51 protein-coding genes and 1 tRNA gene (2 of these 52 cut by a window edge) are annotated in these 57,671 nt (G+C 41.1%); 26 read left to right on the top strand and 26 right to left on the bottom strand.

Annotation, left to right across the window (positions count from 1 at the left end; genetic code table 11):
- Positions 1–38, bottom strand: the 5' end (the start) of a protein-coding gene (locus FTT77_RS11340; RefSeq protein WP_078191311.1) for an inner membrane-spanning protein YciB. Its footprint begins 574 nt before the window's first position; only the first 38 of its 612 coding nucleotides appear in the window; it begins with the start codon at positions 36–38; its stop codon lies off the left edge, out of view.
- Positions 39–82: 44 nt separating this feature from the next.
- Between FTT77_RS11340 and FTT77_RS11335 the strand changes: the two genes are divergently transcribed.
- The gene (locus FTT77_RS11335; protein WP_180026770.1) at positions 83–940 is read left to right on the top strand and encodes a PHP domain-containing protein; all 858 of its coding nucleotides are present in this window, start codon (positions 83–85) and stop codon (positions 938–940) included.
- Here FTT77_RS11335 and FTT77_RS11330 read toward each other — a convergent pair.
- From FTT77_RS11330 to radC, 3 genes are all read right to left on the bottom strand, one after another.
- Complete coding sequence (locus FTT77_RS11330) at positions 927–1,976, bottom strand: hypothetical protein (RefSeq protein WP_180026769.1); 1,050 nt, start codon at positions 1,974–1,976, stop codon at positions 927–929. The two genes, FTT77_RS11335 and FTT77_RS11330, sit on opposite strands and share 14 nt — an antisense overlap.
- 77 nt (positions 1,977–2,053) lie before the next feature.
- Positions 2,054–2,965 carry a bestrophin family protein gene (locus FTT77_RS11325; protein WP_078191309.1) on the bottom strand — a complete coding sequence of 304 codons (912 nt, stop codon included), beginning with the start codon at positions 2,963–2,965 and terminating at the stop codon, positions 2,054–2,056.
- A 75-nt stretch (positions 2,966–3,040) separates the two neighbouring features.
- The gene (gene radC, locus FTT77_RS11320) at positions 3,041–3,742 is read right to left on the bottom strand and encodes a DNA repair protein RadC (protein ID WP_180026768.1); all 702 of its coding nucleotides are present in this window, start codon (positions 3,740–3,742) and stop codon (positions 3,041–3,043) included.
- Between the two features lie 112 nt (positions 3,743–3,854).
- Here radC and coaBC point away from each other — a divergent pair, with 112 nt between their 5' ends.
- Together coaBC and FTT77_RS11310 are read left to right on the top strand one after the other, a co-directional pair.
- A complete protein-coding gene (coaBC, locus tag FTT77_RS11315) occupies positions 3,855–5,126 on the top strand; it encodes a bifunctional phosphopantothenoylcysteine decarboxylase/phosphopantothenate--cysteine ligase CoaBC (RefSeq protein WP_180026767.1) in 1,272 nt (423 codons plus the stop codon).
- A gap of 392 nt (positions 5,127–5,518) precedes the next feature.
- Positions 5,519–6,037, top strand: coding sequence for an Asp-tRNA(Asn)/Glu-tRNA(Gln) amidotransferase subunit GatC (locus tag FTT77_RS11310; RefSeq protein ID WP_180026766.1), 519 nt, complete (start codon positions 5,519–5,521; stop codon positions 6,035–6,037).
- 118 nt (positions 6,038–6,155) lie between these two features.
- Here FTT77_RS11310 and dusA read toward each other — a convergent pair whose 3' ends face one another.
- Positions 6,156–7,187, bottom strand: a complete 1,032-nt coding sequence (gene dusA, locus FTT77_RS11305; protein ID WP_180024574.1) for a tRNA dihydrouridine(20/20a) synthase DusA — start codon at positions 7,185–7,187, stop codon at positions 6,156–6,158.
- A 284-nt stretch (positions 7,188–7,471) separates the two neighbouring features.
- Between dusA and FTT77_RS11300 the strand changes: the two genes are divergently transcribed.
- The 3 genes from FTT77_RS11300 (at position 7,472) to FTT77_RS11290 (ending at position 10,227) form a co-directional block, all read left to right on the top strand.
- Complete coding sequence (locus tag FTT77_RS11300) at positions 7,472–8,887, top strand: methylenetetrahydrofolate reductase C-terminal domain-containing protein (RefSeq protein WP_180026765.1); 1,416 nt, start codon at positions 7,472–7,474, stop codon at positions 8,885–8,887.
- A 187-nt stretch (positions 8,888–9,074) separates the two neighbouring features.
- Complete coding sequence (locus FTT77_RS11295; RefSeq protein WP_180026779.1) at positions 9,075–9,485, top strand: hypothetical protein; 411 nt, start codon at positions 9,075–9,077, stop codon at positions 9,483–9,485.
- A gap of 97 nt (positions 9,486–9,582) precedes the next feature.
- Entirely contained in the window at positions 9,583–10,227 is a 645-nt protein-coding gene (locus tag FTT77_RS11290) for a HEPN domain-containing protein (protein WP_180022580.1), read from the top strand.
- Between the two features lie 52 nt (positions 10,228–10,279).
- Here the strand turns inward: FTT77_RS11290 and FTT77_RS11285 are convergent, their stop codons facing one another.
- Both FTT77_RS11285 and FTT77_RS11280 read right to left on the bottom strand, forming a co-directional pair.
- Positions 10,280–11,476 carry an MFS transporter gene (locus FTT77_RS11285; RefSeq protein WP_180026764.1) on the bottom strand — a complete coding sequence of 399 codons (1,197 nt, stop codon included), beginning with the start codon at positions 11,474–11,476 and terminating at the stop codon, positions 10,280–10,282.
- Positions 11,477–11,599: 123 nt separating this feature from the next.
- Positions 11,600–12,517: a DMT family transporter gene (locus tag FTT77_RS11280; protein WP_180109244.1), complete on the bottom strand. Its 918-nt coding sequence runs from the start codon at positions 12,515–12,517 to the stop codon at positions 11,600–11,602.
- A 942-nt stretch (positions 12,518–13,459) separates the two neighbouring features.
- Between FTT77_RS11280 and FTT77_RS11275 the strand changes: the two genes are divergently transcribed.
- The 5 genes from FTT77_RS11275 to FTT77_RS11255 all read left to right on the top strand — a co-directional run bounded on the left by FTT77_RS11275 (position 13,460) and on the right by FTT77_RS11255 (position 18,686).
- Positions 13,460–14,587, top strand: coding sequence for a Re/Si-specific NAD(P)(+) transhydrogenase subunit alpha (locus FTT77_RS11275; protein WP_078191288.1), 1,128 nt, complete (start codon positions 13,460–13,462; stop codon positions 14,585–14,587).
- An 11-nt stretch (positions 14,588–14,598) separates the two neighbouring features.
- On the top strand, positions 14,599–14,919 hold the full coding sequence (locus FTT77_RS11270) for a proton-translocating transhydrogenase family protein (RefSeq protein ID WP_078191287.1): 321 nt from the start codon (positions 14,599–14,601) through the stop codon (positions 14,917–14,919).
- A 3-nt stretch (positions 14,920–14,922) separates the two neighbouring features.
- Entirely contained in the window at positions 14,923–16,377 is a 1,455-nt protein-coding gene (locus tag FTT77_RS11265; RefSeq protein WP_078191286.1) for an NAD(P)(+) transhydrogenase (Re/Si-specific) subunit beta, read from the top strand.
- Positions 16,378–16,723: 346 nt separating this feature from the next.
- On the top strand, positions 16,724–18,055 hold the full coding sequence (locus FTT77_RS11260) for an ammonium transporter (protein ID WP_180026761.1): 1,332 nt from the start codon (positions 16,724–16,726) through the stop codon (positions 18,053–18,055).
- Positions 18,056–18,068: 13 nt separating this feature from the next.
- Entirely contained in the window at positions 18,069–18,686 is a 618-nt protein-coding gene (locus FTT77_RS11255) for a hypothetical protein (protein WP_111885449.1), read from the top strand.
- Positions 18,687–18,778: 92 nt separating this feature from the next.
- Here FTT77_RS11255 and rsfS read toward each other — a convergent pair whose 3' ends face one another.
- The 5 genes from rsfS to FTT77_RS11230 form a co-directional block, all read right to left on the bottom strand.
- Positions 18,779–19,180, bottom strand: coding sequence for a ribosome silencing factor (gene rsfS, locus FTT77_RS11250; protein ID WP_078191283.1), 402 nt, complete (start codon positions 19,178–19,180; stop codon positions 18,779–18,781).
- A 73-nt stretch (positions 19,181–19,253) separates the two neighbouring features.
- Complete coding sequence (locus FTT77_RS11245; RefSeq protein WP_078191282.1) at positions 19,254–20,051, bottom strand: hydroxypyruvate isomerase family protein; 798 nt, start codon at positions 20,049–20,051, stop codon at positions 19,254–19,256.
- Positions 20,052–20,093: 42 nt separating this feature from the next.
- Positions 20,094–20,963, bottom strand: coding sequence for an NAD(P)-dependent oxidoreductase (locus tag FTT77_RS11240; protein ID WP_180026760.1), 870 nt, complete (start codon positions 20,961–20,963; stop codon positions 20,094–20,096).
- 32 nt (positions 20,964–20,995) lie between these two features.
- Positions 20,996–21,784 (bottom strand): crotonase/enoyl-CoA hydratase family protein, encoded by a 789-nt coding sequence (locus FTT77_RS11235; RefSeq protein WP_180109245.1) that lies wholly within the window; start codon positions 21,782–21,784, stop codon positions 20,996–20,998.
- Between the two features lie 111 nt (positions 21,785–21,895).
- A complete protein-coding gene (locus FTT77_RS11230; RefSeq protein ID WP_180109246.1) occupies positions 21,896–24,703 on the bottom strand; it encodes an ATP-binding protein in 2,808 nt (935 codons plus the stop codon).
- Positions 24,704–24,856: 153 nt separating this feature from the next.
- Between FTT77_RS11230 and cysM the strand changes: the two genes are divergently transcribed.
- The 5 genes from cysM to FTT77_RS11205 all read left to right on the top strand — a co-directional run bounded on the left by cysM (position 24,857) and on the right by FTT77_RS11205 (position 31,093).
- Positions 24,857–25,777 carry a cysteine synthase CysM gene (gene cysM, locus FTT77_RS11225; protein ID WP_180109247.1) on the top strand — a complete coding sequence of 307 codons (921 nt, stop codon included), beginning with the start codon at positions 24,857–24,859 and terminating at the stop codon, positions 25,775–25,777.
- 32 nt (positions 25,778–25,809) lie between these two features.
- Positions 25,810–26,628, top strand: a complete 819-nt coding sequence (locus FTT77_RS11220) for a 3'-5' exonuclease (RefSeq protein WP_180004601.1) — start codon at positions 25,810–25,812, stop codon at positions 26,626–26,628.
- A 6-nt stretch (positions 26,629–26,634) separates the two neighbouring features.
- Positions 26,635–28,023 (top strand): 23S rRNA (uracil(1939)-C(5))-methyltransferase RlmD, encoded by a 1,389-nt coding sequence (rlmD, locus tag FTT77_RS11215; protein ID WP_180109248.1) that lies wholly within the window; start codon positions 26,635–26,637, stop codon positions 28,021–28,023.
- A gap of 33 nt (positions 28,024–28,056) precedes the next feature.
- Positions 28,057–30,363, top strand: a complete 2,307-nt coding sequence (locus FTT77_RS11210; protein WP_078194183.1) for a bifunctional (p)ppGpp synthetase/guanosine-3',5'-bis(diphosphate) 3'-pyrophosphohydrolase — start codon at positions 28,057–28,059, stop codon at positions 30,361–30,363.
- Positions 30,364–30,442: 79 nt separating this feature from the next.
- Positions 30,443–31,093, top strand: a complete 651-nt coding sequence (locus FTT77_RS11205; RefSeq protein ID WP_180026757.1) for a hypothetical protein — start codon at positions 30,443–30,445, stop codon at positions 31,091–31,093.
- A gap of 62 nt (positions 31,094–31,155) precedes the next feature.
- Here FTT77_RS11205 and secF read toward each other — a convergent pair whose 3' ends face one another.
- The 8 genes from secF to queA all read right to left on the bottom strand — a co-directional run bounded on the left by secF (position 31,156) and on the right by queA (position 39,417).
- A complete protein-coding gene (gene secF, locus FTT77_RS11200; RefSeq protein ID WP_111885820.1) occupies positions 31,156–32,118 on the bottom strand; it encodes a protein translocase subunit SecF in 963 nt (320 codons plus the stop codon).
- A 10-nt stretch (positions 32,119–32,128) separates the two neighbouring features.
- Positions 32,129–34,027: a protein translocase subunit SecD gene (secD, locus tag FTT77_RS11195; protein ID WP_111885819.1), complete on the bottom strand. Its 1,899-nt coding sequence runs from the start codon at positions 34,025–34,027 to the stop codon at positions 32,129–32,131.
- A gap of 54 nt (positions 34,028–34,081) precedes the next feature.
- Positions 34,082–34,411 (bottom strand): preprotein translocase subunit YajC, encoded by a 330-nt coding sequence (gene yajC / locus FTT77_RS11190; RefSeq protein WP_078191271.1) that lies wholly within the window; start codon positions 34,409–34,411, stop codon positions 34,082–34,084.
- Between the two features lie 106 nt (positions 34,412–34,517).
- Positions 34,518–35,648 carry a tRNA guanosine(34) transglycosylase Tgt gene (gene tgt / locus FTT77_RS11185; protein ID WP_078191270.1) on the bottom strand — a complete coding sequence of 377 codons (1,131 nt, stop codon included), beginning with the start codon at positions 35,646–35,648 and terminating at the stop codon, positions 34,518–34,520.
- Positions 35,649–35,728: 80 nt separating this feature from the next.
- Positions 35,729–36,625 (bottom strand): DUF4303 domain-containing protein, encoded by an 897-nt coding sequence (locus tag FTT77_RS11180; protein ID WP_180109249.1) that lies wholly within the window; start codon positions 36,623–36,625, stop codon positions 35,729–35,731.
- An 80-nt stretch (positions 36,626–36,705) separates the two neighbouring features.
- Positions 36,706–37,272 (bottom strand): LemA family protein, encoded by a 567-nt coding sequence (locus FTT77_RS11175; protein WP_180109250.1) that lies wholly within the window; start codon positions 37,270–37,272, stop codon positions 36,706–36,708.
- A 54-nt stretch (positions 37,273–37,326) separates the two neighbouring features.
- The gene (locus FTT77_RS11170; protein ID WP_180109251.1) at positions 37,327–38,355 is read right to left on the bottom strand and encodes a hypothetical protein; all 1,029 of its coding nucleotides are present in this window, start codon (positions 38,353–38,355) and stop codon (positions 37,327–37,329) included.
- A 21-nt stretch (positions 38,356–38,376) separates the two neighbouring features.
- A complete protein-coding gene (gene queA, locus FTT77_RS11165) occupies positions 38,377–39,417 on the bottom strand; it encodes a tRNA preQ1(34) S-adenosylmethionine ribosyltransferase-isomerase QueA (RefSeq protein WP_180109252.1) in 1,041 nt (346 codons plus the stop codon).
- A 178-nt stretch (positions 39,418–39,595) separates the two neighbouring features.
- Here queA and FTT77_RS11160 point away from each other — a divergent pair.
- A tRNA-Leu gene (locus FTT77_RS11160) sits at positions 39,596–39,682 on the top strand.
- 257 nt (positions 39,683–39,939) lie between these two features.
- Here the strand turns inward: FTT77_RS11160 and FTT77_RS11155 are convergent.
- Both FTT77_RS11155 and FTT77_RS11150 read right to left on the bottom strand, forming a co-directional pair.
- Positions 39,940–40,239 carry an HNH endonuclease gene (locus tag FTT77_RS11155; protein ID WP_168378735.1) on the bottom strand — a complete coding sequence of 100 codons (300 nt, stop codon included), beginning with the start codon at positions 40,237–40,239 and terminating at the stop codon, positions 39,940–39,942.
- A gap of 186 nt (positions 40,240–40,425) precedes the next feature.
- Entirely contained in the window at positions 40,426–42,666 is a 2,241-nt protein-coding gene (locus FTT77_RS11150) for an NADP-dependent isocitrate dehydrogenase (RefSeq protein ID WP_180109253.1), read from the bottom strand.
- 1,122 nt (positions 42,667–43,788) lie between these two features.
- On the opposite strand from FTT77_RS11150, the gene FTT77_RS11145 reads away from it, so the two are divergent.
- From FTT77_RS11145 to FTT77_RS11110, 8 genes are all read left to right on the top strand, one after another.
- On the top strand, positions 43,789–45,075 hold the full coding sequence (locus FTT77_RS11145; RefSeq protein ID WP_168378738.1) for a sensor histidine kinase KdpD: 1,287 nt from the start codon (positions 43,789–43,791) through the stop codon (positions 45,073–45,075).
- A gap of 92 nt (positions 45,076–45,167) precedes the next feature.
- Entirely contained in the window at positions 45,168–47,927 is a 2,760-nt protein-coding gene (gene glnE, locus FTT77_RS11140) for a bifunctional [glutamate--ammonia ligase]-adenylyl-L-tyrosine phosphorylase/[glutamate--ammonia-ligase] adenylyltransferase (protein ID WP_180109254.1), read from the top strand.
- An 18-nt stretch (positions 47,928–47,945) separates the two neighbouring features.
- Positions 47,946–48,872 (top strand): branched-chain amino acid transaminase, encoded by a 927-nt coding sequence (locus FTT77_RS11135; RefSeq protein WP_078191262.1) that lies wholly within the window; start codon positions 47,946–47,948, stop codon positions 48,870–48,872.
- A gap of 83 nt (positions 48,873–48,955) precedes the next feature.
- The gene (locus FTT77_RS11130; RefSeq protein ID WP_180109255.1) at positions 48,956–49,849 is read left to right on the top strand and encodes a mitochondrial fission ELM1 family protein; all 894 of its coding nucleotides are present in this window, start codon (positions 48,956–48,958) and stop codon (positions 49,847–49,849) included.
- 87 nt (positions 49,850–49,936) lie between these two features.
- Entirely contained in the window at positions 49,937–51,415 is a 1,479-nt protein-coding gene (locus FTT77_RS11125; RefSeq protein WP_180022429.1) for a phosphoethanolamine transferase, read from the top strand.
- 178 nt (positions 51,416–51,593) lie between these two features.
- A complete protein-coding gene (locus tag FTT77_RS11120) occupies positions 51,594–52,613 on the top strand; it encodes a glycosyltransferase (RefSeq protein WP_168378742.1) in 1,020 nt (339 codons plus the stop codon).
- Entirely contained in the window at positions 52,597–53,250 is a 654-nt protein-coding gene (locus FTT77_RS11115; RefSeq protein WP_168378743.1) for a YrbL family protein, read from the top strand. Before FTT77_RS11120 ends, FTT77_RS11115 begins: the two co-directional genes overlap by 17 nt.
- A gap of 2 nt (positions 53,251–53,252) precedes the next feature.
- Positions 53,253–54,245 (top strand): glycosyltransferase, encoded by a 993-nt coding sequence (locus tag FTT77_RS11110; protein ID WP_168378744.1) that lies wholly within the window; start codon positions 53,253–53,255, stop codon positions 54,243–54,245.
- 1 nt (position 54,246) lies between these two features.
- On the opposite strand, the gene FTT77_RS11105 is transcribed toward FTT77_RS11110, so the two are convergent.
- Positions 54,247–55,131 (bottom strand): hypothetical protein, encoded by an 885-nt coding sequence (locus tag FTT77_RS11105; protein ID WP_180078744.1) that lies wholly within the window; start codon positions 55,129–55,131, stop codon positions 54,247–54,249.
- Positions 55,132–55,232: 101 nt separating this feature from the next.
- Here FTT77_RS11105 and FTT77_RS11100 point away from each other — a divergent pair, with 101 nt between their 5' ends.
- Entirely contained in the window at positions 55,233–55,988 is a 756-nt protein-coding gene (locus FTT77_RS11100; protein WP_180022427.1) for a glycosyltransferase family 25 protein, read from the top strand.
- Positions 55,989–56,142: 154 nt separating this feature from the next.
- Here the strand turns inward: FTT77_RS11100 and FTT77_RS11095 are convergent, their stop codons facing one another.
- The 3 genes from FTT77_RS11095 to aspS form a co-directional block, all read right to left on the bottom strand.
- Positions 56,143–56,364 carry a hypothetical protein gene (locus FTT77_RS11095; protein ID WP_180022426.1) on the bottom strand — a complete coding sequence of 74 codons (222 nt, stop codon included), beginning with the start codon at positions 56,362–56,364 and terminating at the stop codon, positions 56,143–56,145.
- Positions 56,365–56,489: 125 nt separating this feature from the next.
- Positions 56,490–57,356 carry a lysophospholipid acyltransferase family protein gene (locus FTT77_RS11090; RefSeq protein ID WP_180078746.1) on the bottom strand — a complete coding sequence of 289 codons (867 nt, stop codon included), beginning with the start codon at positions 57,354–57,356 and terminating at the stop codon, positions 56,490–56,492.
- A gap of 314 nt (positions 57,357–57,670) precedes the next feature.
- Position 57,671, bottom strand: a 1-nt sliver of a protein-coding gene (aspS, locus tag FTT77_RS11085) for an aspartate--tRNA ligase (protein ID WP_180109256.1). Its footprint extends 1,784 nt past the window's final position; only 1 of the gene's 1,785 nt is visible here; its start codon lies beyond the right edge, outside the window; its stop codon straddles the right edge of the window (only 1 of its three bases is visible, at position 57,671).

Here is a 57,671-nt window from a genome sequence, read left to right as displayed (position 1 = left end):
AAAATAATGAGTGGCACAAAGTCTAAAAGTGCTTTCATGTTAGAGTATCTAAATCTGATCAAATAAATGACATAGTATAGAGATGCAAGGCGTAGATTTACATACACACAGTAATATTTCTGATGGTACTTTGTCACCAGAGGCTCTGGTGCAGGCCGCAAGTGCTATTGGAATTCATACGCTGGCTTTGACTGATCACGATACGATGGACGGTTTGTTGGCTGCAGAGCAGGTTGCGCATGAATTAAAGCTGCAATTAATCTCTGGTGTGGAGATTTCTAGCCAGTGGTCGAGACCTGCGACCAAAAAAAGTTATGGTGTGCATATCGTCGCTTTAAATGTGCAAAATCCTGCGCCCTTACAAGCCTTATTAATGGATCAAAAGCGTATTCGAGCGGAACGTGCTCGGCAGATTTGTGACTTATTGATACCGTTAATTGGTCAAGATATTTATAGCGATGTGATTGCCAAAGTCGACCAGATTCCAGATCGGGTTACACGTACCCATATTGCCAAAACTTTGGTGGAAAAGGGGGTAGTTTCACGTCCACAACAAGCTTTTGATAAATATATTAAAGAAGGCAAAAAAGCTTTTGTAAAATTTGAAGGTCCAAGTCTTGTTGAGACCATTGAGGTGATTCATGCCAGTGGTGGCTTTGCAGTGTTGGCGCATCCAACGCGTTATGATTTGTCTGCAACCAATATTCGTTATTTGATTGAAATCTTTGCTGAAGCGGGCGGTGATGCAGTGGAATTACCACCGGCAATTGAGCCATTATCGACTCGTCAAATGGTGGATCGTATGATTGCTGCCTTTAACTTAAAAGTTTCTGTTGGCAGTGATTTTCATGGTGACAATATGCCATGGATCAAACTCGGCAACATCCCTCGAGTGAAAGAAGGGCAAGTTGGAATCTGGGACAGTTTTAAGTCACATTGACATCAGGATCTTCGATAAACGGTGAAGTTCGATAATGCTGAATGTTACGGTAAAGCAGATAGAGGCAGCCCACGGCAACGCATGCCCAGAACCATGACTTGAACAAAAACGCGATGATAAAAACACTGATGGCGATTATGCACAACAGTAGACGTGTCACGCGTTGAGGATGCCTCTTGGTCAGCAAGGCAGATTGCATGGTAGGTTGATGTTTAAAATTGCGATAAGGAATAAAATCAATGGCGCTTGAGAGTGCCAATTCGAGTTTATCAAAATGCCGTGCCTGTGAACTGATACGATAGCTCTGCCCATAACTGGTTTTCAGTTTGAGGAGATAACCGGGTTGATCTTCTTCACGAACGGCATGAATTTCCGATAAATAAGGTAAATCCAACGTAAGCCGTGTTGGAATCTGCTCAAAATAGATATTCCCCGTATAGGGCATGGCAAAGTAGTTTTTCATTTGATGAAAATCATCAAGCTGATCATGCGCATATAACTGCACGATGGTGCGCGTACGTGCCAAATAATGCACCAAAATCTGTTGCCCAATGAGGGCAGAATTCAATTGCACATGAATGTTTAAAAACAAAGTACTCGCAAAGACTTGATGGAGATCGACGCTAAACCATTTCGCCTCTTCAAGTTCATTGAGCTTTAAGAGCAATTGTTGCTGTTTGCCTTGCCACCAATGTTCACGCACCTCTCGATAATCCACAATCACAGCATCTGAACTGCGTAAGGCGTGTTCTTTTAAATCCAAAGCCAATTTGGGATCAATCAAATGCTGTTGAATCCAAAATGGAAATTTGATTCTTTGCGATTTGTCACGAAATATACTGATGACCAATAGAGCACTCATCAGGAATAAGAATTGCCAATTGCTTTGCCATGATGTGAATAATATGCCTTGCCATGCTAGGAGTAATGCGATGCTAAACAGCAACACAACGAACATGAAAATCACAGCAAGCGCTTTGCAAGGATGCAGAATCGGTTGTGGCTTATAAGTGAAAATCCGTTTTTTTATTTTCATGATTTTTCATTATTATGGGTGTTGTATGGATCATGGATCTGAATGCGATCCGTGCATTCAGGCGAAACGCATACCAATTATAATAAATTATGATCTTTAGCTTGAATCGGTGGTGGGGTGGGTTTGCCTAAAGTTCCAAGTAGCTCAATTTCAATAGTTCGAACCATTGAGTCCAAAGGAAGGTCATTGCTTTGTGTACCAAAGGGCTCTTCAATCTCTGAACTCAGCGCATCTAAGCCTAAAAAGGTATAGGCCAAAATCCCCACCAATAGGGGGGTCGCAAGACCTAAAGTAGAACCCAAGCTAAAGGGTAAGACAAAACAGAAAAAATAAACGGTTCGATTCAGCAAGACCGAATAAGCAAACGGTAATGGCGTGGTGGCAATCCGGTCACAGCCTGTTTGTACGGTGCTGAGTTCCATCACATGCTGATTCATCTGGGTATAAATAATATCTGAAATTTCACCATCTTTAAGCGCCTGCATCAGCTCCCATTGGATCAAACTCAACGTGTACTGCGGTGCATTGGCTTGTTGGTATAACTGGGTGATGGCATTCGCGCTCATGCCGCTGGTTTCAACTAGTTCAGTAGGGTTGGCGGTTTGATGGCGGAGTCGGTCACGTAAAACATTGGCAAACACAATCACATGTTGAATCACACGTTCACGACGGCCTTGACTGAGTAAACGGCAGTCACGGTCAAAATGTCGCGCATTGGCAATCAAAATGCCCCATAAACGCCGAGCTTCCCACCAACGGTCATAGCAGGCTGAGTTTTTAAAGCCTAAGAAAATCGACAGCACAACACCGATTAGGGTAAAGCCGACCAAAGGAAATTCGGTAAAATGGAAGATATCGACATAGGATAAGCCGCCCACAATGGCAGACAGCAACATAACGATCCCGAGCGGCGGTAAAACCTTAGGTAAAATCGTTCCTCGCCAAGAAAATAGCAGTTTAAAAATACTCGGTTGGTCACGGACGATCATGTTCGAATGATAATTTCTAGTTTTAAAAAATTATGATGATCTTCGGGTTTGCTCAAGCACTTGTCAATAACTGTTTCATGCAGATGAGTGTGCTTGGAGCAAGCCATGTTCAGCAAAGGAAAAACTCCCTTCTGTTGAGATAATGCAATGATCGATCAGTCGAATTTCCACCAGCTGACAAGCCTGCTGAATGAGTCGAGTCAATTCAAGATCGGCAGCAGAAGGTTCTGCACGACCGAAAGGATGATTATGTGCAATGACAATACTGCTGGCGTGTTCAGAAATGACATAACGCAGCAGTTGATTGATGGAAATTTCACAGGTATTGAGGCTGCCATAAAAAAGTTTTTTAAAGTTTATTTTTCTTAAATGCGCATCTAGACAGAGCACGCCAAAGACTTCTTGACGTTCCGATAAAAATTCAAAGCGAAGAAAGTTTTGCAATTGTTCAGAATGTTGCAAGTGTAAGGCTTCATTTTGAAAATGCTGACTCACATAGCGTTTACCGAGTTCTTTTACCGCCATGAGCTGCGCATATTTACTATTTCCGATGCCATGAAATTGGCGTAAATCCTCAAGTGACGCATCCATTAGCGCTTGCAACTGACCAAAATGTTGAATCAGGACTCGTGCAAGTTCGACAGCAGAGTGCTGCTGGGAACCAGAGCGTAGGAAAATAGCCAGTAGCTCAGCATCGGATAAACTTTGTGCGCCTTGTTGAATCAGGCGCTCACGTGGACGCTCTTGTTCAGGCCAATTTTTAATTGAATTATTCATTATTCTTAGACTTTTTTATTATCAGTCAATCGGCTTTTTCACAGCAGATTATTGGGTCAGTGCATATTTAATGCTATTGTGAGCGCCACTGCAACAGATAGGTAGCCTGTTCGTGAGCTTTGATTTAAGTGTAATGCCCACAAAAAATATTCTTTTAGGTGTCACTGGTGGTATCGCAGCCTATAAAAGTGCCATTCTTGTCCGTCGATTAAAAGATGCCGGATTTGATGTGCGCGTGGTGATGACACAAGGTGCGCAAGCCTTTGTGACCCCGCTAACGTTTCAGGCGCTTTCAGGCAACCCTGTGCATACCGAATTACTCAATCCCGAAGCAGAAGCGGGTATGGGGCATATTGAATTGGCACGTTGGGCTGATTTGGTATTGGTCGCTCCTACAAGTTGCGACACGCTGGCAAAATTTGCGGCGGGTTTAGCAGATGATCTTCTTTCGACACTTTATCTTGCGACAAAAGCACCCGTCTGGGTTGCCCCAGCGATGAATCAGCAAATGTGGGCAGCCAAAGCGACACAACGTAATTTAAATACACTGGTTGAAGATGGCGTACATGTGATCATGCCTGATGCCGGTTCTCAAGCATGTGGAGATGTGGGCTTAGGACGTATGCCTGAGCCAGAAGATTTGGCGGATCAAGTGACGGCCTATTTTCATCAAGCACAGCGAGCCATTGCTGAAAAATTTGGCATGCTTGCAGGTAAACATGTGGCGATTACAGCCGGTCCAACACGTGAGTCGATAGATCCTGTACGTTATATTTCCAACCACAGCACAGGTAAAATGGGGTTTGCTCTGGCAGCGGCATGTTATGCAGCTGGTGCTAAAGTAACGCTGATCGCAGGACCCGTCAGTTTAGATACACCAAATGGTGTACGACGGATTAATGTGCAGTCTGCAATTAAAATGTTAGATACCAGTCTGCAAATGTTAGATGAAGGCTGTGATATTTTTATCGCAACAGCGGCGGTTGCAGATTATCGCGTGGCAGAAGTTGCAGAGCATAAAATCAAAAAAGCTGGCGATGAACTCAATGTGGCTTTAATTAAAAATCCAGATATCGTTGCAACGATTGCGCAGCAGTCAAAACGTCCATTTATGGTTGGATTTGCCGCCGAGACACGCAATGTCGAAGAGTATGCTGCCGGCAAACTTGTGGCAAAAAAACTCGATATGATTGCGTGCAATGATGTTTCACGTAAAGACATTGGTTTTGCTTCAGACGAAAATGCCATGACTGTGTTCTTCGCAGATCAATATCAAATGGAAAAGCGTGATTTAGAGAAAGCCTCAAAACAAGAAATTGCACAGCAATTGGTGGAAGCCATACATGATGCGCTACATCATGAGCCTGAAACAGACGATGAATAATTTCAGTTGATTCCTTAAAAATCCCCGCAATGTTTGGGGATTTTTTTTATGGCGCTTTTACGATGTTTTGTTTAAGGCTCTATATTGAAAAAATCACAATAGGATCGTTTTAATGTTGAAACTTTGACGGCTAGGAAACTATTACCAAAATGGTCATTTTCAACAAAAATATGTCAGCAATAGACCAAGGCTGTCAGTGTTTTAAAACAGCAAAAATGCAATTTAAGTGATTGATATCAAAATTAAATATAAAATTGAGAAATCTTGATAATTTGGCTTGTACTGTGTGTTTTATTGGCTATTATGAAGCAAACAATGAGGAATGTTTGGATCGCAATCTGTGAACGGTCTGACTTTTTCATCAAAAATAAATGCATCATGGGGGATGCAATATGTTTCGATGGCTCACCATTTTTTTACTGTTGAGTTTGGCTGGTTGTAGCTATTTTGTCTCGACAGATGAATTATCTCGGCAGATTGAGCAGCAGATGCAGCACGAGTTTGATCAGAATCCAGATTATCGGCAGTACCATTTACGGATTCAAAATATAAAAGTATTAGAACGTAAGGGATTAAGTTTTAAGGCTCAGGCGACGTTGCAATACGATGGTCAGCCTTATACTGTTTTGGTCGATATTTACAAAGATTTGCAAGGTTATGCATGGAAAATAGATGAAGAACAATTTGCCTTCATTGACGAAGCTGAAATTGCAAAATATCAGGCGCAGTTAGATCAAGAGTTGAATCATTTGGTTGAGGAATTGGAACAGCCAACCGAGGAGGTTGAGCCTGTTACATCGGCGCCTGAGAGCTATGTGGGTTTACGTGAGGAAGAAGATCCATCAGATTATCAATGGACTGGCTATGATGAGCCTTTTCCCAAGGGGAACATTACGGTCAATAGTCATTGAGTGATGATGTGACTTTTTAGATGATTTAGCTGAGTTGTGACGATGTTGCTAAACACGTACTTGGTGAGGCATGACGAATAAAAAAGCCCGCAAAATAGCGGGCTTTTACTTTATAGAATTAATCTTCTAAAACGACTTTAGGATGATCACGTAAATAGTCTTCTGTACGTTGCATTGCATCTTTAATATTTTGGATGGCATTTTCCACATCGGCAAAGGTTTTGGCATTGCCACCACTTAAAGCCTGACGCCATTTTCGAGCACCTGGTAGATTTTGGAATAAACCTAAAATATGACGGGTAATGATAGAAAGCGGCGCACCTTCTTCCATGCGTTTAGCAATATACGGTAGCATCTGATCGATAATATCGAAACGGTTGGGTAATTCGAGATCCCAAAGCTGACCGATCTCAGCCAATAAATACGGGTTGTGATAAGCCTCACGGCCAATCATCACGCCATCAACATGTTGTAAATGTTGCTGTGTTTCAGCAAAGGTTTTCACCCCGCCATTAATTTCGATCAATAAATTTGGACGTTCTTGTTTCAGACGATAAACATCTTCATAACGTAAAGGTGGCACATCACGGTTTTCTTTTGGCGACAAACCTTGCAGCAGGGCAATACGGGCATGCACGATAAAATTGTTACAGCCAGTCTTTGCAACCGTATCAACAAAATGCAGCATTTCTTCATAAGACTGCATGTCATCAATCCCGATGCGGTGTTTCACGGTCACTGGAATATCAACAGCATTTCGCATTTCAGTAATACATTCTGCAACCAAATCAGGCTCTGCCATCAAGCATGCGCCAATTTTATTGTTCTGAACGCGGTCACTCGGACAGCCGACATTGAGGTTTACTTCATCATAGCCCCAGTCCTGTGCCATCTTGGTACAGGTCGCTAAATCTTTGGGATTTGAACCACCAAGCTGTAACACAATCGGGTGTTCTTCGTTGTTATAGTCCAAATGACGATTCGCACCGCCAAATAAAATCGCACCTGTGGTGACCATCTCGGTGTAGAGAATCACATTGGGATTAAATAAGCGTGCAAAGAAACGATAGTCACGAGTCGTCCAATCCATCATTGGCGCAACACTAATTCGTGGTTGAAGTTTATTTTCAATGGGTTGGAGATCAGTCATTAAAAAAACACGCCTTAAAAGAACAAGATGGAAGAACGAAATGGAAAATGGTGAAGAAATACCAAAAGCTGTCTGAAATACGATGAAAAAAACCGCATTTCAAGACGCGCGCAATATTAGCATAAATTGTGGTTTGGGGCATGGTCTTGCTAGCGTGACATATTCAAGGTCAGGCTAGAAAAAGTCGGAAGTGTGGCTTAAGTAATTTAAATTTTTATGTGATTAATCTATAATTTTATAAACTTTATTGTATGGTTTCTTAGCAGATTTGACTGCCTGCCTTTATGTCTTTATTTTCCCAATATCTATTGCAACGCCAGTTTTGTATCTCGTTTGAATATCTAACGACGCAAAAAACGCATCTGGTCCCAACGACATTTGCAGGCTTTCCTGTGTGCATGACATTGGCTGACCGAGTACAAAGTGACACGGATATTGCTCCTTTAGAAGCAATGCAAGACTACCCTCAAAGCAAAGAAAAAATTCTGCATTATTCGGGGAAAGGTCGAGATATCTCAGATTTTCAAACTTTTCTGAAAGATGCTCAGCAGCACGGGGTAGAGAATTTACTTTTGCTCAGTGGTGATAAACTCAAGCAGCATCAGGATGGGGCAAATGATCCGACTCTACGGAGCCGTTATTTAGAGTCGGTCAATCAAGTCATGGCAGCCAAAGACTATGGCGGGTTTTATTTAGGGGTAGCATTTAATCCTTTTAAATATGCAGAAGCAGAAAAGGATGCGCAGTTTTTTAAACTGAATAAAAAAATTCAAGCTGGCGCTGACTATGTGATTACACAGTTGGGCTTTGACATGGATGTGTTGAGCAGTTACCAACACTATATGCAGCAATACTATCCACATGTACCTGTATTGGCGTGTGTCATGCCGCTGACATTTGCCCGTGCCCGCTTTATGGCCAAGCAAAAAGTCGCAGGCATCGTGCTTTCAGCAGATGTATTAAATTTTTTGCAACAAGAACAGCAAACTGATGCCATACAAGCTGAACAAAATGTCTATGCCCGATGCGCTTTACAAATTTTAATGTGTCAGCATTTGGGCTATGCAGGGGTTCATTTATCAGCTTGCCATAAAGTGGAAGAGCAAGAGAAGTTGCAAAAAGCAATTTTGCAATTTGCCACATTAACGTTTGAACAGTGTTTAGCAAAATGGAAAATGCTTTGGCGCTCTAGTGTAGATGTGAACTTCCACCCGACGGGCGCAAATAACCATAAGGCTCCAGTTGAACAAGTTTTGAAATATAAAAGTATGCATGTCATGCATGAGTTATTTTTTAGTTCAAAACTGGCCAAAGGGGCGGGATCTTATATTTTTTCGGCCAAATTATGGCAAAAACCGAAAGCTGATGCGGCCTTGCTGAAAACAGAATTTATCAGTAAACATGGCATCGTGGGCTGTGAAAATTGCGGACAATGTCGTTTAGGTGAAACCTTATATATTTGTCCTGAAACCTGTCCCAAAGGATTAGCCAATGGACCCTGTGGTGGCTCCAACCTTGACCGCTGTGAGTTTGAAGACCGTGAGTGTATACACTCGGTCAAAGCGCGGTTGGCGAAAGCCGTGGGTCAAGAAAAAATGCTGAAGCAAGAGCTCATCCCTACCGTTGCAATTGAAACTCGCCATAGTAGCTCTTGGAAAAACTGGTTTGTTCCACCGAATTCGTCACCAACAAAACAATAATTAACTTAAAGCATTATTCAGTCTGAAACCTTCATAAATGTGAATCTTTCAAGCGCTAATCATTCTAAAAATCAGACGAATAGTCGTATAAAAAAATGAAAAAGATGAAAGAAACAATTAAGATCAACAGCAGATGAAAATCAAAAATTAAAAATAGAAATGTGAAGAATTTGGGGAATACCACATGATGAAAAAAACCTGCTTAGGATTAGCTTTAGTTTTCACATTATCAGGCACAACAGGCTGTTCTGTTGCTATGGCAAGCAAGCAGCCAAACAAGAAAAATACCGAAATGATTCAACAAGGGCTGTCTCGTAACTTGGTGATTGCTGAATTTGGCGCACCGATCACCTCTGAATATAAAAATGGCAAACGCCATGAAATTTATACCTTTACCCAAGGTTATTCGACTGCCAGTAAAGTCGGACGTGCGTTTTGGCATGGTGCTGCAGATGTGGCGACCGTGGGGTTATGGGAACTTTTAGGAACACCAGCCGAATCCGTTTTTAACGGGAAGAAAATGTCTTATGAATTGATTTTTGATGAAAATGATCAGTTAGAACGTTATACCTATCTCACACAAGATGAGACCAAATAGTTGAATACAGAGATATTTTGATTGCATGCCGGTAAACAATTGCGCTAAGTTCAAATGGTAGAAAAATAAACGAATTATCCATTGGAATTTAGCAGCCATGATGCTACTTGAAGAAATATTTAAAAGTAAAAAGTCGGAACATACCGACCAATTTAATTTACGCATTCATCGAGGGTTAAGTTGGCTGAAAAAGTCAATTGATCTTCAAGATGACCTCGATTTGCAATTTATCAGTTTGTGGGTGTCCTTCAACGCAATATACGCGCAAGACTTACAGATTGCACAGGACAAGCAAAGCTTAAGGCAGTTTTTATATGTGATTTGCCAAAAGGATGCAGAGCATAAAATCTATAATATTTTATGGGAGCGTTTTAGTCAGCCGATACGGTTGTTTTTGGATAATCCCTATGTTTATCAGGGCTTTTGGGATTATCAAAATCAAAAAATTAGCCATGACGCATGCAAAGAGGGCTTGGCGCATGAAAAACAAAAAGTACTGCACGCGCTTAAAGAAAAAGATTCCGTTGATATTTTAATGGTGCTGTTCAATCGCATGTATACGCTACGCAATCAAATGGTTCATGGCGGCGCGACCTATAAAAGTTCGGTCAATCGGAAACAGCTTCAAGACGGCTGCACAATACTGTTGGCACTCTTACCGGTGTTTATGGTGATTCTTTTGGAAAATGCAGAAACCTTGGATTTAGGCAAACCCTTTTATCCTGTGGTGCAGGTCAGTTAATTTGTAAAAATAAAGCCACTTATTGTGGCTTTATTGCGGTGATGAATACTTCTCATTGTGGATATTTTAGTTGCCGCGCAGTATAGAGTTGATCGATCAATACAAAAAATCCAGCAGCAATGACTAAAGCAATCCCTGTCATGCAGGTGGTGGTCCAGCCGCCATGATGCCATGCAAATACGCCCAAAGCTGAACCACATGCACCACCGACAAAATAAAAAGTCATGTAAATTGAATTGATTCGAGAGCGTGCAATCGGGTTGAGTTGGAAAATAATATTTTGATTACAGCTATGCACCATTGCCAAACCGAGGTTGATTAAACCATAGCCCAAAATATAAAAAGCAAGAGATGATCCACCCAAATATAGCAGTCCCCAACTGAGGGCTAAGATGCTGCAACCGAGCCAGGTTAATTTTCGGTTAAAGCCTAAATCTGCCCAACGACCAATCCACTGTGTCGATAGCGCACCAAACACACCAACTAACGTTACAACACCGACCCAAACATCGGCTAATTGAAAAGGTGGCTCAGTCAGTAACATGGCAATGGTGGAAAACAGCATACTCATCGCAGCAAAGACACAGCCCCCAATCAGAGATCGGAAAATTAACCGTGGCTCATGTTTGAGTAATGCGCCCATTGACTGGAAAACTTGGCTGTAGGGCATCCGTGTGATGCTGACCACAGGCAGACGCTTTTTGAGTAAGACGGCTAATACCAACATCAAGAGCGCACTGAGGATGTAAATCGATTTCCAATGAAACAGATAGGACAATAAGCCTGAGAGACTGGTCGATAACAGAATACCGACCAATAACCCACTCATTAAAAAGCCGACAACAGCCCCAATTTTTTCAGGTCGAATCGCAACCGTGACCAAAGGGATGAGGACCTGAGCAGCCACTGAAAATAGCCCGGTGATAATGGTTCCTGCCCAAAGCATGTATAGATTGGTTGAAAAAGCACAGAGGGCTAAACCCACAGTCGCTCCAAGCATGAGCAGAGGAATAAATTTGGCTTTATTCACAATATCGCCAATCGGCACAATAAACAGTAGACCAAAAGCATAAGAAATTTGCGCAAAGGTGACGGTTAACGCCACTTCTGATTGTGGAATCTGAAAGCTTTGTTGGATAGAAGCGACTAAAGGTTGGCAATAATAATTGGCACCCGCACATAAACCACATGCAGCAGCCATAAGCCACAACAGGGTTTTATCATGGCTAATGTCGATCGAGGCTTTCATAAATTGTCCAGATTTTGGGCGGAAGCGTATGCAAGGAATTTGCTCCCATACTGTTGTGGTCACTATAAGGAAAATCAAACAGGTCTTAAAGTGTTTCTCTGTGAATAGTATCCAAGCGCGCGATTAGGATTTCTTACTGAGACTGATCATCAAGACACCCAGCATATTCAGACCGCAACCGACCCATTGCCATAGGTTTAAATGTTCATTCAGTAACGCAACGGCCAGTAAAATCGTTAAAATGGGCCCGATAGAGGCAATCATAGCCGATTGTGCAGCCCCAAGTCGGACGATACTTTGCATCATCAAAATGGTGGGAAGCACGGTAACCAATAGTCCGAGCGCTAAACCATACAGCCAAACTTGACTCGGGAGTTGTTGGAGCAAGGCAATAGGCTGTGGTGTTGCAAATAGAAAATGAATAATCGTCCCAATGCAGGCAATGCTCAGAGCTAGACCGGTAAAGTGTAAAGAACCAAACTTTTGCATGAGTCCTGGCGTGAGTAATAAGTAAATTGCAAATAGCACGGCACTGGCAAAAACCAAACTACATCCGAGCCAAAAGTACTGATCATGTGGTGTGGCATTTTGTTCTTGTAGCATCACTAACACTGTCCCGCCATAACTTAAAATCAGGGCAAGAATTGTTTTAAAACTTAGTGGCTTTTTGAATAAAACAGCGGAAGCCAGCACGGTTAATGTGGGATATAGGAACAGTATAATTCGTTCAAGCGAAGCACTGATATACATCAAGCTACGGAAGTCGAGCCAGCTCGAAAAGTAATAGCCGATTAATCCTGAAATGAGTAAGAGCACCCAATCTTTTCGTTGAATCGTTTGATAAGAACATCGACTCAGCCATGTAATGACCAAGAAAAACGGCAATGCACTCATCATGCGTAAGGCCATGAGGACAGTGGCATCGACAAGAGGAGAAAGTGCATAGGCTTGCTTAATAAAAATTGCTTTGGTACTAAACAAGAAGGCAGCAATCAGCGCAAAAATTGCACCGATGAAGTGCGGACTAAGGTTTCTTGACATAAGTTAAGGTGTGCCTCATGACGACTGAACGAATTCGACAGCATTGATCCGATAAGTTTGAACTATCATTTTGATTATAAAAAATGCATCGTGTGAGTAAAAATGCAAAAAAAGAATAGTACTTATTCCTTTATGCATAAGGGATTGCTAGATCAAACATGAAAAACAGTGGAAGAAATGACCAATTTGGTTTTGAATTTTTTTAATCTCAACATGACTCGGCAGGTCAAATATATCAGGCTGAAACATTTAAGGTGAAAATTGCACATAAATGGTGCAATTATTGTTTTTGGTGATACAAAGCCAATAGCGATATCATAATGCTAAATATTCAAAAAATTATTTTTTTAGCTAAAAAAGCCAATTCTAAGACTTAAGGCGAAGCATCAGGTGGGGAGGGCAAGACTTCGATAAACCCGAAACGTGCGCAAAAATTCATCGAATATTCAAGCTGACCGATTTGACTAGACTGTGGTAGAAAAAAGTCAGTTTTCAATACCAGTCAGCACGTCAAAACTGTCAAATGAGTCAACGAGCTGATGCAGTTTGAATGAACGACTGCCTTTACCTGACTTAAGTCGATTTGTAACGACAAGTTCGAATCATTAGTTGTCGAATGAAAATGTCACAATGATCAACGCGCTGAAACAATACGCGCTAAAACCGACTAAATTATTTATGTTTTGAGTCTTAAGTAATATTAAAAAGTTATAAGTAGAATAAAAATGAGTAATAAATCGACAAATAAAACTGAATAAATGAAGTATCGCATCATTCTTTTCATGAATCATGAGTTCAAAATATGGGCATTTATTAAATAAATATTGGGTAGTATTTTAAAAAAGTTCAATTAGAATCCAAAAATTGTACAAAAACACATCCTGAGGGGAGACATCGCGGATTGCGATGTTTACTTAAGAAAAATTAGCTTGAGGAACGCTCATGCAGATCGGAATTCCAGCCGAAACTGTTGTCGGTGAAAATCGCGTCGCTGCGACGCCTGAAACAGTAAAGAAGTTGATCAGCGCTGGTCATAGCGTCGTTATTGAACGTGGAGCAGGGGTAAACGCTGCTTACATCGATAGCGCCTATGAACAAGTTGGTGCCAAAATTACGGATGATGCCTATACCGGTAGTCAAATGATTTTGAAAGTTCGTGCGCCTAAAGGTGACGAAATTCAAAAACTCACAGCGGGCACCACCGTTGTGGGGATGTTTGACCCTTACCGCAACACCGAACTTGACCAATTTGCGTCACAAAACGTGTCTGCATTTGCATTGGAACTTTTGCCACGGACCTTATCTCGTGCGCAAAACATGGACGTACTTTCATCTCAAGCCAACCTTTCAGGTTATAAATCTGTGCTTTTGGCTGCGGCAGAATATCAACGTATGTTCCCAATGCTGATGACAGCAGCTGGTACAGTAAAACCTGCACGTGTTGTGATCATGGGCGTAGGTGTTGCAGGCTTACAAGCTATTGCAACAGCGAAACGTTTAGGTGCCGTAGTTGAAGCAACTGACTTACGTCCTACAGCACGTGACCAAGTTGAATCTTTGGGTGGTAAATGGTTAGACGTACCAATGTCACCAGAAGAGCAACAAAAAGCAGCTGATGCTGCAAAAAATGGTTATGGCTGGATGCCAGGTGAAGACTACATTCGTGACCAAGCGATTATTGTTGATAAAGCCGTATCGAATGCTGACATCGTGATTACGACTGCATTATTGCCGGGCCGTGACGCACCACGTTTAATCAAAGCAGAAACTGTTGCCAAAATGAAACCGGGCTCAATCATTTTAGATATGGCGGTTGAAACTGGCGGTAACGTTGAAGGTTCTGTCTGCGGCGAAAATGTCGTGACTGCAAATGGTGTGAAAATTCTCGGTATCCCAAATATTCCTTCAACAGTTTCGACTGAAGCGTCGGCACTGTATGCACGTAACGTTTTGAATTTCATTGAAACCATGTTTGATAGCGAAAAGAACTTCGCGATTAACCCTGAAGAAGAAATTCAAAAAGCACTACTTGTCACTCATGGCGGCCAAGTGCTGCTGAAACGTGGTTAAGGAGAATCATCATGGTTGAAACGATTACTATTTTTGTCTTGGCAATCTTTGTTGGTTACTACGTGGTTTGGGGGGTAACACCTGCACTACACACACCATTAATGGCTGTAACCAATGCTTTGTCATCGATCATTATCGTTGGTGCGATGATTCAAACCGTTGGTATCCCAGGTATTGTGGATGCAAGCGTACAGTTCCAAAGCATTAACGTGGTGAGTATTTTAGGTGCGATTGCTGTTTTCCTTGCAAGTATCAATATTTTTGGTGGCTTTGCGGTGACTGCACGTATGCTTGAAATGTTCAAACCTAAGCAAAAGAAAAAAGAGGGTTAATCCATGGAATTCATTAAAGAATATGCGGATTGGTTCTACCTGATTGGTGCCGTTCTTTTTATCTTAACGTTGCGTGGTTTGTCTGGTCCGAAAACTGCGATTCAAGGTAACCGTTACGGCATGATCGCAATGGCAATTGCTGTAATCACCACATTCTTTGTCGCAGATCATCCAGTGATTTGGATGATTGTGGGTGCAATGGTGTTGGGTGCGGTCGTTGGTATTGCACGTGCAAAAACAGTTCCGATGACGCAAATGCCTGAAACTGTGGCACTGATGCACTCATTGGTCGGTTTGGCTGCGGTACTGATTGCGATCGCTGCGATTCTACATAACAACCAATTGACTGCGGCATTCGCGGAGAATGAAGCGGTATTAACAGCAGCGGGTGTAGAACATGCCCACATGAGCAAAGTTCATTTATTTGAATTGTTTGTAGGCTGTTTCGTTGGTGCGATTACATTCACAGCGTCGGTATTTGCTTACGGTAAATTGGCTGCGAAGAAATGGGCAAAAACCATTTCAGGTGGATGGGTAAAACCTGTTCAAGCTTTAATTTTCCTTGCGATGTTGGCGTGTGGTATCTACTTCTTCACTACAGGCAACATGAATGCTTTCTGGGCAATGACTGTTCTTGCACTTGCATTTGGTTGGGTATGGATTGCGCCAGTAGGCGGTGGTGATATGCCAGTGGTGGTATCGCTACTGAACTCGTTCTCAGGTTGGGCAGCAGCAGGGATTGGTTTCACGCTTGAAAACAACATGCTGATTGTTGCAGGTTCACTGGTTGGTTCATCGGGTGCGATTCTGTCTTACATCATGTGTAAAGCCATGAACCGTTCAATCATCAACGTTTTGTTTGGTGGTGCAATGGGTGGTACCGCAGTAGCTGCAGCGGATAATGGTGAAAAAGCACAGCGTAATCACCGTTCAGGCTCTGCAGACGATGCTGGCTTCTTGATGTCAAATGCGGATAGCGTGGTGATCGTACCGGGTTATGGTATGGCGCAAGGTCGTGCACAAAATGCCGTGAAAGAATTGTGTGAAATCTTAAAAGAACAAGGTGTAAAAGTTCGTTTTGCGATTCACCCAGTGGCAGGTCGTATGCCGGGTCACATGAACGTACTTTTAGCTGAAGCTGATGTTGCATACGAAGACATTCTTGAAATGGACGAGATCAACTCAGACTTCCCAGCAACAGATGTAGTACTGGTGATTGGTGCGAATGACGTTGTGAACCCAGCGGCAAAAGACGATCCAAGTTCTCCAATTTACGGTATGCCAATCCTTGAAGCGCATAAAGCACGTACCATTATGGTGATCAAACGTTCTATGGCTACAGGCTACGCAGGTCTAGATAATGACTTGTTCTATAACGATAAAACGATGATGATCTTCGGTGATGCGAAGAAAGTTGTGGAAGATATGACAAAAGCCATTAATGGCGGTGGTCATTAATCCATATTGCCAAAGTCCCGCTGTGATAAAGCGGGATTGAGGAAGATTTAAACCACCTTCGGGTGGTTTTTTGTTTTCTTCGCTTTTATTTTCTTGGCTTTTGATTAATGAATGCTTCACACTAAAAGTGCACAAATATTTAGCGCATCAGGTGCTTGAATCAAATTGATGCGTGTTTTGAAACCAAGGTACAGATCGATGAGCTGTTTTGTTCCATTAAATTCGATCTCAGTGATTCAAAATATTGTCGCGAACTGGTTTTGTGACGCAATGTATTGAAAAATAATTAATTGTCTGAAATTTGGTATTCTTTTTGCACAGCATGGTTATTCTTGGGGGAATAATCATGAAAAAAACATACTTGATGGCACTGTTTCTGAGTGTCCTGACATCGACTGCATGGGCAGTTGACCCGCAAATCGCCAGTAATATTCAAGACATTCGTATTTCGCTCGACAGTATTTGGGTGGTACTGGGCGGTATCTTGGTGTTCTTTATGCAAGCCGGATTTGCCATGATCGAAAGTGGTTCAGTTCGCAGTAAAAATACCGTGAATGTACTCATGAAAAACTACATGGATGCCTGCTTGGGTGGTCTGGTGTTTTGGTTGGTGGGTTTTGGTCTGATGTTTGGGGTCAATACCACGGGCTGGTTTGGCTTCAGTCATTTTGCACCCGATCAACTGGATGATTGGCACTGGAACCTTCTATTTTTCCAAATGATGTTTGCTGCAACGGCAACCACCATTGCCAGTGGTGCAATGGCAGAGCGGATTCATTTTGTCGCTTATGTGGTGAGTGCGGCCGTTGTCTCAGGTCTGATTTATCCTGTCTTTGGTAGTTGGGCATGGGGCAGTTTATTTGGCGGAGACGGTTGGTTAAAAGCACTCGGATTTATCGACTTTGCAGGTTCGACCGTGGTGCATTCAATGGGCGGCTGGGTTGCCTTGGCTGGCATCATTGTATTGGGACCACGTTTGGGTCGATTTGGACGCAATGGGCAAAGCCATTATTTACCAGGGCATAACTTACCTTTGGTAGCATTAGGCGGTTTTATTTTATGGTTAGCATGGTTTGGTTTTAATGCAGGCTCGACCATTAATGCCAATGTCAGCGTAGGACGTATTGCTTTAAATACGCATCTTGCGGCGTGTGCTGCCGTGGTTGCATATATGTTGCTCTGTCTCATCCGATCTAAAGCCATTTTGATCCGCAGTACGATCAATGCCTCACTGGGTGGCTTGGTTGCCATTACGGCAGGCTGTGCAACGATGTCTCCACTGTATGCGGTCATCACCGGTTTATGTGCAGGTGTGATGGTGACCTTCCTACCAATGCTCATGGAAAAAATGAAACTGGATGATGTGGTTGATGCGGTGACCGTGCATGGATTCTGTGGCGCATGGGGAACATTGGCTGCAGGGATCTTCCTTGAAAATAATATGTTTAATGGCGATGTCATCGCGATACAAGGGCTTGGAGTGATTGCAGCCTTTTTATGGGGCTTTGGCGTTGCGTTCATTGTATTTAAGGTCTTAGATAAATTGTTGGGTGGCTTACGGGTGAGTAAGCAACATGAACAACGTGGTTTGGACTATACCGAGCATGCTGAATTGTCTTATCCCGAGTTTCAAAAAGATGTGACTTTTGAAACGGATGATATGACCAAACGTCATTAACAGGAGTAATGCAATGAGCACCGAACTGTTGAATTTGGCACAACGCCGCGAAGCTTTAGAAAAAGGCTTACAACAATTTATTCATGGGACTTTACTCGACAGTGCACTACGGCACTGGGAGCAGCAGTACAGCATGAAACCGTCATTTGTCTTAAATCGCTTCTTAAATGATATCTGTACCACAGAAGAGCTACGCTTTTATCGTAAAGATATGCTGAAGCAAGTCTTGTATGAGTTATCTACCTTAGAAAAGCAGGAACTGTTAAGGGTTGAAAAACCGCAGGAGCAGGAGCAAGAAGACGAGCTCATTGCAGAGACCATTAGCGAGGCCTTTTTAGGCTTTATCGAGTCAGTCATGCTGACGGTGAAATCTACAGATCAGGCTGATTTCACCCAAGATGTGATTGAGCAATTAGAAGAAATCGGGCTGGCAATTGCGGCAAATGCACAAATTAATTCAGCGAGTTTTGTCGAGTTTTTGCCTTTGACCAGTTATGCCAAAGTTTTAACGAGCATTTATGAAGTGTATTGTGACTTTTATGGCCCGATGCGTGCAGACCAAGTTTATGCACAAACCAAGCTGAAAATTAAAGCCAATTATCCTGAGGTGGATTTACACCAACTGCTTTAGTGTCGGGGGTAAAACACCATGAAGCTGATTGTCCGTGTATAAAGTGAAGGGATAAAAAAAGCGACCTAATTAGGTCGCTTTTTTCTGGAAGCTTAAGCTACAGTTTCTGGAGCTGTACGCCATAAGCTTTCTAAATCATAGAATTTACGTGCTGTAGGTAACATCACATGTACCACTACAAAACCGAGATCAATCAGGATCCATTCAGCATCACGTTCGCCTTCAACACCGATAGGGCGGAATCCAGCTTTACGTGCTTCTTCTGCCACGTTGTCTGCAAGAGACTTAATGTGACGAGTTGAAGTACCGCTCGCAATAACAATCGCATCTGCTACGTTGCTGATAGTGCTGATATCAAGTTCAATAATATCTTTGGCTTTTACATCTTCAAGTGCTTCACGTACAACAGCTAAGCAAGCTTGTACGTCTTTGATTTGCGTTGATTTTGCGAGATCGAGAGAATTAGAAGCGCTGGGCGATGGTTCTAAATTCATAGAGGGTATGATTTCCTGACAATTTTACATGATCTAATATAGCGGTTTTGTTGCTGAATTTCAAATCAACACGTCATTGGCCATTGGCTAAATGAGGGAAGTATTTGTCTTTCCACGCAAAAGAATGTGATGAGTTGCTTCGTGGTCGGTATTCAGCCGCGATGTAACCTGTATATTGGCTTTGATCTAACCATTTAAAAATCTCTGCAAATGGAATCTGCGCTGAGTCAGGTTCATGTCGCCCCGGACAGTCAGCAAACTGTATGTGACCGATATCCTGAATATTTTCTGCCAAAGTACTGAGAATATCTTCACCCATCATCGCCATGTGGTAGCAGTCATATTGCATCTTCAAAGTAGAGTGTTGTACAGCTTCAAGCATTTCCTGAGCTTGGGCAATATTTTGCACCAAAAAGCGCGGCATATCAGTGCCATTAATCATTTCAAATACCGGTTGAATATGATGTTCGGACAACATGTGGCATGCCAGTTTAAGGTTGCTCGACAAGGTATTTAAACATGGGAGTAAGTCTGCATCTTGGGGCTGTTTGCCGGCTAAAATATTGACACTCGGTACATTTAACGCAGTGGCATAGCGAATACATTGCTCTAAGGCCTGATGAAATTGATTTTCACGCCCCGGAACTCCCGCAAGACCATCGCCGCCTTGCATCAAATCACCCGCAGGGACATTAATTAAACACAGGCTTAAATCATTGATAGTGAGCTGGGTTTGGATTTGCTCAATACTCAGCTCATACGGAAACTGAATTTCTACATGCTTAAAACCATGTTCACGAGCCAAAGCAAAACGCTCTAACAACGGCACTTCGGTAAAAATCATGGATAAATTAACCGCGAGCTGAGTCATGTATATCGTCCTTGAAGCAATTTACTTCTAAAGTGAAAGTCGTTAGTTTTGTTCGACATGTTGAATGATGGTGGCTAAATCTTTTTCTGCAAAACCATTGTCCTGATGGGCTTTGAGTTGCGATAAAGCAAGGCTGGCAACAGGGATGCTTAACTCAAACTCGGCGGCCAGTTGGACTGCATTATTCAGGTCTTTAGATAAAGTTTGAACTTTCCATTGCACGGGCTCGAACTGATGTGTTGCCATACGTGGAGTTAAAATCTGAAAAGGCTTTGAATCTGCAAAACCACCGGCAAGCGCTGGTGCTAATAACGTGGTGTCTACACCTGATTTCTCGGCCAGTGCGACAGCTTCTGCGATTAACGTGCTATTGGCAGCGACGATCAGCTGATTACAAATTTTGGTGGCTTGACCTGTACCTGAGTCGCCCATGCGAGTAACACGTTGAGATAAAACATTGTAAATCAGACTCAAATCTTGAATCGTTTCAGCATCACCACCGGCAAAGATGACCAAGGTGCCTTGTTCAGCACCGGCTGTGCCCCCCGAAACAGGAGAGTCAATCCAAGTGACTTGTTTCAACGTTGCAGTATGAGCCAATTGATGGGTTTGATTTACAGAAAGACTCGAGAAGTCGACAATAATTTGTCCTGCCGCTAAATGGGTTTCGATGCTTGCATACACCGCGGCAACAGCAGCATCATCTGCGAGACAAGATAAAACCACAGGATAATGGGCAATCTTCTCCAATTGAAGCGCTGTCGCGCCAATCGCAATCAACTCATCACACGCAGCAGCAGTTCTGTTCCACACCGCTACTTCAAATCCTGCCTGAATGAGACGCGTGGCCATACGGCTACCCATCAGCCCCATACCTAGAAATGCAATTTTTGTATTACGATCAAACGCCATGTGCTGTACTCAATCTATCCTGTGTGACTATTTTACTTATATTGGCGTGGTAAAAACTGAACCTCTGGGTTCTTGTCTTTTTTACGTGCCAATTGGCTGTTTTTGCCGAGCAATAATTTTAATTGCCAGATTTTTTCTAAGCGTAAAGAGCGTTTTGGACTATGTTCCATGGCATCTAGCACTTGTTTTGCCGCTGCCAAGGCATCTGGAGAACGTTGTGATAATTCTTCGGCTAACTGCTGCGCCTGAAGCAAAGGTTGTTCATTTAAATGTGTCACCAATCCAATTTCCTTGGCATATTCTGCGTCAAAAATACGTGCTGTTAAGGTTAATTCTTTGGCTAAATCCAGTCCTATCACACCTTTGAGTGAGCGAGTTAAGCCCATATCAGGGACTAAGCCCCAACGACTTTCCATAATTGACATTTGCGTTTTCGGGTGGGCAATACGGATATCGGCAGCCAAGGCAAGTTGCATGCCTGCACCAAAGCAAAAGCCTTCAAGTGCTGCAATTACGGGCACAGGAAGTTGCTGCCAAATCAGAAAGGCTTTTTGAAATAAACTTTGACCGGGCTTTAACAGTTCCCACGCAGCATAGGCACGATTTTTCGGATCATTCAGGTCAGCCAAATCAATGCCAGCACTAAATACATTGGCTTCACCCGTTAAAATGACACAGCGTAAGCTACGATCTTTTTTTAATTTTTCAGCGGTGCTGACCAATTCTTTGAGCAATGCAAAGCTCATTGCATTACGTTTTTTTGGACGGTTTAAGTAAACCGTTGCAATGCCATTATTTTTTTCTACACGTAATAAAGCCATGGTAATTACTCTTGTTGTTTCTGCGCCCGAGCATAGCATGCACCCTGACAGGATACATGACAGTGCAGTCACAACAGAAGCTAGACGGCACTGACTTTAGTCGGACTGCGCTTAATTATTTTGTTTGGCTAAGATTTGTTGAGCTGCGTGTTCAACTTGCGCCATGACATTTTTTAACTCATCAAAACGGTTCAGGGTTTCTTGGACAAAAGCGTCATCCGCTTTACGGCGTTCCTTACGTAAGGTCGAAACAAATTGCTCAAATTGACCTGAAACCTCTTGGAGGGTTGGAGCGCCCACATAGCGGGTTGCGCCATAAAGCCGATGTAGTACATGCTCTAATTGTGGAAAATCTTCATCTTCTATGAGCTGTGCCATTTCATGGGTTTCTTGCTCAAAGCTATCGACGAGCATTTTCAGTAAATCGACCGCAAGGTCTTCTTTATTCGCGGCCAACTGCAAGCTTTGCTGCCAATCTAAAATACTTGGCTCTAGGGCTTCAATCACCGAACTGCGCTCTAAAACCGGTACTTTCTTAAAGTTATCGGTAGTCCATTGAGTCAAGATTTGAATAATTTGATCCATTTGAATGGGCTTGGTGACATAGTCATCCATACCACTTTGCAGAAGCTTTTGTTTTTCATCAGAGAGCGCATGTGCCGTCAAAGCGATGATAGGAAGGCGCTTATGATTTTCAAAGGTTGACTCAAGTGAACGAATAGCGCGCGTGGTATCGACACCTGACATCACAGGCATTTGAATATCCATAAAGATGAGGTCAAAAGCTGCCAAACCTTGCTCTTGGCGAGCCTGAATGATTTCTATGGCTTCTTGTCCACTCAAAGCCTTGGTGGTTTTCACATTTAACTCAGAGAGCAGGGCTTCAAGTACAATCAGGTTGGGTAAATGGTCGTCGACTGCCAAAATATGCAGACCTTGACCATTAAATTCTTCATGTTGCTCTTGATCAAACCACGGCTCATTACTCAACAACTGAATCAGCGCTGTACGGCTGAGTGGTTGATGCAATGGGCGAGCACGGTACTCGTTCAACATGTTTGGATCAAGCATCATTTGGTAGCCATAAACCGCTAAGTTACCGCTATAACGATGACGAATTTCTTTCAGTAAGGCTTCGGAGTCGCCGCTATGGTCGACGATCAACCAAGTGTTTTCATTGGTTTGCAACTGATTGAGGCGACTAAATAAATCTAGGATTGACTGCGTTTCAATATGTTCAACATCATAATTTTCTAAATAATGACGTAGGACATTGGCAGTTGCTGGATGTGCTAAGTAGGAAACGACTTGGAGATTGCTAAATTGTGGATGCACAATTTCAATTTCATCATCGACCACAAAGCGCGCAGTAAACCAGAAGGTTGAGCCTTTTTCTGTTGGGGCACGTTCTTGGTTATCTTCAAAACCAATTTGTCCATGCATCAGGCTGACCAATTGTTTGGAAATGGCAAGACCTAAACCTGTACCGCCAAATTGACGGGTCACAGATGCATCACCTTGCGAGAAGGATTCAAACAGTTTCTTACGGTCGGTACCGCTTAGGCCGATACCACTGTCTTGGACACTAAAGTGCAGCAGACATTGACCGATGTCATCATGCTCCATACGGACACGGACAATAATTTCACCATCTGGAGTGAATTTAATTGCATTTGAAATTAAGTTGGTCAAAATTTGCTTGAAGCGTAGGACATCACCAACCACAAATTTCGGCACATTGTCCGCATAGTAGAAGGTCATGTCGATGTGTTTTTGTGCTGCCAATGGCGACAACATATCCATCACATCAAAGACGGCTTCTTCTAAGTCGAATTGCGCAGTTTCGAGTTCTAGTTTGCCTGCATCGATTTTCGAGAAATCAAGCACGTCATTAATTAAAGCCAATAAATGCGCAGAAGATTTACGAATCGTTTGTAGATATAAATTTTGCTCATTACTGAGGTTGCCTTGGCGCAGTAAAAGATGAATAAAGCCATCAATACTGTTAAGTGGCGTGCGCAGTTCATGGGAAATATTGGCTAAGAACACCGACTTCGACTGATTGGCATGGATCGCTTGGTCACGAGCTTGACGATAGGTGATGTTTTGCACTTCCAAAGTATCAAGGGTGCGTCTTAAGTCATCTTCCGTTTGTTCGGTATGTTCACGTAACTCTAAGAAACTGAAATGCAAGCGTTTAACCACATTGGCAATATCACGCTGTAATAAACGGAGTTCGCCAGTACTGTTAATGATCATGTGCTGATCTAGGGTGTCGGCATTTAAACGTTGTAACTGCATACGAATTTCGTACATTGGTGCAATCCAACGACGTGAATAGAAATTCAAACACAGCAAAAGTAATAAGAGCGTCAATAAACCTGTTGCAATCAACACGATTAACACGCGATAGCGGGCAATTTGCAGCGGTTGATTATCCAGTTCAATGCTTAACCATGCCGGCGTCTGGGTTGAATCTGAAATTTTCAGGGCATAAACATGGTTACCCTGATGTGGAATTGGTCCAATAAAAGATGCTTTACTGTCAAAAGCAGGCCAAATAGCTTGATCTTGAAAGCCAATGCTCAGGCGGTTATTGCCTTTGAAATCTATAATCGCGGCACGAATCAAATGTTTTTCGTTCAACATGCTTTGCATGGCATTACGAGCTTGATCAAACTGCCACGGATAATGGTTGAGCAACTCTATGGCAGATTCTGACGTGGGTTGATAGCGCGTCAGGATCGCGACAGCCATCTGTTTTTGTTGTGCTTTGGCTGCATTGGAGGTTTCTGTTATTACCAACATCGCACCGACACAAGCCAAAATGGTGATCGGCACGAAAATAAGTGCAATCAACTGACCATAGGCATGATTTAAGTGTAGGCGTTTAAAAAGCTTTTTGTTGATATTTGACATGGTTTAAGCAGTTTATTCCTTATGCCCCGAATATTAGCATGGATTATTTAAAACTGATTGTGCTTTAATCACTTTCGCGAAAAAGCGAGGCAAATGGGTGCAGGCAAAGGCATTTTTTCATACAATAGGCGCACCTCGATATAGGTGTGAATAATGAGTAATACAACCCCTGATTTTCAAGCAGACGATTTTTTATTAGACCATTACGTCGGCAACACGCCGTTAGTGCGTTTACAGCGTCTGGCAAGTCATACTCAAGCAACAGTATTAGCCAAGTTAGAAGGCAATAACCCAGCGGGTTCGGTCAAAGATCGCCCTGCATATAACATGATTATGCAAGCGGAAAAGCGTGGTCAGATTAAACCGGGTGATACGTTGATTGAAGCGACGAGCGGAAACACAGGGATTGCTTTAGCTATGGTTGCAGCAATGCGTGGCTATAAAATGACCTTGATCATGCCTGCAAGTTCTAGCCAAGAGCGTAAAGATGCCATGCGTGCCTACGGTGCCGAACTGATCGAATCAGAAAACATGGAAGAAGCACGTGATCTTGCCCTTCAAATGGAAAAAGACGGCAAAGGTTTAGTCCTAAACCAGTTTGGTAACCCAGACAATGTGGAAGCACATTACCTTACTACTGGGCCTGAGATTTGGAAACAAACAGGCGGTAAAATTACACATTTCGTCAGCTCAATGGGAACCACCGGGACCATTATGGGGATTTCGAAATATTTAAAAGAACAAAATCCGGATATTCAAATTGTTGGTTTACAACCGTCTGAAGGCTCAAACATTGCTGGTATTCGCCGTTGGCAACAAGAATATCTTCCTACGATTTTTGATTCTTCACGTGTCGATCGTATTATGGATATTCCGCAAATTGAAGCGGAAAAAACAGCACGTAAATTGGCACGTACAGAAGGTATCAGTGCAGGTACTTCATCGGGTGGTGCGGTATGGGCTTCAGTTAAATTGGCTGAAGAAAATCCGGATGCCGTGATTGTTTGCATCGTATGTGACCGTGGAGACCGCTACTTGTCTACTGGTCTATTCTCTGTTGTGGATCCTGAATAATTACAGTGGCCGATCGGCACTGGTGAGTACTTATGCGTTTACCTGTTTTAATTTTTGATATCGAAACACTGACAGATTTGAAGTCAGGTGCGCATTTGTATGGACTGGATCTGCCTGAGGTGGATCTAGATGCTGCGCTGACTAAACTGCGTCGCCAAGAGGCGGGCACGGATTTTCAGCGTTTGGCCTTGCATGAAATTGTCTGTATCTCTGGACTATGGATTGATGAAAAGGGCATGAAGTTGTTTTCATTTAGCCGTGAAGACAATAGCGAAGCTGAAATTTTAAAAAAATTCGTTTCTATTTTTGAAAAGCGTCATCCGACCTTGGTCAGTTGGAACGGTTCACAGTTTGATTTGCCTGTGATTTTGTTCCGTGCCATGTATCACGGACTATCTGCACCAAGTTTGTTCGATCAGGGCGAGATTGATACGCAAAAGCGCTATAATAACTACCAGAATCGTTATCATCATCGTCATGTAGATTTGATGGATGTCATGGCCATGTTCCATGGTCGTCATTTTCAAAAGCTCGACGATGCAGCACATTTACTTGGTTTCCCCGGTAAACGTGGTGATGGTGGCTACCATGTGCCTGAATATGTACGTGAACAACAGTGGATGGAACTGACCAGCTACTGTGAAGGTGATGTGCTCAATACATGGTTGATTTATTTACGCTGGCTGTTGCTGAAAGGACAGTTATTGTTAAATGATCATCAGCACTTGATTCAAAGTACGATTCAATATTTACAAACTCAGCCGCAACACGCTGACTTTTTATCGGTATGGCAGCAAACCTCGCAGCGTACCGAATTCACTCAATCTGATTTCCCATCTTCCACACATTAGGTACGCATGAAACACAAAGCCAAACCCCAAAAAGCCCAACAACCCATTTATACATTTCAGGTTGAATCGCTTTCACATGAGGGGCGAGGCATAGCGCACTTTGGGACGCATCCAGATCATCCTGCGGAAAAACACGGTAAGAAAGTATTTATTCGTTATGCATTGCCAGGTGAAACGGTGCATGCGCGTATTACTAATGTCGTTAAGCGTCTCGAAGAAGCAGATAGTCTGGAGTTGCTGAGTGAAGAGTCTGCTCTACGGGTTAAACCGGCCTGCCCACATTATGGGGTCTGTGGTGGGTGTAGCATGCAGCATATTCATCCCGACGAGCAAATTCGTTTAAAACAAGATGTTTTACAATCACATTTGCAACATTTTGCTGGGATACAACCTGATCAATGGTTAGCTCCTTTACGTTCATTGCGTGAAGATTACCGTCGTAAAGCGCGTATCGGTGTGCGTTACTTACCTGCAAAAGATAAGCTCGTGGTCGGCTTTCGTGAAAGCCAGTCAAATAAACTGACTTCGATTGACCGTTGTATGGTGTTGGATCGTGAGTTTGGCTCAATCACCACACTCAAACAACTGTTACAAGGTTTGCAAGGTAAAGCAGATATTGGGCATATGGAACTGGCCATGGGAGATCAAGAAATTGCCCTCCTGATTCGTCATACGGCGGAACTTTGCGCGGAAGATGTCAACCAATTAGTAAAATTTACGTTACATAAAGAGTGGCAACTGTACTTACAACCTGAAGGGCCAGACAGCTTACATCGCGTGGATCATCCCGATGCACCGATGCGTCTGCACTATGGTCTAAGTGACTTTGGTGTGGAATTTGGCTTTAATCCTCAGGACTTCACGCAAGTGAATTCCACGATTAATCCGCAAATGGTGAAACTGGCATGTGAATTGCTTCAGTTACAACAGGGTGAGCGAGTTCTAGATCTGTTTTGTGGCTTAGGAAACTTTTCTTTACCACTTGCTCAATGTGTGGGTTCAACGGGTCAAGTCGTTGCAGTTGAAGGGAGTGAAGAAATGGTTCAGCGTGGTGCAGAAAATGCACAAAACAATGGCCTTTCGCAACTGAAATTTTATTCACAAGATTTAACAAAAGATTTTTCGCATCATTCTTGGGCAAAACAAGGATTTGATGCATTATTGATAGACCCACCACGTTCTGGTGCAGAAGAAATAATGCGTTATGTGCCCAAATTTGGTGCAAAAAGAATCGTTTATGTGTCATGTAATCCTGCAACACTAGCACGCGATGCTGGAATGTTGGTACAACAAGGCTACCGTTTGAAAAAAGCGGGTGTCATGGACATGTTTACCCATACAGGGCATGTCGAATCGATTGCTTTGTTCGAAAAAGAAAATCAGATAAACGATTAAAAGTTATGAAGCGTAGAAAACTAGGAGTAGGGTATGGTCACAGTACGTGAACAATTACCTGGACGTCTCAATGAGCTGTCTCAGGAAACGACTGTAGAACATGCCGAGCAAGCACAGCATGATTTAGCTGAATGGCTAGAGCGTGTGAGTGGCATGTTTGACGGGGCTCCTCTAAAGCAACTCGAAGAAGTTGCACATCTGACCTTACAGAATGAACTTGAAACAACGGTCAACCATCGCTCGAATACCTTCTATACGGGTATTGAAATGGCGGATATTCTTGCTCATCTGTATGCGGATGAAGATACGTTATCAGCAGCTATGCTGTATCGAAGTGTTCGTGAAGGCGTAACCAGTTTAGAAGAAGTCCAAAGCAAATTTGGCGATCAAGTGCATGCTTTGGTGAAAGGCACGCTTGCCATGGGTAAGTTGTCTGACCTGATTGAGCAAAATAAACGTCTAGAAGATCATTTTAATAATAATCAGCGTGAACATTTGACCGGCATTTATAAAATGCTGATTTCGGTGACCGAAGATGTTCGTGTTGTATTAATCAAACTTTCTGAACGTACCTATGCATTACGTGAGTTGGCGCACTCAACCAAAGAGCGTCAAGAGCGTGTCGCACGAGAAATTTTAACCATTTACTCGCCGCTTGCGCACCGTTTAGGGATTGCACAGCTTAAGTGGGAGCTAGAAGATCTCGCATTCCGTTATCTAGCACCTGAACGCTATAAAGAAATTGCCTCTTTACTGAATGAAAAACGTTTAGAGCGTGAACAATATATTCAGTTCGTGACAGAAAAGTTGCGTAAAGAACTATTAGATCATGGCATTGAGGCCGAGATTAATGGTCGGGTGAAACACATTTATTCGATTTATCGAAAAATGAAGAGTAAGAACCTGAGCTTTGATCAGCTTTATGACATTCGAGCGGTTCGTGTTTTGGTGGATAATGTGCCTGAGTGTTATCACACATTGGGGATCGTTCATCAGATTTGGCGTCATATTCCGCATCAGTTCGATGATTATATTACTAACCCGAAAGCCAATGGTTATCGCTCACTGCACACGGCCGTGATTGCAGAGAACAAATCTTTAGAAGTGCAAATTCGTACGCATAATATGCACGAAGAAGCTGAGCTCGGGGTGTGTTCGCACTTTAACTATAAAGAAGGTTCTAAAACCACAGATTATTCATTTAATCATCGCTTACATTCTTTACGTGCAGTGCTTGAACATTATCAAGAACGAAATGATGCTAGCGCCCATAAAGAAGATGAGGCTTCTGAAAACTTCGAACAAATCCAAGAGTTTGAAGATTTTGAGAAAATCTATGTGTTCAGTCGTGACGGTGATATCAAAGAATTACCACGCGGTTCGACTGTGCTCGACTTTGCCTATCATGTGCATACTGAAGTGGGTAACAAGTGCTATGCAGCACGGGTGAACCAACGTTATGTGCCTCTAACCTATACCCTAAAAACTGGGGAGCAGGTCGAGATTTTAACCAAGAAAGATCGTGAACCGAACCGAGATTGGTTGGTGAACTCGCTGGGTTATATCAAGACGGCTCGTGCACGTGACAAGTTGCGTCATTGGTTCCGTCAGCAAGACCGTAGTAAAAACTTGGAAGTGGGACGTGAGATTCTGAATAAAGAATTGTCACGTTTGGCGATTCACCCGAAAAGTATCGATTTGAATGATTACTGCAATCATTTTAATGTGAAATTGGGTGAAGATATCTTGATTGGCTTGGTGAGTGGTGACATTAGCCTGCATGCCTTAATCAATCAGGTTAACCGTCATATGCACCTCGATCAGGATGAGCCTGAACTGGTGTTAAAACCGACATTGAACCCTCGTGCAAGTCATACGCTTTCGGCGCATGGTATTTTGATTGATGGTTTGGACAATGTAGAACTACACATTGCTCAGTGTTGTCAGCCTGTGCATGGTGAATCGATTGCTGGTTATATCACCCTGAATCGTGGCGTAAGTATCCATAAGGTCGCATGTCCGGATTATATCCGTATGATTGGGCAAGAGCCTGAACGTGCGGTTGAAGCGGATTGGGAAATGCAGCCAACTCGTGGTCAAAGTGTGCAAATCGTGGTGGAAGCTTATGACCGTCGTGGTTTGCTTAAAGATCTGACTCAAGTGATTTTCTCAGACCAAATCAATATTCGTCAGGTGAATACCATTTCCGAGAGTGATGGTATTGCCAATATGAAGCTGTTGATTGAAGTGAAAGGCTTGGCGCAGTTGTCGAAACTGTTGGCACGTTTAGAGCAACAACCAGGCATTATTAGCGCACGTCGATTGGTACAAGGTAGCTAAAAATAAAGCTGTATAAAAAACCTGCTGTGTGCGGGTTTTTTATTATATTGAGGGAGAGAAATTATAAAATTGAGTGCTTATGCTGCCTTCAGAGCTTTTTGAAAAGCGTCGACAGAATCTAACACAAGCCATTGACCATTGGGTTGCAACAGGCCCCTTTAAAAATGGTAAAGCTGTGTGTGAACATTTTGGCTTAGCGGTTCCTTTAATTTCCCAATTATTAAATAGTCATCGGCAGATTGGAGAGAAATTTGCACGTGAATTAGAGTCACAATTGGGACTCATTAAGGGAAGTTTAGATAATGAGGTTCAGTTTATAGAACAAGACAAGTGCACTGAGGAGCAAGCAAGCTTGGTCCTTTTTGAAATGCAGGTGGTTGAGACACAGGCATTTTCTTTAAAACCGATTTCAAATGATTCATCTCAATATTCAGCATTATTTAAAAACACTCAAGACCTGTATTTGATTCGCATCACAGCATCGTATTATGCCCCTGTATTACAAGAGGGTTGGCTTGTGGTCTGTGATGAACGGCGAGGGGTAGAGAGATCGGATCTAGCCTGTGTATATTTGCGAAATGGCTTAAATTTAATTTTAAACGTGATACAGCAAACAGATGATACATGGCAATTTGCAAGTCTAGACCAAAAACGACAGGTAGAATTCCTGCAATCCGATATTAAAAAGTTACATCCTATTATTGCGATTTTGCCTAGCTCATTTATTTAAGGTAGTCGCATAAAAAAACCCATCCGAAGATGGGTTTTGATCTGAACTATAAGTTGAAAAGCTTAAGGAATCTCTTCTTCTTCAAACTCAGGCTTCACTTGTACAATGAAGTCTTGACGGTTCAGGCCACGCCATAACGCGAAGGCTGTACCAATGTAGATTGATGAATATGTACCCACAAATACACCAACAAACATTGCAACAGAGAACCATTTCAGACCATCACCGCCCAGTACCATCATCGCTACAACAACCAGTAACAGTGTCATAGAGGTGTGAATGGTACGGCGAAGTGTTTCAGTCAAAGCACTGTTCACAACTTCAAGAGGTTCAGCACCGCGAATCTTACGGAAGTTTTCACGAATACGGTCAGATACAACGATGTTATCGTTGAGCGAGAAGCCGATAATCGCGAGTAGCGCAGCCAAAACTGTTAAGTCAAACGGCCACTGCATCATAGCAAAGATACCAATGGTCACCACGATATCGTGGAATAAAGACAGTACAGCGCCCATCGCAAGTTTGAACTCAAAGCGAATAGTGACATAAACCAGCATGAGCAGTAGGGCAAGACCAACAGCGCCCGCAGAACGCACGTAGAGTTCATTACCGACTTGACCACCAACCACATCAACTTTATGTACTTCTGCTTTATTGCCTGGCAATTGAGCGGCAGTCGTAATGGCTTTGGTTAGGTCTTCAGCTTCAATGTCTTTTTGAACTGGCATACGAACCATCAGGTCGCGGTCAGATCCTAAGGTTTGTACCACAGGGTCTTTAAAACCAGCTTTTGTCAGCGCTGAGCTCACATCGGTAGATTTTACTGGTTGACTATAGTTCAACTCTGCTGCCACACCGCCAGTAAAGTCCAAACCGAGGTTTAGACCTTTGGTGCAAATAAAAAAGATACTTGCGAGCGTTAAAATAATCGATATCAAGGCTGCCGGTTTGGCAATCTTCATAAACGGAATAATGCGCTCGTTGTCAGGACGGCCGTATTGTTTCGGTTGAGTATTTTCAGTCATCTTAGATCTCCTAAATGCTCAACTTCTTCAGGTTACGTTTTTTACCATAAATGATTTGTACGATTGCACGTGTCACAGTAATTGCTGTGAACATTGAGCACACAATACCAATCATTAGGGTAACCGCGAAGCCTTTAATCGGGCCTGTACCAATTGCAAACAGAATGAAAGCAACCAAGAATGTGGTTAAGTTGGAGTCAAAGATGGTGTTATACGCACGATCATAACCCGCAACAATCGCCTGTTTCGGTGAGGCACCCCATTTAATTTCCTCTCGTATCCGCTCACAGATCAGTACGTTGGCATCGACCGCCATACCAATGGTAATTACGATACCTGCAATACCCGGCAGGGTGAGGGATGCGCCAATCCAAGACATGATAGTTAAGATCATGGCAAGGTTAACCACGAGAGCAAAGTTGGCAATCAAACCGAACACACGGAAGAAGACCACCATCCAAATAGCAACCAATAAGAAACCGATTTGAGTTGATAATACGCCTTTGTCGATGTTTTCTTGACCGAGACTCGGACCAATCACACGTTCTTCCACGAAGTACATTGGCGCTGCCAAAGCACCTGCACGTAACATCAATGCAAGTTCAGATGCTTCTTGAGGTGAATCCAGACCAGTAATACGGAACTGAGAACCTAATACGGCTTGAATAGTTGCCGCATTGATGACCACAGATTCGGTATAAGGTGTACGAACTTCAGTTTGTGTACCTGTTGCAGGATCAGCAACATAACTAATTTTTTGTTTGTTCTCGATGAACAGAACAGCCATTCGTTTGCCTACAGCATTACGAGTGGCTTCAGACATCAACTTACCGCCTGCAGTGTCCAACGTAATGTTTACTTCAGCACCACCTGTATCTTGGCTAAAACCTGATGACGCGTTTTGTACACGTTCACCCGTTAAGATACGGTTACGGTTAAGCAATAATTGACGACCACTGTCCAAAGATTCATAAGCAAAAGCTTCTGTACCCGGCGGTAATGAGCCTTTGGCTTGACCTGTGTATGGATCGATGTATTGATCATTTAAGTCAGAAACTAAGCGGAACTCAAGGTTTGCAGTACGACCAAGTACACGTTTTGCTTCAGCAGTATCTTGCACACCCGGTAATTCAACCACAATACGATTGCTACCTTGAGTTTGTACTAATGCTTCCGCTACACCTAACTCGTTAATACGGTTACGTAAAGTTGTTAAGTTTTGGTTGACAGCATAAGACTGAATTTCTTGTTTACGTGTATCTGTGTAGCTTAAACGTAGTGTTGAACCTTCAGTTGTTGCAACCGCTTGTTGAGTATATTCATTGCCGTTACGACGAAGGAAATCCATAGCTGCAGAACGATCATCATTATTTGCAAATTGCATCGTAATGGTGTTGTTGTTCAAAGATAAGCTATTGAATTTTAATTTATTGTCGCGAAGTTGGCGACGTAAGTCAGCCGCAGACGTTTCCATACGTTGTGAAATGGCTTTATCCATATCCACTTCAAGTAGGAAATGTACACCACCACGTAAATCCAGACCTAGCTTCATTGGTTTAGCACCAATTTTTTGTAGCCATTCTGGCGTAGTAGGCGCAAGGTTCAGTGCGACGACATAATTTTCACCGAGCCCACGACGCAGTGCTTCTTTTGCTTTTAATTGTTGTTCGCTCGAATCAACACGTAATAAAGCGGCATTATTGGTGAAGCTATTGTCATGGCTGGCAATATTTTCAGATTTTAAAATCTGCTCTGCTTTTTGTACGATGCTTTGATCAATCTGGGTACCGGCTTTGGCACCTGAAATTTGAACAGCAGGTTCATCAGGATACAAACTTGGCAGGGCATATAATGTACTGATGACTAGTACCACTAGAATCAGTAGATATTTCCATGCTGGGTAACGCATTCGTTTTCTTCTTAAAATGAAAAAAGCCGTGCGGGTGCACGACTTATTTTTTGATTAAAGGTTATTTAGAGTGCCTTCAGGCAGAACTGAAATCACACTTGCGCGTTGTACTTTTACTTCTACGCCACGGTTCAGTTCAACAACTGCAAAATCACCTTCGATTTTCGTGATTTTACCCATTAAACCGCCCGCAAAAACAACTTCACTACCAACACCTAGGCTTTCAATTAGTGCACGATGTTCTTTTGCACGTTTTGATTGAGGGCGCCAGATCAAGAAGTAGAAGATTGCGACAAATACCGCAATCATCAACAGGTTTGCCATCATGCTTGGTTGCTGTGCAGCTTCACCTGCCGCGTGAGCAGTAGAAATAAAAAGGCTCATTTCATTTTCCTAAACTAAAAAAACTGGTTATCAATACTTTGATAAATAAATTGGACTTGTTCAGCAATTTACCTTGTCTTTTTCTTCAGCGCAAATGCTGAAAGAATTAATCTTGAGGACAAGGTGGCACTTCCATGCCGCGACGACGATAAAAGTCTTCAACAAACTCATCAAAAGTGCCATGATCGAGAGCATCACGCATCGCTTCAGTCAGACGCAGGTAATAACGTAAGTTATGAATAGTACCGAGCATCGAACCGAGCATTTCGCCGCATTTCTCAAGATGGAAGAGATAAGATTTGGTGAAGTTTGTACAGGTATAGCAGTCGCAATGTGGGTCAAGCGGACTTTGATCATGACGATATTTGGCATTGCGAATACGCACTAAACCGTCAGTCACAAAATAATGACCATTACGTGCATTTCGTGTTGGCATCACACAGTCAAACATATCGACACCGCGACGAACCGCTTCTACGATATCTTCTGGTTTACCGACACCCATCAAGTAACGTGGTTTATCCGCAGGCATTTTCTCTGGAAGATAATCCAATACTTTGATCATTTCTTCTTTAGGTTCGCCAACAGACAAGCCGCCAATGGCATAACCATCAAAATCAATTTCTTTCAGACCATTTAAAGATTCATCACGTAAATCTTCGTACATGCCGCCTTGGATAATACCAAACAGGGCATTACGGTTTTTCAGCACGTCATGATGTTGAGTCTTACAACGTTTCGCCCAACGCAATGAAAGCTGCAATGATTTTTGCGCTTCTTCATGTGTCGCAGGATAAGGCGTACATTCATCAAAAATCATCACGATGTCTGAATTCAGTGTGTGCTGAATATCCATCGAAATTTCAGGAGATAAAAAGACTTTAGAGCCGTCAATTGGAGAGCGGAAAGTTACGCCATCTTCTTTAATTTTGCGCATAGCGCCAAGACTGAAGACTTGGAAACCGCCTGAATCTGTCAAAATCGGGTTATTCCATTTCATGAATTGGTGTAAACCACCATGTTCACGAATAACATCTAGGCCTGGGCGTAGATATAAATGGAAGGTATTGCCCAAAATAACTTGGGATTTAATTTCTTTAATGTCACGTGGGAGCATGCCTTTTACAGTACCGTAAGTACCAACAGGCATGAACATAGGTGTTTCAACAACACCATGTTCAAGGGTTAAACGGCCGCGACGAGCACGGCCCGATTGCGCCAATTTTTCAAACTTCATACAAGGTCCAGATCAAGGCGAAAAAACAGTTCGCTGATGGTAAGAGTGCTAAAAGTGCTCTATTTTCCTTGATTCTGCGGTTAAACGCTAGCTTTGTCGGGTGTTAAGTCTGTAAATTTATAGATTGCATCTTGTGATAGGGCTTCATCTGAACTCTTGGCATTAAAATAGAACTGGTTAATTCGCTGCAAAATTTCTTCTTTTTCCATCGCAAATGTACCTTTCGGGTCCGATGTCATGGCCACGATGCTGTCAATGAGCTTTTGAATATAAGGATTCGTGGTTGCATAGGTTTTTTCTAAGCTTAAAAGATAGACTTCATTGGCAACATGTAAATAGTTATAAGGTTGTATTTCAACGATTTGAGCCAAATCAATCAGCAGGTCTTTATCATACTGAGACAGCTTCATACGCTTGGGTAAGCTGTCGAGCTTGAGCGGTTGTTTGGATTTGAGAAAATCATCAAGTTGTGTATTTGGAGTATTTAAAACTTGAGCTGAATAAATCTCTATTTCGGGCTGTGTAGGCACCGTGATAAAAAACAGAATATTGTCCAATTCAATGCCGTAGGACTGAGCCAAGTCGACTTTTGTTTGTTGTATGGCATTGAGCAAGATTGAAAGATGGTTAGTTGACTCAGACTTCATTGAGCTTTCGATCGAAGATGGATTGAGGTCTAAAAAACCCACTTCATTTACAGATGTCAGTTTGAACTGCGCCAAGTCTTGACTTAAAGATGGTAGGCTACGATAGCGCCATTTCGACACATTCCATCGATCATGCGTTGTAAGATATTGAGCAGAATCTTCATCTTCGGCAAAAATACTACGCTGCGTAGAGACTGCGATATAGTCTATGGATAAATAGGGATTGAACGCCAATGTACATGCGTAAATATGGTCGTCTTGGTGCTGCTCATAGAGTTTGAAAAACGCCTGAATCAGCACATTTTTTAGTGCATTAATTTGATTGTGCATATTTTATTTTTCTTTCTAGTTTTGGAGGTGCTTGATCACCTCATCATTATTTTTTTACTTTGGTACGTTAAAGCCCGAACTTAAAAGTTCGGACGATAATCAAAATTTTGGCTGGCAGCTTGATCGCGGAAAGGGCGAACCGCTTTTTTACTCAGCAATAGCGTATTAATAATATTGTTTGGAAACACTTGAATGTGGTTGTTGAACAACTCGACGTTGCGGTTAAAAATGGTAATCGCCGCACCGACATTTTCGTTTTGTTCTTCAATTTCATTCATCATTTTCAGATAAATTTCATTGGCTTTGAGCTCAGGATAGTTTTCAACCACAACATTCAGGCTGCGCATCAGATCTTGATTTAAGGCTTCAATACGCTGTAATTGGCTGACATCGGTACTATTGATGTTCAAATTCATAATGTTTTGACGGAGTTCAGTGACTTTTGCCAAAGTCCCTTGTTCAAAATTGGAATATTGCTCAACCAAAGGCTGTAATCCATCTAAAATTTTGATTTTTTGACGTTCATAGCTAGCTACATCTGACCATGCACGAATGGTTGCATTGTGATGTCGGACAATGTTGTTGCGAATCATGATTGCGCCAATCACCAATGCAATGATGATTAAAACAAAGATCAAAAGCCCCATAAAATTTTATCCTCAAGATAAAAGGTCGTAATTTAAAACATTATTGAATGAAATCTATTTTAAAAACTGCGTTAAGTCGTTTTTCAAATTTTCTAAAGCATTTAATTTAAAGGTTCTGAGATGTCCACGCAATGCCGAAACATCTTGAATTCGTTTTGCTTTACTACTGACTTTAAATAAATCTGTAGAGCCAAGATAGCACATTATTCGGTGGCTCGGATGAAATAGCAGATCACCTTCACGGTTTTGAAAAAAATCCGCCAGTCGGAGGACAAAGCCCGGGCTGAGTAATTTAGCGATTTCCATTTGGTTATCGCCATAAAACTTTAATTTTTGATTGGTTTGAATATCGCTGCTGTGCCAAGGAAAACTATAGGGATAGCCAAAGTTTTTGCCTGTTGCAGATACGGCAAGCCCATGGATGCCAATATCAAAAACGAATACACCCCACAGGTCTTTATGGATTTCTTTGACCGTGACTTCAGCGCCGTCTTTGTCGCGTACCTTCAGTTCACTCACATAGTGATATTGAAAGACCATGACTTGATGCTGTTGCTGATTTTCATCTTCCCAAACCGTACTGGCGAAGGTCCGAATATCATTCGAAAGGCTGCCTTGCTTAAACACAGGGAACATACGTTTAAGATTGCCAATAAACTGTAGATTATTCAGCGGCATCGAAATGTATTCAGGCTGTCGGTTAAAGGCCAGTTGGTATTTTTTTGCAATGCATTCGGTTTCTAAAAATGCAATTACATCTTCGATCGGATCATCTTTTTCATAGCTGATATACGCCCAAAACACCATGACCAATCCCGCAGCAAAGCAAAGCTGTGCCCAGCCATGATCGGGCTGAATCACAATAAACAGCATGAAGCCGATACCCAGTGCGGCTAAAGCCAGCGGCAGTAAATTTTCAAATTTGAGCGTAATGGGCGCGTTCCAAGGATGCAACCCATCGAGGAGCTCTTGGTGTGTTTTTGCGTTTCGGCCTATATCCCATAGCCGAGCAATATTCTGAAAAACAACTTCATTCTTTTTGCGACGAATATGGATGGAATACTTTACAGAATCTATCGGCATAGGGATGATTTCAGCGTTCGATTATTTGTGGTTAATGTTATCAATTAACATCGCATCGCCATAACTAAAGAAGCGATATTGGCTGTCGACGGCATGGTGATAGGCATTCAAAATATTGTCTCGATTAGACAACGCTGACACTAACATGAGCAGGGTAGACTCAGGTAAATGGAAGTTGGTAATTAAACGATCGACCACTTTGAACTCATAACCAGGGTAGATAAAGATTTGCGTATCACCTGTCCAGCCCTTGAGTTCGCCGCCATTGGCTTGAGCGGCACTTTCAGTCGCGCGAGTCGCTGTAGTACCGACAGCAATGACTTTATTGCCACGTGCTTTTGTCTCACGGATTAAAGCCATAGATTCTTCTGACACGTCACACCATTCGCTGTGCATGATGTGATTTTCAATGTCATTGGTACGTACGGGTAAAAATGTGCCTGCACCCACATGCAAGGTAACAAAGGTTTTATTCACACCTTTGTCTGCCAATTTTTTGAGTAGCGCTTCATCAAAATGTAAGCTTGCTGTTGGTGCTGCAACTGAAGCCAATTTGGTCGGATCGTTAAAAACAGTTTGGTAACGTTCGGTATCAATCGCTTCTGCTTCACGGTTAAAGTAAGGCGGAATCGGTAAAGCACCGTATAAATCTAAAACTTGTAAAATAGGCTGTGAAAATTCCACAACAAATAAGTTTTCATGACGGCCTTGAACGGTCACTTTAACTTCGTCTGGACCAATAAATAATTCCGCACCTTCTTTAGGCGTATTGCTGGCTTTAATGTGGCAATGTGCGGTTTTTGGGTCAAGAATACGTTCAACCAAGACTTCAATTGCACCACCTGTAGCGCGTTTGCCTTTTAAGCGGGCTTTCATCACTTTGGTATCGTTCAGTACCAATAAGTCACCTTCATTGAGCAAGTCTAAAATGTCAGTGAAATGATGGTCGTGATATTCGCCATTTAGATCGAGATGGAGCAGACGTGATGCACTACGTGTTTCGAGTGGATAGCGGGCAATGAGTTCGTCGGGGAGATTGAAGTTAAAGTCAGAAAGTTGCATGTTAAGAAATCTGAAAAGGGGATAATGAAATTTGGCTTAGTATAAGCTTTTTTGGGTTTTAACGCTGAAATTGATGGATTATCCATCTAAAAATTCTTATACGGTTTATTTTTAATCAAATGAGAACATCATGCGTTGACAAGTTTTTGAAACAGTTTATTATACGTTTCAACACCTTCCCGAGGTGGTGAAATTGGTAGACGCGGTGGATTCAAAATCCACTATCAGAGATGATGTGTCGGTTCGAGTCCGACCCTCGGGACCAAAATTCTAAAAGACCCCAAGCTTATTAAGACTTGGGTTTTTTTATGTCTAAAAGTAATGAATTATATAAAATTCCTAGAAAATTTCCAATGATTTCACTAGCCACGTTTCAGGTGGTCACTTCGTAAAATGAGTACCTGAATTTTGTTTGGGTACTCATGGTGGAATCAGATGCTAAGCTTAAATTATTAGATCAATACAATAATCAAATGTGATTGATCGGGTGTCTTATAGGGCTTGTAGTATTTAAAAGATTTATTAACTATCTAAAGCTACTTTGATGACATCTGCAATTGTCTCAGTGTTGACACCTCTTTTTCGAGCATTCTCAGAGTGGAACCAAGTTGCTAAGTCTTTATTGCCTTTAGATGCATTGCAGCCAACACAGCACAATGCAATATTGGTTAAGGTTGTAATTCTTATATCGTTGATAATGTGTTCCCAAGACTTCTTGTTGGCTCTTTCAGTGCCAAACTTTTTGCCGCAATATACACAGCACAGGTCTCGCTCCGAGACCGCATCCTCTATGTGCTTTGGTATTCCCCATGAATTTGCCATTTTAGGTTTTCCTTATTTTAGGGCTGTAGTTGAATGAAAAATCCTAACCTTTGATAAATCACATTCATAAAATTTAGATCTAAGCATTAAATGAAAGAGTTGTCATAACACTATATAAATGAGGGTATAAAAAAACCAGCGCTTTCGCGCTGGTTTTTTACATCCCTAACTTGCATTAGTTCAGCATCAACTTAATTGAGCAGCCTCAAGAGCAGCATTTAAAGTTGCGCTTGGACGCATTACAGCATTTACTTTTGCTGTATCTACAGCGTAGTAACCACCGATGTCCGCGGCTTTACCTTGAACTTCAGCAAGTTCTGCAACGATTTTTTCTTCGTTTTCAGCAAGTGCTTGAGCAAGAGGAGCGAATTTCGCTTTAAGCTCTGCATCTTCGTCTTGCGCAGCAAGTTCTTCAGCCCAGTATTTAGCAAGGTAGAAGTGGCTGCCACGGTTGTCAAGTTCGCCAGTACGACGTGATGGAGACTTGTCATTGTCAAGCAATTTACCAGTCGCAGCATCAAGTGTATTTGCAAGAAGTTTAGCTTTCGCGTTGTCTTCTTTGATGCCCATTTCTTCAAGAGAAACAGCAAGTGCCAAGAACTCACCTAAAGAATCCCAACGTAAGTGGTTTTCTTCTACAAGTTGTTGTACGTGTTTAGGCGCAGAACCACCCGCACCAGTTTCGTACATGCCGCCACCAGCCATTAGAGGCACGATAGAAAGCATTTTCGCAGAAGTACCCAATTCCATAATCGGGAACAAGTCTGTTAGGTAGTCACGTAGGATGTTACCAGTTACAGAAATTGTATCTAGGCCACGAGCAACACGTTCAAGTGTATAACGCATAGCACGTACTTGAGACATGATTTGAATGTCTAAACCAGTAGTGTCGTGCTCTTTCAAGTAAGTTTGAACTTTCTTGATGAGTTCGTTTTCGTGTGGACGGTACGGGTCAAGCCAGAAGATCGCAGGCATGCCTGAGTTGCGTGCACGAGTCACAGCAAGTTTCACCCAGTCACGGATCGGAGCGTCTTTCACTTGGCACATACGCCAGATATCGCCTTCTTCCACGTTTTGTGACATCAACACTTCACCAGTTTCTAGGTCGGTGATGTTTGCAACACCCGCTTCAGCGATTTCGAAAGTTTTGTCGTGTGAGCCGTATTCTTCAGCTTTTTGCGCCATCAAACCAACGTTAGGTACAGTACCCATAGTGCGTGGGTCAAAGTTACCATTCCATTTACAGAAATTGATCATTTCTTGGTAGATACGCGCGAAAGTAGATTCAGGCATTACAGCTTTACAGTCGTACTGTTTGCCGTCAGCACCCCACATTTTACCGCCACCACGGATCATTGCGGGCATAGATGCATCTACAATTACGTCATTAGGTGAGTGGAAGTTAGTGATGCCTTTTGCAGAATCAACCATTGCAAGTGCAGGACGGTGTTCTTGGCAAGCATGTAAGTCAGCAATGATTTCTTCACGAAGAGAAGTCGGAAGAGTTTCAATTTTTTCGTAAAGACCAGACATACCGTTGTTGATGTTAATACCTAACTCATCAAACAATTTGCCGTGTTTTTCGAATGCATCTTTGTAGTAAATCTTCACACAGTGACCGAAAACGATTGGGTGAGACACCTTCATCATGGTCGCTTTTACGTGTAGAGAGAACAAAATGCCTGCTTCTTTACAATCATCTAATTCTTTTTCATAGAAGTCGCAAAGTGCTTTTTTGCTCATGAACATTGAGTCGATGATTTCGCCGTCTTGAAGCGCAACTTTAGGCTTAAGAACAATAGTTTCACCAGACTTAGTGATCAATTCCATTTTTACATTGCGAGCGCGGTCTAAAGTCATAGACTTTTCGCCGTGGTAGAAGTCACCTTCGTCCATGTGAGAAACGTGAGTTTGTGACCACTGTTTCCATTCGCTCATAGAGTGAGGATGTTTCTTCGCGTAATTTTTTACTGCAGTAGGTGCACGGCGGTCAGAGTTACCTTCACGAAGTACAGGGTTTACAGCAGAACCTAGGCATTTGCTATAACGCGCCTTGATTTCTTTTTCTTCCTCAGTCGCTGGGTTTTCTGGGTAGTTCGGAACTGCAAAACCTTTAGACTGTAATTCTTTAATGCAAGCAGTTAATTGGCCAACTGAAGCACTGATGTTCGGAAGTTTGATAATGTTTGTGCTTGGATCTTGGGTTAATTGTCCAAGCTCTGCCAAGTTATTTGGCACCTTTTGTTCTTCGCTTAGGTAGTCTGAAAATTCAGCGAGTACACGTGCTGCAACTGAGATATCGCGTTTAACGATTTCAACGCCAGCAGGTTTAGTAAAGGTTTCAATGATCGGCAGCAGAGAGTAAGTCGCCAATAATGGCGCCTCGTCGGTCAGTGTGTAGATGATAGTTGACTTTCCACCAGCCATATATAGCCCCTTGCTTTAGATTGTGTCTTTGAGGTCCGAGCTTGTGGCTCGCCTCTATGAACCGATTTGCTTAAATAAAACTATGAAAGTATCGGGGTTCATTGCTTTTCAGTCAACGCAAGATCCTGTGATGTGGTCATTTCGTAGAAAAATGATACAAAAGAAGTGCAGTTTGACGCCCAATTTTAGCGCAAAACCGAGAAGGGGAATATTGAAAGCTTGTTATTCATAGCTTAAAGCTATTGAACAATTAAATTTATATCGTTTTCTTGGGGCTGATCTGTTCTTTATGGCTCGTTCGAAATTTAGTTGTAAAGCAAAGCGTAGGACAGGTCAAACTGAAAGCCTTAGCTTTTAGGTGTAGATTTGGTGCGTAAGTTCGAAAATTAGTCAGGATCTGTGACTTTATAAAAGAACGACGTGAGTTCAATGCTCTATTTGACTTTGAGCGCTCTCGGAATGTTTATACGATAACTTATATATCTGATGAATAAGGCATGGCTATTTTTTAGCTTCAGTCATTTGGGTGAATGAGTTCATGTACAGTAGAAGCATGAAACGAATCTTTAGCTCAGTTTAATAAAGTAAAAGCGAGCAGGTATGGTTTAACGCTCAAATGACACACACAACTGATAAAAACTAATAAATTAGTCTAATAGAAAAACTTAAAAATAGATTCATTTAGTGTAGCTGACTGAAACGAGCATCCTGATGAGCAATCTGGTCGTAGAATAATCATAAAACTCACTGTTTTTTGTGATGTAGTTAAAGAAAATTAAGCCTAGTTTTTTAGGTCTTATGTAAGTGAATATTTCTTTTGGTCATGTTTTTAGTTTGAATAAAACGCGAAAAGTACGATTTAAAATAAACAGTCAATAAAATTTAAATTAATTTAAGTTTCTAATTTTATTGTTTTAATTTTTGTATTGCATTTAATATGATGTTCTTTATAGATATTTTTATTTTCTAATTGGATGAAAGTTCGATTAAATAGCGCATTCGTAAATGATGTTTGTTTTTTTGTTGGGTTTTGTTATTGAGTGTTTGGGCTATTTTTGCTATTAATCTTGAACAGAACAGTTGGTTTTTATCTTTAAGATAAACCCTGAGGAGAGCAACGGGATGGCTTTACGTTTACTGGATATTGGTACACAAACCGAATTATTAACTGCCTGTCGTTTGTCTTTATTGATGGGGGTTTATACGGACGACAACCGCATTGCAGAATTTTTAAAGTTTGCGCGTGGTATTGTGCAAGTCGATAATGCTGTCCTCGCATTTAAAAATGAACCTTATATATGGTATGCGTCAGAGCACATATTTAAGGCATTTATGGCCGAAGCTGATGATGATCGTCTAGATCAGTTTTTTGCTGAACGTTCTCGTATAGACCGAGACGCTGAAAATTACCAAGCTTATTCTAACTATATGCAAGAACTTGGATTAGGGCATCAGCGTTTAGTCGCTTTCGATTTAAAATATGATCAAGAATCTATCGGTAAAGTTATTTTATTTGATGATCAAGTCACTGCATTTGAATCCAAACAATTAAAAATCGTTGAAGAATTTGTACAAAGTCTAGTCAATATTATTCAACTTCGCGTTGAAAATGCCGAATTAAAAGAAGCCTATGAACAGCAGTCGGCACTTAATTTTAGTAAGACTAAATTTTTCCAAATTATTGCGCATGATTTAAGAGCACCTTTTCATGGTCTATTGGGCTTTTCTGAAGTTTTGGCGCAGGAACGCAATACCTTAGATGATTCAAGCGTTCAAAATATTGCAGACTATTTATATGACACCACACAATCGACGTATAACCTCTTAGAAAGCCTGTTGAACTGGGCTATGGCAGAAGGTGGTCGCTTTGTTTATCACCCGATTAATTTTGATTTACATCAGTCTGCAAAAATTGTGAGTGATGTCTTAAATAGCTTGGCTGTGAAGAAAAATATTCGATTGATCAATGCCGTGCCTGAAGGCATTAAAGTCAATGCAGATATCAATATGATCACATCAGTGATGCAAAACTTGGTGTCAAACGCATTGAAATTTACCCATACCGATGGTAGAGGTGTGGTGACGATTTCAGCCGATCGAGATGGAGAACGGGTTGTATTCACTATTCAAGATACTGGATTGGGGATGACCCAAGCTCAGATTGATGATTTATTTCAGCAAAAACTGACGGTTAGTATTAAAGGTACGGCAGGAGAACGTGGTACGGGGTTGGGTTTAGTCCTTTGTAAACGTTTTGTGGACTTAAATCAGGGTGAAATTGTGGTGAACTCGAAAGAAGGTGAAGGCACACAATTTAAAGTCTGGCTGCCACAGGCGACGAGCCTGCATCAAACCCTAAATACCGAGAGCAGCAGTGCACAGAAAGATGCGACCTTAAGTGAACTTTAATGCGCATCTATTGGTATAAAAGCCTAAAAATACTTTTCCCTAAGCGTTATCAACTGTTATAACTAGAAAAAAATCACGCTAGGGTTTGTGAAATGAATGCGGAGCAATTGCAGAAAACATTACGTGCCAGTCAATATGCTGAACAGGTGCTCGGAATCCATCAGGCCAGTTTAGAACAAGACTATGCAATTGATCAGTTTCAAACCTCGCTGAGTACGGCACAAATTCAACATTTTGTCGCAAGCAGCCTCGCCGATATCCAAGATGAAAATAGTTGGATGCGTGCAATTCGTGTGCTGCGCGCACGTCTGATGTTTCGTTGGATTTGGCAAGATGCCAATCAACTCACCGATGTCGTCACCTTAACTCGAGAGCTTTCAGACTTTGCCGATGCATCCATCTGTGCGGCAAAAGATTTTGCACTAAAGCCGTTGATTGCGAAATATGGCGAACCGCTAAGCTATAAGGGGAAAGTTCAAGACCTGATTGTGGTTGCCATGGGAAAACTTGGTGCACAGGAACTTAATCTTTCAAGTGATATTGATCTTATTTTTGCCTTTGATGAACAGGGCGAAACCAATGGTCGAAAATGTATCGATGTACAGCAGTTCTGTATTTTGTGGGGACAAAAATTAATTTACCTGCTTGACCATATTACGGCAGATGGTTTTGTCTTCCGTGTAGATATGCGCCTTCGCCCATGGGGTGATGGTTCTGCCTTGGCAATCAGTCATGCGGCATTAGAAAAATATTTAAGCCAGCATGGACGTGAATGGGAGCGCTATGCTTGGATTAAGGCACGTATCGTCACGGGCGGTAAAGAAGGCGCAGAGTTACTAGAAATGACCCGACCTTTCGTCTTCCGTAAATATGTCGATTACACCGCTTTCGAAGCCATGCGTGAAATGAAGGCCATGATCGAACGTGAAGTGCTACGTCGTAATATCGAAGATGATATTAAACTCGGTGCAGGCGGAATTCGTGAAGTTGAGTTTATTGTTCAAGTCTTTCAGCTCATCTATGGCGGTTCAAAACTCGAGTTGCAAGACCGTCAATGTTTAGTGAGTCTGCATCATTTAGGTGAAGTTGGATTATTAGAAAAAACCGCAGTTGCTGATCTAGAAGATGCATATTTATTTTTACGTCGCATTGAACATGCGATACAAGCGCTCAATGATCAGCAAACCCAATCGTTGCCACATGAGCCTGAACCACGCCAACGTATTTTAGATACTTTAGGTTTTGCATCTTGGGTTGACTTTTTGAATGTACTCAATCAGAAGCGTGCCAAAGTCATTTACCAATTTGAACATCTTATTAAAGAAAAAGAACCCGATCCGTTATTGGAAAGCTTTAGTCATTTAGAAGCACAGTTAAATGATGTTTTAGATGATGATGCCAAAAATTTAATTCACGAATTTTGGTATGGACATTCGCTGAAAAAATTACCTGCCAAAGCTGTACAGCGCTTAAAAACCTTTTGGCCACATCTTATTGAGGCGATATTACAGTCAGATAAACCTCAGGTGGCCTTACTACGTCTCATGCCTTTGGTGGAGTCGGTGCTGCGCCGTACGGTCTATTTGGTGATGCTGATTGAGAGCAAAGGGGCATTACAACGATTAGTGAAAATGGCAACAGTGAGTCCGTGGATCTGCGAAGAATTGACGCATTATCCCGTGCTGTTGGACGAGTTTTTGTCGATGGATTTTGAGCTGCCAAAGCGTAAAGATTTAGAAGACTCTCTACGTCAACAACTGCTTCGAATTGAAATTGATCAAGTTGAAGATCAAATGCGTGTTCTTAGATTGTTTAAAAAATCCAATGTCTTAGCGGTTGCTGCTAGTGATGTTTTGGCAGAAAGTCCGTTGATGAAAGTGTCGGATGCATTGACCGATATTGCTGAAGTGTCGGTGAATGCAACCTTGCATTTGGCATATCAAATTGTTGCCAAAAAACATGGCTATCCAATCGATGCAGAAGGGCAACGTTGTTCGATTGATCACACGGCTTTTGCGGTAATTGGCTATGGCAAGGTGGGTGGCATCGAGCTAGGTTATGGTTCGGACTTGGATTTGGTGTTTATTCACTATATGGACGAACAAGCCGATACCGATGGACAGAAACCAATTAGTGGCTTTGAATTTGCCATGCGGGTTGCACAAAAATTTATGTCCTTAATGACTACGCAAACCCTAGATGGTCGAGTGTATGAAGTGGATACCCGTTTACGACCTTCGGGAGAGGCGGGGTTATTGGTGACCAGCTTAAAAGCTTTTGAGCAATATCAACATAAAAATGCTTGGGTCTGGGAGCATCAAGCTTTGGTCCGTGCCAGAACCATTGCAGGCGAGCACAGTTTACGGATTGAAATTGAAAACTTGCGCTGCAATATTTTGACTCAGCCACGAGATGAGAGCAATGTTCGTGCAGAAGTGCTCAAAATGCGCCAAAAAATGAAAGACCATCTAGGTTCTTCTAAAGAGCAGCAAAAAGATGGAATTTTTCATTTAAAACAAGATGCAGGTGGTATCGTTGACATCGAATTTATGGCACAGTATGCAGTATTAGCATGGAGTGGGTCGAATCCCGATCTCGCCCATTACTCTGACAACGTACGAATCCTTGAGGATGCCGCAAGAACGGATTGCTTATCCAGCGCCGATGCGACAGCATTGATTCAAGCTTATCTCCGTGAACGAGCCGAGAGCCACCGTTTAGCACTTGCGAATCAATCCATGCAAGTTTCAGCTGACGATTGGCACGATACCCGAGTGGTCGTTTGCAAGCTATGGCAAAGATTAATTGATCCAACTGCAACGTTTGCATTGGATAAAAATGACTGTGTATAAAAATTTGGAGTGTGTGCCATGAACTTGGCTGATCGTGATGGTTTTATTTGGCAAGATGGACAATTGGTTGACTGGCGTGAGGCGAAAACTCACGTATTAACACATACATTGCATTACAGCATGGGTGTGTTTGAAGGCGTCCGTGCTTATGAAACTCCGAATGGAACGGCTATTTTCCGTTTAAAAGAACACACTAAGCGTTTATTAAATTCTGCAAAAATTTATCAAATGAAAGTCCCATTTGATCATGCAGCATTAGAACAAGCTCAAATTGATGTGGTTCGTGAAAACAAGTTGGCTTCTTGCTACCTACGTCCAATTATTTTTATTGGTTCAGAAAAATTAGGTATTGCAGCAACTGATAATACAATTCATGCCGTTGTTGCTGCATGGAGCTGGGGTGCTTACCTTGGTGATGAAGCGATGGCGAAGGGTATTCGTGTTAAAACGTCTTCATTTACGCACCATCATCCAAACGTGACCATGTGTAAAGCAAAAGCATCTGGTAACTATACTTTGTCCATTCTTGCACACCAAGAAGTGGCGCATGCAGGCTATGACGAAGCAATGTTACTCGACCCACAAGGTTATGTATGTCAAGGTTCAGGCGAAAATGTATTCTTAGTTCGTGATGGCGTGATTCATACTCCTGACATCGCGGGTGGTGCACTTGATGGTATTACCCGTCAAACCATTATTACAATTGCGAAAGACCTTGGTTTTGAAGTGGTTGAACGTCGTATTACACGTGACGAATTCTATATCGCTGATGAAGCATTCTTCACAGGTACTGCTGCTGAAGTGACGCCAATCCGTGAATATGATGACCGTCAAATTGGTGAAGGCTGTCGTGGTCCAATCACTGAGCAAATCCAAACTGCATTCTTTAATGCGGTTCAGGGTAAAGACCCTAAATATGCGCACTGGTTAACTTACGTAAAATAAGCTGATCGGTTAAAATGAAAAGGCGAAACTAAGTTTCGCCTTTTTTATTGGCTTGAAGATATTGAAAATTTTGGAACGTGACTATGCATATTGTTTATGTCAGTGATGGTAAAGCAGGACATCGCTCACAAGCTTTGGGTTTATTTAAAGCCATGCAGCGCCAATCTCAGGAAGCAGTCACTTTTCAAGAAATTTCAATTGATGATTTGCCTATAGCTACACTTATGTCTGCACTGTTTAGCCATCAAGTTTATGCCGTAGAACACGAGCCGACCTATATTTTTGGTGTAGGCAGCCATACACATTTTCGAGTATGGCTGTTAGGCAAAGTGTATAACAAAGCCAAAACCATTATTTTAATGAAGCCAAGCTTGCCGTTTGCATGGTTTGATTATGCGGTGATTCCACAGCACGATGGTATTCAAGCATCAAATAAAGTACTAACGACACAAGGTGCGTTAAATCCTATTGTAAATGAAGAACGGCATCAACATGGTCGAATCCTAATCGCTTTGGGTGGTTCTTCAAAACGCCATCAGTGGAATGCAGCTAAAGTACTTCATGCAATTGAACAGATAGTCGAGCTGAATCCAAATTCAGAAATCATTTTGACCACTTCACGGCGCACACCAAAAGCGTTTTTAGTAGAATTAAAGCAGTTAAAGAATATTGAAAAAGTACAGATTTTCCCAGTTGAAGTCACTCCGCAAGGTTGGATTTTCGAAGAAATGCAAAAAGCCGAAGCGGTTTGGGTAACTGAAGATAGTGTTTCAATGATTTACGAGGCTCTCACCGCGGGTTGTAAAGTCGGGGTGATTGAAGTGGATCGGTTGAAGGAAGATCGGATTACCAAGTCTGTAGATGAAATTTTAAAACAAGGTTTGGTGTCGTTACAGACCACTTTAACTGATTTGAATCTCGCTACCGAATTTAAAGAAACTGACCGTATCGCCAAAAAGATTGTACTCGGTCCCTAAAGTATAGATAATACCCGACGAAAAATTTCTACCAACATTTCAGTCTAACTAGACAATGTTTGAATAATATTAAAGGGTTGTCAGGTCATGCTAAAAACCTATTTGTTTCCGCTTTTACTTTCGATTGGGTTTTGTATTGGCTTAGGTTTTTGGGACTATTTATCTGAAATCAAAGATGCTCCTTTATTCTTTGTTTTGGTTCTTTCGAGTACGTTTTTTTTCATTGCTGTAAAACAATTACATAGTCGTATTTTTAAGTACATTTTCCTTGCGCTGTTTTTTGTTATTAGCTTGTATATTGCAAGTGGGACGGGGTTCTTACAAGGGCACATGTCTTTGGGAATCGTGGCATCGATGTTCCAAAGCAATACCAATGAAGCCTTTGAATTTTTATCTGTAGTTAATCCTAAATATATTGTTTTTGCCTTAATTATTTTTTTAAGTCTCTGTTTTTATATTTTATTTTTTAATCAAGCTAATCAGGGAAATTATCGCAAGCTGATTTTGGCACTTATCTTTATTGCTAACGGCGTCAGTGTGTTTGGTGTTCAAACTGCACTGGCGACGGTTAAATATAAACAAGAAGAGGCCAAGCTCCTTGAAGATAATGTGCAAGATGTCGATTGGCAAATTCAGCAGGTGAATGCTAGCTATGATAATCAAGTGATTATCATTGGTGAGAGTGTTCAGCGAGATCATTTATCACTTTACGGTGCGAAAGAAGATACCACGCCTTTTTTAAATCAGATGCCACTAGATGTTGTAGATCATTACATCGCGACAGCACCAAATACGGTAACCAGTCTGACTCGAACGCTGACTTTGGTCGATCAAAACCGTGAACCTCAAATTGCAAAAAATGTGGTGACGCTTGCAAAACAAGCTGGCTATAACACCATGTGGATTTCAAATCAGGGATTTATGGGGAAAAATGATACGGCAATTTCTAAAATTGCGATTCATGCCGATCATCAGTTTTTTCTGAAAAGTGGTAACTATATGTCGAGTAATATTGATGACGACAAATTGGTCGAAATATTACAGGCCCAGTTAAAAAAATATGCTAATCAAAAAAATGTAATTTTTATTCATATGATGGGTTCACATCCGGATGCTTGTGAACGTCTGTTTAAGGCACCACGTATGTATGCGAATAAACCTGAAACGATTAATTGTTATTTATCTTCGATCAATAAGTTGGATCACTTTATAGAACAGATATATACCTCTTTGAAGGCTGATCAGCGTAGTTTCAGTGTGACCTATTTTTCTGATCATGGTATGACCGTGGATGAAGATTCATATCATGTAGATAATGATTTTAAAGATAATTATCAGGTTCCATTTTTTGTATTACGTAGCGATGCGCAGGCCAAAAACTACTATAACAAGACTGTGAGTGCCTATGATTATATGCATATTTATGCAGATTTATTGGGGGTGAAAACACCATTATTAGATCCTAAAAAATCGTTGGCGAATATCGAAGATAATCAAAATGTCACCGTTTTTGATTGGGATGATTATGTTTCTTATAAAGATTTAGAAGAAGGGCATATGAGGTGAATTATAATTTTGAAAAAATCATTAAATTGAAAGTTCTTTTATTTTAAAGTAGGGAATTTTACATATAAATTTCTATGAAATTTTAATGGATTATTCTGTAAAATAGTCTAGTTAGATTATTTATGAAGATTTTTAAAGTCTGCAACTTGATATTGGCTTACTATTATAGAGTTAGTTTATGAAAATATTACATATTAATAATTTTGCATTTAAAAAATCAGGTGCAGAATTTTATAATACTGATCGAAAAATATCAGCAGGCTTAATTTTAAATGGCCATCATGTTTATGACTTCTCTTTTCATGATATGGCTTATTATGGCACCATTTGGCGCACTAAAAAAGTTGGTAAAAAATGGGCAAATCAAGAAGTATTAAAAGTTGTAAAAAATTTTGAACCAGATTTAATCCTAATAGGCCATTCATCATTATTGAGTACGGAAACGTTAAAACAAGTTAAAGCACAATATCCCAAAACGAAAGTAGCATTTTGGTATGTTGATTGGATTTGCGTAGATAAGAAAGCGAATTTTATTAAAGAATGGTCGCCTTATTTAGATTGTATTTTTGTCACCACAAGTGGTGAGTTATTAAAGACTTTAGGAAATGGCAATAAAGTGGCTTATATGCCAAATATGAGTCTGGATGCTGTTGATAGTCTAAAAAATTTTGAAAAAAATGAATTTGTGAATGAATTGGTCTTTTGTGGTTCATCTTCTGATGTGGAACGTACTCAATTTATTCGTAGTTTGCAACAAAAAATTAAACATATTCCTACACGTTATTGCGGTTTTGATGAAGATCCAAAAGTTTTTGGTGCGGAATATTTTAAAGTTTTAAGTCAATCCCGTATGGGCTTAAACTATTCACGTGCGAATTCATTAGATTTATATACATCAGATCGTATTACACAACTGACAGGTAATGGGTTATTGACCTTCACACCTCATATTCCTGGATTTGAGACGTTATTTTCAGATAAAGAAGTGGTGTATTTTAGTGATGTTGATGATTTAGCAAATAAGGTTCAATATTATGTGAATCATCCCGAGGAAGCAAAAGTGATTGCTGAAGCTGGTTGGAACAGAACGCATTCTAGCTATAGTTCAAAACGTGTCACAAAGTTCATGTTAGAGACTATTTTCTCACAGCCTTATACCGAAGACTATGAATGGAAGGATCATGTTTTCAGTTGCTAAGTTAGAGTCAGCAGAGTATTTGGGGGCGGGAGCAAATCGTTATTGCGTGATTTCACCTTCCGATCCTCAGGTGTGTTTAAAAATAGATTTACCTCCAGAACAACGTCAAATTAAGAATTTTCGCCAAAAAATCCAACGCTTTTTAAGCGCTCATTTTTATCGGTTTAATGAAAATTACATTGAATGGAGTGCATATCAGCGTTTAAAAAGACGTATTGATGAGCATGAATTACATCAATTTATTGCCTCTTGTTTGAAGTTAGAAGTTGTTCATGCACAACTAATTCTTAGTTGTGAGTTAATTCGGGATGAGCAAGGTGAGGTATCGCTTAGTCTTCATCATTATCTCAAGCATCAAATACCATTGAATATAGAGGCTGTATGTCACTCGATTGATCAGTTAACGGATTGGCTAATTCAACATAATATTCCACTATTTGATTTAAACTCGGGTAATTTAGTTGTTCAACATCATCGAGGTGGGCTTAGATTAAAATGTATTGATGTTAAATCAACATTAAAGAGTAAGGAGATTATTCCATGGTCTTATTGGTCTGATTTCTTAATGCATAAAAAACTTCGTCGCCGTGCAGAGCGTCTCAAGCAGTTGATACAAAAAAATATGAAGTCGGAGTAATCATGAAAATTGTACAGGTCATGGCAACGAATGGTGGTATGGGGGGGTTGGAAAAACATACATTAGATTTATGTCGTGGATTGGCGCAAAGTCATGAAGTTCATTTAATTGCAGATCGTTCCTATCAACAAAAACTAAGTGGTCATATCACACTACATCCATTTGATTTTTCTAGAAGTCGCTGGAATCCGTTTCTCATTTATGCGTTAGTTAAACAAATAAAGCAACTTCAACCAGACGTTTTACATGTTCAGGCAAGTAAAGCAGCAAGTATTTTAGCACCGTGGTTAAAGCAGTTTTCTTGTAAAAAGATTGTCACCGTACATGGGATGAAAAGTAATTTAAAACCATTCATGGCGTTTGATGACATCATTGCTGTGAGTGGGAAAATTAAAGCAAAATTTCCGATTTCAAAATCAGTTCATGTGATTTGGAATGGTGTAGATCAAGATATTAATCAAATTAATAATAAAGTGAAATGTGAAAATCAGCCTACCATTGCCTTGGCGATTGGTAGATTGGAAACAGTGAAAGGCTTTCATATCCTGATTGATGCTTGGAAAAATATCAATGCTGAATTATGGATTGTAGGGGATGGGACTCAGTACCAATCGCTGAAAACTCAGATCGACCAACTTAACTTAAATGATCGTGTAAAACTATTGGGTTTTCGGTCAGATATTTCTGATTTACTTGCTCAGGTAGATTGCTTCGTAATTTCTTCTTTAAAAGAAGGTGGTCCTATTACTTTGGCTGAAGCTCTATTGAGTCACGTACCAACTCTATCGACTGATGTTGGGATGGTGCCTGACTTTATTGATGGGCAGTTTATCTGTGAACCGAATTCGAGTGAACAGATGGCGAACTTGATATCGAGGGAATTAAAACCTAGAGCTGAAATGCTCCCTCTATTCGAAGCAGCATTTATAAAAGCAGAGCAAAACCTAAAATTTGAATCAATGTTGCAGCAAACTGAAAATTTGTATCAAAATTAAGTTAAAGTTTTTTAGGGGTTTCACGAATTGCGTCTATCACAATATGTTGGTTAAAAATATTAAAGGTATGACAGCCATTATCATTCGGGTGCCACTCACTATCTAATTTCATCCAAAATTTCTCTTCGTAGTGTTCTGGAGAAAGTTTTGTAACTTCATTGAGGTCTAAGCTGCCACCATAGCGTTTCAGAGAGTCCTGTGATGGGCGGACTAATTTATTGTTGATCATGCTCAAGTGACCACCTGGGCGATATTGCACAATGCCTTTTTTAACTGGGTTTTGAGGATGTGGTTGCCAATCACTACTCAGTAGATTCTCACTGTAAAAAATATGGAGTTCATTACCATATTTTTTTGATTTTTGATTTTTAATCGCGGTAAATAGATACCACATTCCATTTTGATAATACGGTGTAGTATCTGCAGCATTTATATGACTTATTAATGTACGATCAAATTCCCAAGAATATGGAAAATTTGTACATTTCCATAACTCGATACTTTGGTTGGCTGCACTTTCAGGAATCATGTACCAAATATCTTCATGTTTGAATATACAAGGATAAGAAAGGTGATAAGAGCACTGAATAATTGGAGTAGGTGGACTGTATTGACCGTCCTGAAAAACTTCCATGACAGATAAATAACCAACAGGATGCTCAGGTGAAACTTCTTCAATAAAAATATATGTACGTCCATTTTCTTCTACAATAAATGGATCGGCATAAACGTGCCCTTCAGGTGCATGAATTTCATGTAAGGATAGAATTTGCTGGGGTTCAAAAGGCAACTGTAGTTGGCCAAAGCGTAGGTACCATCTAGAGTTAAATTTTAACTCTCTTTTTTTTTGTAGAAATGAAAACCATTTTTTAACAATAAACCGCATATATAACTCTATTTTTAATTAAGATTCTCTAACAATTGAATAGTTAGACATACAAATGATATGATTTAGCTATCAATTTAGCATTTATTTTTAATCAGTTCATGAAAAAATATGTGATTTCTATCGAGAAAGAAAATAGTGAACGACTAGTAGATTTTTTTAAGCAAAGAATATTTAGAAATTCAAGTTCATTTAATAAAATTGGGGTAGTTGGTAAAAAATTAACAGTTGATGAGTATTTTCATTTGGGGGTATTAGGAAAAAGTAGACCTTTAACGCCAGGTGAATTAGGTTGTACACTGTCTCATTTAAAAGCTTATCAAGACTTTTTAGATACAGATGCTAATTTGGCATTTGTATTTGAAGATGATGCAATTTCACTATTAAGTGAGATTGATTTTGATGAGTTCTATTCACATATAGAAAAATTGAGCTTAAATTCTACATTTTTTCTTAGCTTAGGTGGTATTCAACTCAGTTGTGCTAAAAATGTGTATGGTAGATTTATTGAGCAAAAAATATTTGAGCGAAATATATTAAAGATCCATCCTTTATTTATTGAAAATATGACCTCTACATATGCTTATGTTTTAGATCGTAAGATGGCTGAAATTTTACTCCAATATCACAAATCACCCAAATTATGTGATCAATGGGGAGGGGTGATTGTAAAATATCCATATGTAAATTTTTATGCCTCTTACCTTTTTGATCATCCGCCTCTAATAGATGCAGTTACAGATAGTTATTTACAAAAGGAAAGAGAACAGATTCAGTTAATAAAAAATAAGAAAAAAAGTTATGTTAAAAAATATAAAAAGAAAGTTCTGAAAATATTCTTAAGTAAGTATAAATGATTGAATACGAATAATTTATTCTGTTTTTATAAAATTATATCCTACTTTATTTCTAAATAAAATTTCATGTAAATATAAAGTAGGTCAAATTTTTAGTTAACAGTTTATAAAATTTCTATACTATTTAATTTTTTAAAAGAGACTTTAGAGTGTTTTAAGAGTCCTTTTCCGCATTACCCTTTAACACCATGTAAATCAAACCTACAAAAATTAATAATGCACCTGCAAGGCTGCTGACACAAAATAGAACAATGCGGTTATAGGTAGTTAAGTTAAATAATTCGTTGGCTAAAATGTAGCGCATGAACAACCATTGTACGACAGAAAAAACAATCAACACGATTGCACGACGACGGACTTCAGGACGCATAGCCATAGGAGAATCACTTAAAGTGGAAATTGAGGCTATTATGCCACTGTCGATAATTGATCTCAATTAAATAAGATTAATTCAAGCCTGCGGAATACAACTCTAAAGGTTGAGATGTTCTTAGATCACCTTTATTTGCGGTACATATTGATATTGCCAAAGCAGACCCGAAAACGTTTATAAGACCAGATATACTGTTCTGGTGCTTGGTTAATGATGTCTTGCATGGCAATGTTGAGCGTGTCGACAGAACATTGTAAGTCTTTAGATAAAATCTCGTCTGATAAGGTTTGGCAATGCACATCAAAGTACTGTAGGTTAGGTTGTCGGATACAACTTAATCCAATGACATTGCATTGGGTTTTTGCAGCAAGTTTGGAAACCAGCGTGATCGATAAAGTATTTTGCCCAAAAAAATTGGAATAAATACCGCTAGAAGACTTCGGTAAATGGTCTGGTAAAATGACCGTTAGGCCACCTTGTTTCAAATGTTTAAAAATGGCACGGACCCCCGTTTCATCTGTCGGGACTAAGGTTGCATTGAACTTCTCTCGTGCTTCTAACAGATAACGATTGATCCCTTTATTTTTATTCGGTTTATACATAATCATCGGTTCTGTATACAAGTTCAGCCATGCATTGAGTAGTTCCCAACAGCCAAAATGCGGAACCACAACAATGACACCTTTTTTATTTGCCAGTGCTTCCGTGAGGATATTTTCACCATAAATGTTTTTCAATAAGTTCAGGCTATAACTCGGCGGCATCCCCCAACATTTAATAAATTCAATATAGGTCAGGCATTGGCTACGGATACTTTGACTGACGAGCTGTCTCTGAGCTGTCTCTGACAAATCTGGGTAGGCTAGTTGAATATTGATGCTAGTGATACGTTTGATCGATGAATTAAACAGATCAAGAATACACGCAATCATCAAAGCCAAGTTTTGTAACAGCCAAAGCGGCAGTAATGCGATGATTTTGAATAGAAAGTACATGGATCACAAGGTCTCAAAATTTACAGCATGGAATAAAATAAATTTTGTCAAGAGACCGGACTTATTCAATGAAAAGTACAAAAAGATCTGAATCTAAAAACAAAATAATCGGAAGTGGAAAATTGAGCTGTCCATTGCTCAAAGGATGTAGTGCAACATCATAACGTACTTGAAGCGTTTTGATATTAGCAAAGTACATCAAATCTTTAATTTATGTTTTGTAGGTTTTCTACCACCTTTTGTAGGTTGACATAAAAAACCCTGCATAGCGCAGGGTTTTTTGAAACTTAAAATCTAAATCTTAAAATGTAAGAT

The sequence above is a fragment of the Acinetobacter sp. YH01010 genome (assembly GCF_013420775.1).
Lineage (GTDB): Bacteria > Pseudomonadota > Gammaproteobacteria > Pseudomonadales > Moraxellaceae > Acinetobacter > Acinetobacter amyesii.
Note: the sequence above shows the minus strand (reverse complement) of the source record. Positions and strands in the feature narration are given on the sequence as shown.

What these genes read in the sequence shown, in the direction of transcription:
- FTT77_RS11335 (WP_180026770.1), top strand. Translation starts at nt 83, where the DNA reads ATGCAAGGCGTAGATTTACATACACACAGTAATATTTCTGATGGTACT.
- FTT77_RS11330 (WP_180026769.1), bottom strand. Translation starts at nt 1,976, where the DNA reads ATGAAAATAAAAAAACGGATTTTCACTTATAAGCCACAACCGATTCTG.
- FTT77_RS11325 (WP_078191309.1), bottom strand. Translation starts at nt 2,965, where the DNA reads ATGATCGTCCGTGACCAACCGAGTATTTTTAAACTGCTATTTTCTTGG.
- radC (WP_180026768.1), bottom strand. Translation starts at nt 3,742, where the DNA reads ATGAATAATTCAATTAAAAATTGGCCTGAACAAGAGCGTCCACGTGAG.
- FTT77_RS11310 (WP_180026766.1), top strand. Translation starts at nt 5,519, where the DNA reads ATGTTTCGATGGCTCACCATTTTTTTACTGTTGAGTTTGGCTGGTTGT.
- dusA (WP_180024574.1), bottom strand. Translation starts at nt 7,187, where the DNA reads ATGACTGATCTCCAACCCATTGAAAATAAACTTCAACCACGAATTAGT.
- FTT77_RS11300 (WP_180026765.1), top strand. Translation starts at nt 7,472, where the DNA reads ATGTCTTTATTTTCCCAATATCTATTGCAACGCCAGTTTTGTATCTCG.
- FTT77_RS11295 (WP_180026779.1), top strand. Translation starts at nt 9,075, where the DNA reads ATGAAAAAAACCTGCTTAGGATTAGCTTTAGTTTTCACATTATCAGGC.
- FTT77_RS11290 (WP_180022580.1), top strand. Translation starts at nt 9,583, where the DNA reads ATGATGCTACTTGAAGAAATATTTAAAAGTAAAAAGTCGGAACATACC.
- FTT77_RS11285 (WP_180026764.1), bottom strand. Translation starts at nt 11,476, where the DNA reads ATGAAAGCCTCGATCGACATTAGCCATGATAAAACCCTGTTGTGGCTT.
- FTT77_RS11280 (WP_180109244.1), bottom strand. Translation starts at nt 12,517, where the DNA reads ATGTCAAGAAACCTTAGTCCGCACTTCATCGGTGCAATTTTTGCGCTG.
- FTT77_RS11275 (WP_078191288.1), top strand. Translation starts at nt 13,460, where the DNA reads ATGCAGATCGGAATTCCAGCCGAAACTGTTGTCGGTGAAAATCGCGTC.
- FTT77_RS11270 (WP_078191287.1), top strand. Translation starts at nt 14,599, where the DNA reads ATGGTTGAAACGATTACTATTTTTGTCTTGGCAATCTTTGTTGGTTAC.
- FTT77_RS11265 (WP_078191286.1), top strand. Translation starts at nt 14,923, where the DNA reads ATGGAATTCATTAAAGAATATGCGGATTGGTTCTACCTGATTGGTGCC.
- FTT77_RS11260 (WP_180026761.1), top strand. Translation starts at nt 16,724, where the DNA reads ATGAAAAAAACATACTTGATGGCACTGTTTCTGAGTGTCCTGACATCG.
- FTT77_RS11255 (WP_111885449.1), top strand. Translation starts at nt 18,069, where the DNA reads ATGAGCACCGAACTGTTGAATTTGGCACAACGCCGCGAAGCTTTAGAA.
- rsfS (WP_078191283.1), bottom strand. Translation starts at nt 19,180, where the DNA reads ATGAATTTAGAACCATCGCCCAGCGCTTCTAATTCTCTCGATCTCGCA.
- FTT77_RS11245 (WP_078191282.1), bottom strand. Translation starts at nt 20,051, where the DNA reads ATGACTCAGCTCGCGGTTAATTTATCCATGATTTTTACCGAAGTGCCG.
- FTT77_RS11240 (WP_180026760.1), bottom strand. Translation starts at nt 20,963, where the DNA reads ATGGCGTTTGATCGTAATACAAAAATTGCATTTCTAGGTATGGGGCTG.
- FTT77_RS11235 (WP_180109245.1), bottom strand. Translation starts at nt 21,784, where the DNA reads ATGGCTTTATTACGTGTAGAAAAAAATAATGGCATTGCAACGGTTTAC.
- FTT77_RS11230 (WP_180109246.1), bottom strand. Translation starts at nt 24,703, where the DNA reads ATGTCAAATATCAACAAAAAGCTTTTTAAACGCCTACACTTAAATCAT.
- cysM (WP_180109247.1), top strand. Translation starts at nt 24,857, where the DNA reads ATGAGTAATACAACCCCTGATTTTCAAGCAGACGATTTTTTATTAGAC.
- FTT77_RS11220 (WP_180004601.1), top strand. Translation starts at nt 25,810, where the DNA reads ATGCGTTTACCTGTTTTAATTTTTGATATCGAAACACTGACAGATTTG.
- rlmD (WP_180109248.1), top strand. Translation starts at nt 26,635, where the DNA reads ATGAAACACAAAGCCAAACCCCAAAAAGCCCAACAACCCATTTATACA.
- FTT77_RS11210 (WP_078194183.1), top strand. Translation starts at nt 28,057, where the DNA reads ATGGTCACAGTACGTGAACAATTACCTGGACGTCTCAATGAGCTGTCT.
- FTT77_RS11205 (WP_180026757.1), top strand. Translation starts at nt 30,443, where the DNA reads ATGCTGCCTTCAGAGCTTTTTGAAAAGCGTCGACAGAATCTAACACAA.
- secF (WP_111885820.1), bottom strand. Translation starts at nt 32,118, where the DNA reads ATGACTGAAAATACTCAACCGAAACAATACGGCCGTCCTGACAACGAG.
- secD (WP_111885819.1), bottom strand. Translation starts at nt 34,027, where the DNA reads ATGCGTTACCCAGCATGGAAATATCTACTGATTCTAGTGGTACTAGTC.
- yajC (WP_078191271.1), bottom strand. Translation starts at nt 34,411, where the DNA reads ATGAGCCTTTTTATTTCTACTGCTCACGCGGCAGGTGAAGCTGCACAG.
- tgt (WP_078191270.1), bottom strand. Translation starts at nt 35,648, where the DNA reads ATGAAGTTTGAAAAATTGGCGCAATCGGGCCGTGCTCGTCGCGGCCGT.
- FTT77_RS11180 (WP_180109249.1), bottom strand. Translation starts at nt 36,625, where the DNA reads ATGCACAATCAAATTAATGCACTAAAAAATGTGCTGATTCAGGCGTTT.
- FTT77_RS11175 (WP_180109250.1), bottom strand. Translation starts at nt 37,272, where the DNA reads ATGGGGCTTTTGATCTTTGTTTTAATCATCATTGCATTGGTGATTGGC.
- FTT77_RS11170 (WP_180109251.1), bottom strand. Translation starts at nt 38,355, where the DNA reads ATGCCGATAGATTCTGTAAAGTATTCCATCCATATTCGTCGCAAAAAG.
- queA (WP_180109252.1), bottom strand. Translation starts at nt 39,417, where the DNA reads ATGCAACTTTCTGACTTTAACTTCAATCTCCCCGACGAACTCATTGCC.
- FTT77_RS11155 (WP_168378735.1), bottom strand. Translation starts at nt 40,239, where the DNA reads ATGGCAAATTCATGGGGAATACCAAAGCACATAGAGGATGCGGTCTCG.
- FTT77_RS11150 (WP_180109253.1), bottom strand. Translation starts at nt 42,666, where the DNA reads ATGGCTGGTGGAAAGTCAACTATCATCTACACACTGACCGACGAGGCG.
- FTT77_RS11145 (WP_168378738.1), top strand. Translation starts at nt 43,789, where the DNA reads ATGGCTTTACGTTTACTGGATATTGGTACACAAACCGAATTATTAACT.
- glnE (WP_180109254.1), top strand. Translation starts at nt 45,168, where the DNA reads ATGAATGCGGAGCAATTGCAGAAAACATTACGTGCCAGTCAATATGCT.
- FTT77_RS11135 (WP_078191262.1), top strand. Translation starts at nt 47,946, where the DNA reads ATGAACTTGGCTGATCGTGATGGTTTTATTTGGCAAGATGGACAATTG.
- FTT77_RS11130 (WP_180109255.1), top strand. Translation starts at nt 48,956, where the DNA reads ATGCATATTGTTTATGTCAGTGATGGTAAAGCAGGACATCGCTCACAA.
- FTT77_RS11125 (WP_180022429.1), top strand. Translation starts at nt 49,937, where the DNA reads ATGCTAAAAACCTATTTGTTTCCGCTTTTACTTTCGATTGGGTTTTGT.
- FTT77_RS11120 (WP_168378742.1), top strand. Translation starts at nt 51,594, where the DNA reads ATGAAAATATTACATATTAATAATTTTGCATTTAAAAAATCAGGTGCA.
- FTT77_RS11115 (WP_168378743.1), top strand. Translation starts at nt 52,597, where the DNA reads ATGTTTTCAGTTGCTAAGTTAGAGTCAGCAGAGTATTTGGGGGCGGGA.
- FTT77_RS11110 (WP_168378744.1), top strand. Translation starts at nt 53,253, where the DNA reads ATGAAAATTGTACAGGTCATGGCAACGAATGGTGGTATGGGGGGGTTG.
- FTT77_RS11105 (WP_180078744.1), bottom strand. Translation starts at nt 55,131, where the DNA reads ATGCGGTTTATTGTTAAAAAATGGTTTTCATTTCTACAAAAAAAAAGA.
- FTT77_RS11100 (WP_180022427.1), top strand. Translation starts at nt 55,233, where the DNA reads ATGAAAAAATATGTGATTTCTATCGAGAAAGAAAATAGTGAACGACTA.
- FTT77_RS11095 (WP_180022426.1), bottom strand. Translation starts at nt 56,364, where the DNA reads ATGGCTATGCGTCCTGAAGTCCGTCGTCGTGCAATCGTGTTGATTGTT.
- FTT77_RS11090 (WP_180078746.1), bottom strand. Translation starts at nt 57,356, where the DNA reads ATGTACTTTCTATTCAAAATCATCGCATTACTGCCGCTTTGGCTGTTA.